At 43.4% G+C, this 56,684-nt stretch carries 54 protein-coding genes and 8 tRNA genes (1 of these 62 running past the window's edge); 29 read left to right on the forward strand and 33 right to left on the reverse strand.

What is annotated here, in order from left to right; all coding sequences use genetic code 11:
• Positions 1-179: 179 nt before the first annotated feature.
• From DK188_RS12995 to DK188_RS13005, 3 genes are all read right to left on the reverse strand, one after another.
• A complete protein-coding gene (locus DK188_RS12995) occupies positions 180-614 on the reverse strand; it encodes a DUF1569 domain-containing protein (protein WP_111671269.1) in 435 nt (144 codons plus the stop codon).
• A 79-nt stretch (positions 615-693) separates the two neighbouring features.
• On the reverse strand, positions 694-3,090 hold the full coding sequence (locus DK188_RS13000; RefSeq protein WP_111671270.1) for a ribonucleoside-diphosphate reductase subunit alpha: 2,397 nt from the start codon (positions 3,088-3,090) through the stop codon (positions 694-696).
• Positions 3,091-3,127: 37 nt separating this feature from the next.
• A complete protein-coding gene (locus DK188_RS13005; protein ID WP_111671271.1) occupies positions 3,128-4,108 on the reverse strand; it encodes a ribonucleoside-diphosphate reductase small subunit in 981 nt (326 codons plus the stop codon).
• Positions 4,109-4,699: 591 nt separating this feature from the next.
• Here DK188_RS13005 and rplU point away from each other — a divergent pair.
• The 3 genes from rplU to DK188_RS13020 all read left to right on the forward strand — a co-directional run bounded on the left by rplU (position 4,700) and on the right by DK188_RS13020 (position 8,516).
• Positions 4,700-5,011, forward strand: coding sequence for a 50S ribosomal protein L21 (rplU, locus tag DK188_RS13010; protein WP_111671272.1), 312 nt, complete (start codon positions 4,700-4,702; stop codon positions 5,009-5,011).
• 34 nt (positions 5,012-5,045) lie between these two features.
• Positions 5,046-5,306: a 50S ribosomal protein L27 gene (gene rpmA / locus DK188_RS13015; protein WP_111671273.1), complete on the forward strand. Its 261-nt coding sequence runs from the start codon at positions 5,046-5,048 to the stop codon at positions 5,304-5,306.
• A gap of 147 nt (positions 5,307-5,453) precedes the next feature.
• A complete protein-coding gene (locus DK188_RS13020) occupies positions 5,454-8,516 on the forward strand; it encodes a WD40/YVTN/BNR-like repeat-containing protein (RefSeq protein WP_111671274.1) in 3,063 nt (1,020 codons plus the stop codon).
• 84 nt (positions 8,517-8,600) lie between these two features.
• Here DK188_RS13020 and DK188_RS13025 read toward each other — a convergent pair whose 3' ends face one another.
• The 6 genes from DK188_RS13025 to lipB form a co-directional block, all read right to left on the reverse strand.
• Complete coding sequence (locus DK188_RS13025; RefSeq protein WP_111671275.1) at positions 8,601-9,230, reverse strand: rhomboid family intramembrane serine protease; 630 nt, start codon at positions 9,228-9,230, stop codon at positions 8,601-8,603.
• A gap of 3 nt (positions 9,231-9,233) precedes the next feature.
• On the reverse strand, positions 9,234-10,220 hold the full coding sequence (locus DK188_RS13030) for a polyprenyl synthetase family protein (protein WP_111671276.1): 987 nt from the start codon (positions 10,218-10,220) through the stop codon (positions 9,234-9,236).
• On the reverse strand, positions 10,183-12,384 hold the full coding sequence (gene rnr, locus DK188_RS13035) for a ribonuclease R (protein WP_111671277.1): 2,202 nt from the start codon (positions 12,382-12,384) through the stop codon (positions 10,183-10,185). Before rnr ends, DK188_RS13030 begins: the two co-directional genes overlap by 38 nt.
• A 50-nt stretch (positions 12,385-12,434) precedes the next feature.
• Positions 12,435-13,187 (reverse strand): 3'-5' exonuclease, encoded by a 753-nt coding sequence (locus DK188_RS13040; RefSeq protein ID WP_111671278.1) that lies wholly within the window; start codon positions 13,185-13,187, stop codon positions 12,435-12,437.
• A gap of 11 nt (positions 13,188-13,198) precedes the next feature.
• Positions 13,199-13,600: a hypothetical protein gene (locus DK188_RS13045; protein ID WP_111671279.1), complete on the reverse strand. Its 402-nt coding sequence runs from the start codon at positions 13,598-13,600 to the stop codon at positions 13,199-13,201.
• 75 nt (positions 13,601-13,675) lie between these two features.
• The gene (lipB, locus tag DK188_RS13050; protein WP_111671280.1) at positions 13,676-14,392 is read right to left on the reverse strand and encodes a lipoyl(octanoyl) transferase LipB; all 717 of its coding nucleotides are present in this window, start codon (positions 14,390-14,392) and stop codon (positions 13,676-13,678) included.
• A gap of 82 nt (positions 14,393-14,474) precedes the next feature.
• Between lipB and DK188_RS13055 the strand changes: the two genes are divergently transcribed.
• On the forward strand, positions 14,475-14,831 hold the full coding sequence (locus tag DK188_RS13055; RefSeq protein ID WP_111671281.1) for a YraN family protein: 357 nt from the start codon (positions 14,475-14,477) through the stop codon (positions 14,829-14,831).
• Between the two features lie 16 nt (positions 14,832-14,847).
• The gene (locus tag DK188_RS13060) at positions 14,848-15,375 is read left to right on the forward strand and encodes a lipid-binding SYLF domain-containing protein (protein ID WP_111671282.1); all 528 of its coding nucleotides are present in this window, start codon (positions 14,848-14,850) and stop codon (positions 15,373-15,375) included.
• Here DK188_RS13060 and DK188_RS13065 read toward each other — a convergent pair.
• A complete protein-coding gene (locus DK188_RS13065) occupies positions 15,372-16,232 on the reverse strand; it encodes a toxin-antitoxin system YwqK family antitoxin (protein WP_111671283.1) in 861 nt (286 codons plus the stop codon). The two genes, DK188_RS13060 and DK188_RS13065, sit on opposite strands and share 4 nt — an antisense overlap.
• A gap of 341 nt (positions 16,233-16,573) precedes the next feature.
• Between DK188_RS13065 and DK188_RS13070 the strand changes: the two genes are divergently transcribed.
• Positions 16,574-17,776 (forward strand): pyridoxal phosphate-dependent aminotransferase, encoded by a 1,203-nt coding sequence (locus tag DK188_RS13070; protein WP_111671284.1) that lies wholly within the window; start codon positions 16,574-16,576, stop codon positions 17,774-17,776.
• A 93-nt stretch (positions 17,777-17,869) separates the two neighbouring features.
• Positions 17,870-18,580: a glycosyltransferase family A protein gene (locus tag DK188_RS13075; protein WP_111671285.1), complete on the forward strand. Its 711-nt coding sequence runs from the start codon at positions 17,870-17,872 to the stop codon at positions 18,578-18,580.
• A gap of 4 nt (positions 18,581-18,584) precedes the next feature.
• Here DK188_RS13075 and DK188_RS13080 read toward each other — a convergent pair whose 3' ends face one another.
• The gene (locus DK188_RS13080; RefSeq protein WP_232825728.1) at positions 18,585-19,322 is read right to left on the reverse strand and encodes an FkbM family methyltransferase; all 738 of its coding nucleotides are present in this window, start codon (positions 19,320-19,322) and stop codon (positions 18,585-18,587) included.
• Positions 19,323-19,470: 148 nt separating this feature from the next.
• Positions 19,471-20,250 (reverse strand): glycosyltransferase family 2 protein, encoded by a 780-nt coding sequence (locus tag DK188_RS13085; protein ID WP_111671287.1) that lies wholly within the window; start codon positions 20,248-20,250, stop codon positions 19,471-19,473.
• Between the two features lie 220 nt (positions 20,251-20,470).
• Between DK188_RS13085 and DK188_RS13090 the strand changes: the two genes are divergently transcribed.
• Together DK188_RS13090 and amaB are read left to right on the forward strand one after the other, a co-directional pair.
• The gene (locus DK188_RS13090; RefSeq protein ID WP_111671288.1) at positions 20,471-21,469 is read left to right on the forward strand and encodes a DUF4421 domain-containing protein; all 999 of its coding nucleotides are present in this window, start codon (positions 20,471-20,473) and stop codon (positions 21,467-21,469) included.
• 65 nt (positions 21,470-21,534) lie between these two features.
• On the forward strand, positions 21,535-23,079 hold the full coding sequence (gene amaB, locus DK188_RS13095) for an L-piperidine-6-carboxylate dehydrogenase (RefSeq protein ID WP_111671289.1): 1,545 nt from the start codon (positions 21,535-21,537) through the stop codon (positions 23,077-23,079).
• Between the two features lie 58 nt (positions 23,080-23,137).
• Here the strand turns inward: amaB and DK188_RS13100 are convergent, their stop codons facing one another.
• Positions 23,138-24,088 (reverse strand): polyphosphate kinase 2 family protein, encoded by a 951-nt coding sequence (locus DK188_RS13100; protein WP_111671290.1) that lies wholly within the window; start codon positions 24,086-24,088, stop codon positions 23,138-23,140.
• A gap of 235 nt (positions 24,089-24,323) precedes the next feature.
• Here DK188_RS13100 and DK188_RS13110 point away from each other — a divergent pair, with 235 nt between their 5' ends.
• Positions 24,324-25,415 (forward strand): 6-phosphofructokinase, encoded by a 1,092-nt coding sequence (locus tag DK188_RS13110; RefSeq protein WP_111671292.1) that lies wholly within the window; start codon positions 24,324-24,326, stop codon positions 25,413-25,415.
• Positions 25,416-25,426: 11 nt separating this feature from the next.
• Here DK188_RS13110 and DK188_RS13115 read toward each other — a convergent pair whose 3' ends face one another.
• From DK188_RS13115 to DK188_RS13125, 3 genes are all read right to left on the reverse strand, one after another.
• On the reverse strand, positions 25,427-25,834 hold the full coding sequence (locus tag DK188_RS13115; RefSeq protein ID WP_111671293.1) for a hypothetical protein: 408 nt from the start codon (positions 25,832-25,834) through the stop codon (positions 25,427-25,429).
• The gene (locus DK188_RS13120) at positions 25,831-26,256 is read right to left on the reverse strand and encodes a hypothetical protein (RefSeq protein ID WP_111671294.1); all 426 of its coding nucleotides are present in this window, start codon (positions 26,254-26,256) and stop codon (positions 25,831-25,833) included. Before DK188_RS13120 ends, DK188_RS13115 begins: the two co-directional genes overlap by 4 nt.
• Positions 26,257-26,351: 95 nt before the next feature.
• A complete protein-coding gene (locus DK188_RS13125) occupies positions 26,352-26,798 on the reverse strand; it encodes a DUF2214 family protein (RefSeq protein ID WP_111671295.1) in 447 nt (148 codons plus the stop codon).
• A 135-nt stretch (positions 26,799-26,933) separates the two neighbouring features.
• On the opposite strand from DK188_RS13125, the gene DK188_RS13130 reads away from it, so the two are divergent.
• Both DK188_RS13130 and DK188_RS13135 read left to right on the forward strand, forming a co-directional pair.
• The gene (locus DK188_RS13130) at positions 26,934-27,329 is read left to right on the forward strand and encodes a PAS domain-containing protein (protein ID WP_111671296.1); all 396 of its coding nucleotides are present in this window, start codon (positions 26,934-26,936) and stop codon (positions 27,327-27,329) included.
• Positions 27,326-28,162, forward strand: a complete 837-nt coding sequence (locus DK188_RS13135) for an MBL fold metallo-hydrolase (RefSeq protein WP_111671297.1) — start codon at positions 27,326-27,328, stop codon at positions 28,160-28,162. The genes DK188_RS13130 and DK188_RS13135 overlap by 4 nt, the downstream gene beginning before the upstream one ends.
• A gap of 47 nt (positions 28,163-28,209) precedes the next feature.
• Here DK188_RS13135 and DK188_RS13140 read toward each other — a convergent pair whose 3' ends face one another.
• On the reverse strand, positions 28,210-29,082 hold the full coding sequence (locus DK188_RS13140; protein ID WP_111671298.1) for a S1 family peptidase: 873 nt from the start codon (positions 29,080-29,082) through the stop codon (positions 28,210-28,212).
• 252 nt (positions 29,083-29,334) lie between these two features.
• Between DK188_RS13140 and gap the strand changes: the two genes are divergently transcribed.
• Both gap and DK188_RS13155 read left to right on the forward strand, forming a co-directional pair.
• Positions 29,335-30,339, forward strand: a complete 1,005-nt coding sequence (gene gap / locus DK188_RS13150; protein WP_111671300.1) for a type I glyceraldehyde-3-phosphate dehydrogenase — start codon at positions 29,335-29,337, stop codon at positions 30,337-30,339.
• 96 nt (positions 30,340-30,435) lie between these two features.
• A complete protein-coding gene (locus tag DK188_RS13155) occupies positions 30,436-31,059 on the forward strand; it encodes an LON peptidase substrate-binding domain-containing protein (RefSeq protein WP_111671301.1) in 624 nt (207 codons plus the stop codon).
• A gap of 86 nt (positions 31,060-31,145) precedes the next feature.
• Here DK188_RS13155 and DK188_RS13160 read toward each other — a convergent pair.
• From DK188_RS13160 to DK188_RS13200, 9 genes are all read right to left on the reverse strand, one after another.
• A tRNA-Lys gene (locus DK188_RS13160) sits at positions 31,146-31,216 on the reverse strand.
• Positions 31,207-31,458, reverse strand: a complete 252-nt coding sequence (locus DK188_RS13165) for a GIY-YIG nuclease family protein (RefSeq protein ID WP_111671302.1) — start codon at positions 31,456-31,458, stop codon at positions 31,207-31,209. Before DK188_RS13165 ends, DK188_RS13160 begins: the two co-directional genes overlap by 10 nt.
• A gap of 59 nt (positions 31,459-31,517) precedes the next feature.
• Positions 31,518-31,590: transfer RNA gene (locus DK188_RS13170), tRNA-Lys, on the reverse strand.
• Positions 31,591-31,748: 158 nt separating this feature from the next.
• Positions 31,749-31,822: transfer RNA gene (locus DK188_RS13175), tRNA-Arg, on the reverse strand.
• Positions 31,823-31,851: 29 nt separating this feature from the next.
• Positions 31,852-31,925: transfer RNA gene (locus tag DK188_RS13180), tRNA-Pro, on the reverse strand.
• 32 nt (positions 31,926-31,957) lie between these two features.
• Positions 31,958-32,030, reverse strand: a tRNA-Lys gene (locus DK188_RS13185).
• Positions 32,031-32,188: 158 nt separating this feature from the next.
• A tRNA-Arg gene (locus DK188_RS13190) sits at positions 32,189-32,262 on the reverse strand.
• Positions 32,263-32,291: 29 nt separating this feature from the next.
• Positions 32,292-32,365: transfer RNA gene (locus DK188_RS13195), tRNA-Pro, on the reverse strand.
• A 32-nt stretch (positions 32,366-32,397) separates the two neighbouring features.
• Positions 32,398-32,470: transfer RNA gene (locus DK188_RS13200), tRNA-Lys, on the reverse strand.
• A gap of 320 nt (positions 32,471-32,790) precedes the next feature.
• Between DK188_RS13200 and DK188_RS13205 the strand changes: the two genes are divergently transcribed.
• Positions 32,791-33,432: an SH3 domain-containing protein gene (locus DK188_RS13205; protein ID WP_232825729.1), complete on the forward strand. Its 642-nt coding sequence runs from the start codon at positions 32,791-32,793 to the stop codon at positions 33,430-33,432.
• A gap of 46 nt (positions 33,433-33,478) precedes the next feature.
• Here DK188_RS13205 and DK188_RS13210 read toward each other — a convergent pair whose 3' ends face one another.
• From DK188_RS13210 to DK188_RS13225, 4 genes are all read right to left on the reverse strand, one after another.
• Positions 33,479-34,219, reverse strand: a complete 741-nt coding sequence (locus DK188_RS13210) for a 3-keto-disaccharide hydrolase (protein WP_111671304.1) — start codon at positions 34,217-34,219, stop codon at positions 33,479-33,481.
• A gap of 90 nt (positions 34,220-34,309) precedes the next feature.
• A complete protein-coding gene (locus DK188_RS13215; RefSeq protein ID WP_111671305.1) occupies positions 34,310-34,729 on the reverse strand; it encodes a c-type cytochrome in 420 nt (139 codons plus the stop codon).
• 24 nt (positions 34,730-34,753) lie between these two features.
• A complete protein-coding gene (locus DK188_RS13220; protein WP_111671306.1) occupies positions 34,754-35,806 on the reverse strand; it encodes a sugar phosphate isomerase/epimerase family protein in 1,053 nt (350 codons plus the stop codon).
• 23 nt (positions 35,807-35,829) lie between these two features.
• Entirely contained in the window at positions 35,830-36,999 is a 1,170-nt protein-coding gene (locus DK188_RS13225; protein ID WP_111671307.1) for a Gfo/Idh/MocA family protein, read from the reverse strand.
• 242 nt (positions 37,000-37,241) lie between these two features.
• On the opposite strand from DK188_RS13225, the gene DK188_RS13230 reads away from it, so the two are divergent.
• The 4 genes from DK188_RS13230 to DK188_RS13245 are packed head-to-tail and all read left to right on the forward strand — an operon-like array spanning position 37,242 to position 41,638.
• Positions 37,242-38,468, forward strand: a complete 1,227-nt coding sequence (locus DK188_RS13230) for a nucleoside permease (RefSeq protein WP_111671511.1) — start codon at positions 37,242-37,244, stop codon at positions 38,466-38,468.
• Positions 38,469-38,481: 13 nt separating this feature from the next.
• Positions 38,482-39,357: a hydroxypyruvate isomerase family protein gene (locus DK188_RS13235; RefSeq protein ID WP_111671308.1), complete on the forward strand. Its 876-nt coding sequence runs from the start codon at positions 38,482-38,484 to the stop codon at positions 39,355-39,357.
• Between the two features lie 25 nt (positions 39,358-39,382).
• Positions 39,383-41,062 (forward strand): GMC oxidoreductase, encoded by a 1,680-nt coding sequence (locus tag DK188_RS13240; protein ID WP_111671309.1) that lies wholly within the window; start codon positions 39,383-39,385, stop codon positions 41,060-41,062.
• A 21-nt stretch (positions 41,063-41,083) separates the two neighbouring features.
• A complete protein-coding gene (locus tag DK188_RS13245; RefSeq protein WP_111671310.1) occupies positions 41,084-41,638 on the forward strand; it encodes a gluconate 2-dehydrogenase subunit 3 family protein in 555 nt (184 codons plus the stop codon).
• Between the two features lie 108 nt (positions 41,639-41,746).
• Here the strand turns inward: DK188_RS13245 and DK188_RS13250 are convergent, their stop codons facing one another.
• Entirely contained in the window at positions 41,747-42,397 is a 651-nt protein-coding gene (locus tag DK188_RS13250; protein WP_198673020.1) for an MCP four helix bundle domain-containing protein, read from the reverse strand.
• A gap of 109 nt (positions 42,398-42,506) precedes the next feature.
• Positions 42,507-43,298: a glycoside hydrolase family 16 protein gene (locus DK188_RS13255; protein ID WP_111671311.1), complete on the reverse strand. Its 792-nt coding sequence runs from the start codon at positions 43,296-43,298 to the stop codon at positions 42,507-42,509.
• A gap of 90 nt (positions 43,299-43,388) precedes the next feature.
• Here DK188_RS13255 and DK188_RS13260 point away from each other — a divergent pair, with 90 nt between their 5' ends.
• Positions 43,389-43,577 (forward strand): CsbD family protein, encoded by a 189-nt coding sequence (locus DK188_RS13260; protein WP_111671312.1) that lies wholly within the window; start codon positions 43,389-43,391, stop codon positions 43,575-43,577.
• 120 nt (positions 43,578-43,697) lie between these two features.
• Positions 43,698-44,861 carry a homogentisate 1,2-dioxygenase gene (locus DK188_RS13265; RefSeq protein ID WP_111671513.1) on the forward strand — a complete coding sequence of 388 codons (1,164 nt, stop codon included), beginning with the start codon at positions 43,698-43,700 and terminating at the stop codon, positions 44,859-44,861.
• 83 nt (positions 44,862-44,944) lie between these two features.
• Here DK188_RS13265 and pafA read toward each other — a convergent pair whose 3' ends face one another.
• Positions 44,945-46,579: an alkaline phosphatase PafA gene (gene pafA, locus DK188_RS13270; protein WP_111671313.1), complete on the reverse strand. Its 1,635-nt coding sequence runs from the start codon at positions 46,577-46,579 to the stop codon at positions 44,945-44,947.
• A gap of 107 nt (positions 46,580-46,686) precedes the next feature.
• Here pafA and DK188_RS13275 point away from each other — a divergent pair, with 107 nt between their 5' ends.
• The 8 genes from DK188_RS13275 to DK188_RS13310 form a co-directional block, all read left to right on the forward strand.
• The gene (locus tag DK188_RS13275; protein ID WP_111671314.1) at positions 46,687-48,288 is read left to right on the forward strand and encodes an aminopeptidase P family protein; all 1,602 of its coding nucleotides are present in this window, start codon (positions 46,687-46,689) and stop codon (positions 48,286-48,288) included.
• Between the two features lie 104 nt (positions 48,289-48,392).
• Entirely contained in the window at positions 48,393-50,096 is a 1,704-nt protein-coding gene (locus DK188_RS13280) for a hypothetical protein (protein ID WP_232825730.1), read from the forward strand.
• A gap of 59 nt (positions 50,097-50,155) precedes the next feature.
• The gene (locus DK188_RS13285; protein WP_111671315.1) at positions 50,156-51,988 is read left to right on the forward strand and encodes an ABC transporter ATP-binding protein; all 1,833 of its coding nucleotides are present in this window, start codon (positions 50,156-50,158) and stop codon (positions 51,986-51,988) included.
• A 31-nt stretch (positions 51,989-52,019) separates the two neighbouring features.
• The gene (locus DK188_RS13290) at positions 52,020-52,388 is read left to right on the forward strand and encodes a hypothetical protein (protein WP_111671316.1); all 369 of its coding nucleotides are present in this window, start codon (positions 52,020-52,022) and stop codon (positions 52,386-52,388) included.
• A 63-nt stretch (positions 52,389-52,451) separates the two neighbouring features.
• Positions 52,452-53,990 (forward strand): YifB family Mg chelatase-like AAA ATPase, encoded by a 1,539-nt coding sequence (locus DK188_RS13295; RefSeq protein ID WP_111671317.1) that lies wholly within the window; start codon positions 52,452-52,454, stop codon positions 53,988-53,990.
• Positions 53,991-54,021: 31 nt separating this feature from the next.
• Complete coding sequence (locus DK188_RS13300) at positions 54,022-54,903, forward strand: restriction endonuclease (RefSeq protein WP_111671318.1); 882 nt, start codon at positions 54,022-54,024, stop codon at positions 54,901-54,903.
• A gap of 29 nt (positions 54,904-54,932) precedes the next feature.
• Positions 54,933-55,244, forward strand: coding sequence for an HNH endonuclease signature motif containing protein (locus DK188_RS13305; protein ID WP_111671319.1), 312 nt, complete (start codon positions 54,933-54,935; stop codon positions 55,242-55,244).
• Between the two features lie 315 nt (positions 55,245-55,559).
• A protein-coding gene (locus DK188_RS13310) for a DUF7133 domain-containing protein (RefSeq protein WP_111671320.1) crosses the window boundary here: on the forward strand, positions 55,560-56,684 show its 5' portion. Its footprint extends 477 nt past the window's final position; only the first 1,125 of its 1,602 coding nucleotides appear in the window; its start codon is at positions 55,560-55,562; its stop codon lies beyond the right edge, outside the window.

Below are 56,684 nucleotides of genomic sequence, written 5' to 3' on the forward strand. Positions count from 1 at the left end.
AAAGCCTCTGGTTAATCCCAGAGGCTTTTTTGCGTTTGGAGGGGTGTGAAATTTTCACTCTAAGAATGAGAATTCGATTCTGCATTGATGTTTGTTACACTACTTTTTTAAAGCATCCTTATATAAGATTTTGTATTACTCCAAGGTCTTGATCAGGCAATGAGTTAGTCTTAAATAGGCTAAACTCCGAATTGACTCAGATGATGGTCAAAATGTTTTCTGTGAAACAACTCCCATTCCGTAAAGGTCAATTTCCCAAACCTTGGATGGATTGTTTGCTCATTTGGATTGTTCTCAAAAAAAACTAAGTACTCATTTATACTTTTCAACAACTCAGCTTTAGCGGCAGACAAATCAGGAAACCTGAGATCCAATAATTTGTCACCAAGTCCTGGTGCTTTCACTCCTATCGGGAATTGAATTTCCGAATAGAGTAATGCCTGTTTTTGCGCTAGTTGCTTTTCTGTTGGTTCGAAATCAGGGATCTTAATCCGACCATAGGAAAGTTTAACTGTCAGAATCAAGTGCTCTAGCATATGTTGAGGACTCATAATCCCAAATTTTCGCTCACTCTGCTCCGTAAGTTTTTCGAGTCTTGGTTGAATGTTTTGCATTTCGAATAGTATGGTTTAAATGAAAAAAGCGATTGACTAAATCAATCGCTTTATACTTTATTTTATTTAACAACTTAATTTAACTTCCACACATCTCACATCCTTCTGGGTCGTCCAAAGAACATGCAATTGCATCTTGTTTTTGTGATTTTGCCAGTTCAGCTTCAATTACTTTTTCTACCTTTTGTTCAAGGGAAGATTTGTCCAAAGTGAATTTAATTGCAGCAGATGCAGCCTGAGATCTGAGGTAATACATGCCTGTTTTTAGGCCTTTTTTCCATGCATAGAAGTGCATAGAAGTCAACTTGCCAAAGTTTGGATCCTGCATGAAGATATTCATACTTTGGGACTGACAAATGTAGGCCCCTCGATCTGCAGCCATGTCTATGATTACTTTTTGGGAGATTTCCCAAACGGTTTTATATAGATCTTTGATGTTTTGTGGTATCCCTGGTACGTTCAGTACGGATCCATTGGTAGAAATCAATCTGTTTCGCATGTTATCATTCCACAGACCAAGATTAATAAGATCTTTCATCAGATGCTTATTGACCATGATAAACTCACCCGAAAGAGTCCTTCTCGTGTACAGATTGGAGGTATAAGGCTCAAAGCACTCGTTATTTCCTAAGATTTGAGATGTGGAAGCAGTAGGCATAGGAGCAACAAGTAATGAGTTTCTCATACCATACTTTTTCACTTTCTCTTTTAATTCGTTCCAATTCCATCTGCCCGACTTTGGAGTAACACCCCACATGTCAAACTGTAAGATTCCCTTAGAGGCTGGGCTACCCTCGTAGGTTTCATAGGTACCTTGAATTTTAGCCAACTCCATGGAGGTCTCCACAGCGGCGAAGTAAATGGTCTCGAAAATATCTTCATTCAATCCTCTTGCTTCGGCTGAATCAAATGGCATTCTCAACATGATGAATGCATCTGCCAAACCCTGAATTCCTAATCCAATTGGACGATGCCTAAAGTTTGATCTCCTTGCTTCCTCCACCGGATAGTAATTTACATCGATGACCTTATTGAGATTCTTTGTGGCCACTTTGGTGATTTCATAAAGCTTCTCGTGATCGAAGTAAAGTTTCCCGTCCTTTCCAGTCTGTACGAACTTAGGGAGTGCCAATGAGGCTAGATTACATACCGCGACTTCATCGGGTGCTGTGTACTCAATGATTTCCGTACAAAGATTTGACGATTTGATAGTTCCGAGATTTTTCTGGTTTGATTTTCCATTAGCGGAATCCTTGTATAACATGTATGGAGTACCTGTCTCAATTTGAGACTCCAAAACTTCAAACCATAGTTCCTGCGCTTTGATAGTTTCTCTGGCTCTACCTTCACGCTCGTATTTTTCATACAATCGCTCAAATTCTTCGCCGTGGCAATCAGATAAACCGGGTGCTTCATTAGGACAAAACAGTGACCAATCTTCATTTTGCTCCACTCGCTTCATGAATAGATCAGGGATCCAAAGCGCATAGAACAGATCTCTTGCACGCATTTCCTCTTTTCCGTGATTTCGCTTCAGCTCAAGGAAATCTTTGATATCTGCATGCCAAGGTTCCAGATAGATTGCAAAGCTGCCCTTTCTTTTTCCTCCACCTTGATCCACATAGCGTGCGGTCATATCAAAGTTTCGAAGCATCGGTACTATTCCATTGGAAACTCCATTGGTTCCTTTGATATAGCTTCCTTTCGCTCTGACATGGTGAATGGACAAACCAATCCCGCCAGCAGATTGAGAGATTTTAGCACACTGCTTCAATGTATCATAGATCCCGTCAATGCTGTCATCTTTCATAGTTAAAAGAAAACAAGAAGATAACTGTGGCTTGGGTGTACCCGCATTGAAAAGTGTAGGGGTAGCATGTGTAAACCAGCGCTCAGAGAGCAGATTATAAGTCTCGATTACTGATGGGATGTCTTCTTTGTGAATTCCCACGGCCACACGCATCAGCATGTGCTGAGGTCGCTCTACCACTTTACCATCCAAACGGATGAGGTAGCTTTTCTCCAGAGTTTTAAAACCAAAATAATCGTATCCAAAATCCCGTTTGTAATCGATAGCTTCGTCCAAGTGTGCTGCATTCTTTTTGATAATGCCGTAAACCTCAGTGTCAATCAACTGTGCATTTTCTCCAGTTTTAGGATTGACATAAGTATACAGTCTTTTCATTGTATTGGAGAAAGACTGACTTGTGGTTTTGTGGAGATTTGAGATAGCTATCCTTGCTGCAAGTATGGCGTAATCAGGGTGACGAACCGTGAGCGAAGCACAAACTTCAGCTGCCAGATTATCCAACTCTGAAGTAGTCACTCCATCATAAAGACCATCAATTACTTTTTTCGCAACCTCGATCGGTTGGATAAATTTAGGGTCTAGTTCATAGCACAGATTTTCGATCCGTGCTGTGATTTTATCGAATCTTACTGATTCTCTTCTTCCGTCGCGTTTGATTACTAGCATACTCAGGTGGTTTTAGGATTTATGGAAAAATAGGTGATTAGAAGTCTTCTTCGATCGAGAAGCGGGCAGATGATTCGCCGATTTCCGTGGATTTCATGACGCCAGCTTTTTGATAGTCTCCAACTCTCTTTTCAAAGAAGTTGGTCTTACCTTGAAGGGAAATCATATCCATGAAGTCAAATGGATTGGTGCTGTTCCAAACTTTTTCACAGCCCAGCTCCATCAGTAAGCGATCAGCTACGAACTCGATATACTGGCACATCAAGTCGGCGTTCATTCCGATCAATCGTACAGGTAGCGCGTCTGTCACAAACTCTTTTTCGATCGCTACTGCATCCATGATGATGGCTTTTACAGTCTCTTTTGGGAGTGGGTTGACCACATGTTTGGTGTATAGATGGCAGGCAAAATCGCAGTGCAATCCTTCGTCTCTGGAAATCAATTCATTAGAGAAAGTCAAACCCGGCATTAAGCCTCTCTTTTTCATCCAGAATATAGAACAGAAAGAACCGGAGAAGAAAATCCCCTCGACTGCTGCAAAAGCAATGAGTCGCTCTTGGAAGTTACCGTTGTCAATCCAGCGCAGTGCCCAGTCGGCTTTTCTTTTTACACAGTCAATGTGTTCAATGGCGTTTAATAGTCTATCTCGTTCGGCGCTGTCTTTTATATAGGTATCTATCAAAAGCGAATAGGTTTCTGAATGGATGTTTTCCATGGCAATCTGGAAACCGTAGAAGAATTTCGCTTCGGTGTACTGAACTTCCGACACAAAATGCTCGGCAAGATTTTCATTGACAATTCCATCACTTGCAGCAAAAAATGCCAGAACGTGAGAAATAAAGTGTCGCTCTCCATCACTTAGATTTTTCCAGTCGGTGAGATCTTGACTCAGGTCAATCTCTTCGGCCGTCCAAAAACTAGCCTCTGCTTTTTTGTAATACTGCCAAATGTCATTGTGCTGAATAGGAAAAAGCACAAAGCGATTGTTGTTCTCTACTAAAATTGGTTCCTGCTGCATCTTGCTCTCTGTTATTTTTATTAGTCTAAAGTTGCCAAAAGCATCAAATACTCTTCTTAATCATGGCGGGGGATAAGAAAGGCTGCCTTTTCAGAACAGCCTCTAGACAAATATGTGAATCAAAAGCTGAAAAAAAAAACCGGGGAAACAGTGTTTTGAAGCAAAAACTGACCAATAGTCAAAATATGTTTAAATTATTAAATATCAATAGGATAAAGTCGATTAATTCAATTAAAAAATTAATCAAATTCATCATTTAGAGCCTTTTGATTTATTTTCAACATTTTAAAAAAAGTTTTCCACAAGTTATTTTGACTCAATTTTTGACCAAAAGTCAATAAAATCTCAACCTGAAAAAATTAAGCTATATATTGAATATCAGCTCATTGGGAAAAATTCGAATTACCTGCATTTTATTCCAAACATCAAGATTTGACATTCAGTTGCTGCAATTTCGCTGTGAATTAAGAAAGATGGCTGGATTGGTCTTTTTCTTAGGGATTATCTAAATGGATTTCCCAGGAAAGTTTTTTTGTTCTAACATCCTTTCTTATATTTGCACTCCGATTTCGGCAAAAGAATCAACTACTCATGTACGCAATTGTAAACATCGCAGGAAAGCAGTTCAAAGTAACAAAAGATCAGTATGTCTACGCTCCCAAGTTGGACGGAGATGCTGGCGCTTCCGTGGAATTTGATCAGGTTTTATTAGCAGAAGCTGAAGGCACTGTATCAGTTGGAGCTCCTCTCTTGTCAGGAGCCAAGGTATCCGGTAAAATACTGGATCATGTAAAAGGTGATAAAGTAATCGTCTTCAAAAAGAAGCGAAGAAAAGGTTACAAAAAGAAGAACGGTCACAGACAGGACTTCACCAAAGTATTGATTGAAACTATTACTCTGTAAGCATTCCCTTAAGGAATCATAAACACATAAGAACATGGCACACAAAAAAGGTGTAGGTAGTTCCAAAAACGGTAGAGAATCTCATTCCAAGAGATTGGGCGTTAAGAAATTCGGTGGTGAGGCAGTTATTGCCGGTAATATCATCATCAGACAGCGTGGCACAAAACATCATGCTGGCCTAAATGTAGGTGTTGGTAAAGATCATACACTATTTGCTCTTGCAGAAGGTGTCGTGACTTTCAAGACCAAAGCTGATGGTAGATCATATGTTAGTGTTTTGCCTTTGGAAGCATAAAACAATCTAATGTAAAAAAAGCCTCTTCGAAAGAAGAGGCTTTTTTTTTGCCATGATTTGAGGTAAATCACCTCTAGTCATTTTTTTTAGGATTGTTAACTCCTTACTTCTAACTTTTAAATCGAATTGACACCAATCTTACCTTACATGAAGAATTATTTACGAATGGGTTGGTTAGGTTTATTCCTAACACTGTTACTCACTGGCTCCAACCTACAAGCCCAAGAAATCCCCGATCCTAAAATCTATGATGCTCTTCAATGGCGATTAATCGGTCCCTTTAGAGGTGGCCGTGCCGATGGAGTCACAGGAGTGAAGGGGAGTGATCATTCCTACTATTTCGCTTCTACAGGAGGCGGTATTTGGAAAACAGTAGATTCTGGAAAGACCTGGAAGTCCGTGTCCGATGGATTTTTTGGAGGATCTATGGGTGCAGTGGCAGTGGCTGAAAGTGACACAGCTGTGGTATATGCAGGAGGGGGTGAGAAAACCGTCCGAGGCAATGTTTCTTTTGGGTATGGAGTTTGGAAAAGTAGCGACGCAGGCAAAACCTGGGCAAGAGCTGGTTTGGACAAAAGCCGGTTTATCTCCAGATTGAAGATTCACCCGACAAATCCGGATGTAGTCTATGCAGCTGTCTTAGGAGATATTTTTAAGCCGGATGCCACTCGTGGAGTCTTTAAATCAGTGGATGGGGGGAAAAATTGGGAGAAGATTCTTTTTGTAAGTGATGTTGCTGGAGCCGTGGATTTGGTTTTGGATCCAAAAAATCCCGAAATCCTATATACGACCACATGGGAAATTAAGCGCACGCCCTATAGTCTCGAAAGTGGTGGGCCTGGCTCTAAAATGTTTAAGTCTACAGATGGTGGTAAAACTTGGGATGAACTTTCGGCAAAGGAGTCTTTTCCAAAAGGCACACTCGGAATCATGGGGGTCACAGTATCTCCTGTAAACACCAATCGAATTTTTGCCATCATCGAGAATGAAAATGGTGGTGTCTATACTTCCAAGGATGCGGGAGCTACTTGGGAGAAAGTAAATGAAGATCGGAACCTACGCCAACGAGCTTGGTATTATTCCCGAATCTATGCCGATACCCAAGACGAGGAAACGTTATATGTCCTGAACGTGAGCTACCATAAATCTACCGATGGTGGCAAAACTTTCAAAGGAGCCAATGCACCTCATGGAGATCACCATGACCTTTGGATCGATCCGCAAAACAATCAGCGAATGATTATCGCAGATGACGGAGGTGCACAAGTTTCGAATGATGGCGGTACCACCTGGTCCACGATGGATAATCAACCGACTTCTCAATTTTACCGTGTGACCACTGATAATAGTTTCCCTTACCGAATCTATGGAGCACAACAGGATAATTCCACAGTAAGAATCCGACACAGAAATGACGGTGGTGCTATCACGGAGAGTGATTGGGAGCCAACTGCAGGGGGCGAATCTGGCTGGATTGCGCCAGATCCTTTGGATAATGATATCGTGTATGGCGGTTCGTATGGCGGCTATTTGACCCGAGAAAACCACAGAAATGGCACTTCTCGCTCTGTCAATGTCTACCCGAATAATCCCATGGGTCATGGTGCGGAAGATATGAAATACCGCTTCCAGTGGAATTTCCCTATCCTTTTTTCACCGCATGATCCAAAGATGCTCTATACGGCAAGTAATCAGATGCACCGCTCCAACAATGAGGGACAGAGTTGGGAAGTGTTCTCACCGGATTTGACGAGAAATGATAAGAGTAAACTTGGGCCTTCTGGAGGACCGATCACCAAAGACAACACCTCTGTTGAATATTACGCTACTATTTTTACTGTAGCGGAATCTCCACTCAAAGCTGGGGTAATCTGGGCGGGTTCTGATGATGGGCTAGTTCACGTGACTCAGGATAATGGAGCTTCCTGGCAAAATGTAACACCGAAAGACATGCCCGAATGGCTTCAAATCAACAGTATCGAAGCGAGTCCATTTGGAGCTGGAGAGGCTTATTTTGCAGCGACAGGTTACAAAAGTGGGAACTATGAACCTTATCTCTACAAGACTAAGGACTTTGGAAAGACGTGGACCAAGATCACGTCAGGTATTGATCCAGAACATTTCACAAGAGTCGTTAGAGCAGATCCTGCGAAAAAGGGGATGCTATACGCAGGCACCGAAACGGCCATTTATTATTCAAAGGATGATGGCAGCAGCTGGCACTCCCTACAGATGAATCTCCCGATCGTACCAATCACTGATTTGGCCATCAAAGAAAATAACCTGATCGCAGCGACTCAAGGTCGTTCCTTTTGGATTATTGACGACTTAACTGTATTGCATCAGGCAGAAGTAGGCATGGAAAACAAGCCCTTTCACTTGTTCAAGCCACAGGATTCATACCGGATCGATGGAGTAAAAAGATCAAGTTTTACAAATGGGACCAACCGTCCAGGTGGTGTTTTGATGTATTATTTCCTTAAAGAAAAACCAAAAGATGAGCTAAAAATTGAGTTTTTTGATAGCAGCAATACCCCGCTTCGGGCATTTTCTACTAAAGGAATCAATGGCGATACGCTTAAAGTGAAAGAGGGATCGAATGAGTTTAACTGGAATCTCAGAGTAGAAAACGCAACGGGATTTGACGGTCTGATTATGTGGGCTGCAAATCTTCGGGGTCCAAAAGTAATTCCAGGAACCTACAAAGTTCGGCTTACAGTCGATGGGCAATCGCAAGAGCAGACTTTCAAAGTATTAGCTGATCCTCGTTACGAATCGACCCAAGCCGACTTGCAGGAGCAATATGATTTCTTATTGGGTGTCAGGAATAAACTAACTGAAACACATGAGACGATCAAACTGATCAGGGCATACCGAAGCGAGTTGGATTCTTTAGAAACCAAGCCAGAGAATCTGGAAGCCATCAAAGCTGAAATGCAAGAAATCGAGGAAACGCTCTATCAGACCAAAAACCGAAGTGGTCAGGATCCGCTCAACTTCCCGATCAGATTAAATAACAAGTTGGCTCACCTGAATTCGGTGGTAGGCAATGGAGATTATAAGCCAACAGACGGAGCGGTGGAAGTAAGGCAAGAACTAACAGAGAAGATCGATGTGCAGCTGGCAAGATTCCGAAAGCTGGAGCGGGAGCAGATTTCCAGAGTGCTCAATATCGAGGAAATGAAAACCAAGCTTGAAATCAAAAAGTAATGCAAAAGGCCTTCAGATCACTCTGGAGGCCTTTTTTCCTTAAAGTCTTATAAAATTCAAGCAAGTCTGCTTTTGAATTTATTTTCAAAACAACCTAAATCCCTTAATCTGCTCTATAAACATCCCCGCACTGGAAGGTGACAGAATTAAGATAAATGCGATCCCAAAAATCGCTCCATACAGGTGCGCGTCATGATTGATGTTGTCTGAGTCTTGTTTTCCTTTGACATAAGAGTAAATCAGGAAAAGAACTCCAAGGATAAATCCCGGAAGACAAATGATCCCAAAGAAACAAATATCCGAAAGCGGCATCAGAATAATACTGGCAAAGACGGTAGCAGAGGTGCCTCCTGATGCCCCCAAGGCTCGGTAATAGCTGTCTTCCTGATGCTTTTTGTAAGTGGGTAAATCCGAAATCACAATCCCCAGAAGGTAAAATACCACAAATAAAACGCCTCCCACTATGACACCAAACTTGTACCGTAAAAACATTTCCACCACGCCCCCGAAGAAATAAAAGGTAAACATATTGAAGAGCAAGTGCATGTAATCCTTGTGGATAAAACCTGAAAGGACAAATCGGTCCCATTGATTCCGATGCTTGATCCGGTAGGGCATAAACATCCACCGGTCCATCATCTCAGGCTTGTTGAAAGCAAGTATACTTGTGATCGCCGTGATTGCGATAATAATAACTGTCAGCGATAATTCCATGGCTTATTTTTCCCGGTGGATCAGGTCTTTAGTGATGGAAAACAGCGTTTGGTAATACTCAGAATCGATAGAATGAATGGACTCCAATTGAGCAAATCCAGCGTCGAAATAGGAATTCATCTTTTCTTCCGTCAGAGATTTTATTCCCAGTTTTTCATAAAGTGCCCGAACTGCCGCCACTTTTTCTGCCTTGTCAAATTCCTTGAGCGAAAGCCAATGGTTCAACTCTTCCGCATCATTTCCTTTGGCGAGGTCCAACGCTTTGATCAGCAGGAATGTCTTTTTGTTCGAAATGATATCGCCACCGACCTGCTTTCCGAATTTGGCCTGATCGGCAAATACATCAAGCAGATCATCCTTAAGCTGGAATCCCACCCCGATATCTACGCCAAATCTGTAGAGTTTTTCTGCATCTTCTTTTTCGGCTCCCGCCAAAGTAGCTCCCAGTTGCAGGGCAAAACCCAAAAGAACTGCTGTTTTGAGGCGAATCATGTTGAGGTATTCGTCTTCGTGCACAGTCTCATAAGCCTCGAAGTTCATATCAAACTGTTGACCTTCGCAAACTTCCGCCGCAGTTTTGTTGAAAAGCCGAATGACTTCTGGCAGCAATTTAGGATCTGTCCCCAGAAGCAAATCATACGCTCTCACTAGCATCACATCCCCGGAGAGAATGGCAATATTTGCATTCCATTTTTCATGAACTGTCGCCTTTCCACGTCGCAGCGGAGCTTGGTCCATAATATCATCATGCATCAGCGTGAAGTTGTGAAATACCTCTACTGCGGCAGCCTGACTTAGTATTTCTTCAGGATTTTTGCCATAAAGTCCATAAGCCAAAAGCGAAAGAAGCGGTCTGATCCGCTTCCCTCCAAGGCTCATGATATAGGTGATGGGTTCGTATAATTCACGTGGTGATTCTCCGTAACTATGGGAGGTAATGTGGTTTTCAAGCTTAGTTAAAAGCGCGTGAGCGAGGCTTTTTTCTGTCATTATCTGCAAATTCCAAATCGATTGTTCTTCGGTCAATGTCGGTATTAACTACCCTGACCACTACTTTGTCACCCAAAGTGATCATTTTTTTATTTTTGCTCCCTACCAGTCGCATATTTCGCTGGTCGAATTCATAGTAATCGTCGTCCATATCCTGGACGCGGATCATGCCTTCGCACTTGGTCTCGGTGATTTCCACAAAGACTCCCCACTCGGTCACGCCGCTGACGATTCCTTCGTAATCCTTCTGCTCAGCAAGAGACATGTATTCCACCTGTTTGTATTTGATGGAAGCTCGCTCGGCATCTGCTGCACGCTTTTCCCGCTCAGAGGAATGAAGACACTTTTGTTCCCATGACTCAGCTTCAGGAGACTTCCCTCCATCTAAATAGTGTTCCAAAAGTCGGTGAACCATCATATCCGGGTAGCGCCGAATCGGAGAGGTAAAATGAGTATAATGTGCAAATGCCAACCCAAAGTGTCCTTTTGGTTCGGTCGTGTATTTGGCTTTTGCCATGCTTCGGATGGCCAATTGCTCGAGTACGTTTTGCTCAGGTTTGCCTTGGATTTCTTCCATGAGTTTATTGAGCGCAGTGGAGATCTTTTGGACATTGGTTACGTCCATTTGGTGGCCAAAACGCTTCGCAAAGCCTGAGAAAGTCTCCAATCTGTCTATGTCAGGACTGTCGTGTGTCCGGTAAACAAAAGTATCCATCCCGTTATTTTTCTTGAAAATAAACTCAGCCACATACTTATTGGCCAGGAGCATAAACTCCTCGATCAGTTTGTGTATGTCTTTTCGCTCCTTGACAAAAAGTCCCAGCGGCTTGCCTGCTTCATCCAGTTTGAATTTGACTTCGACAGTTTCAAAGTTCACTGCGCCATGGTCAAATCGCTTTTTACGGATCATCTTTGCCAGATTATTAAGCAATGTCAATTCTTGATAAAAGTCACCAGCTTGATTGTCGATGCATTCTTGAGCTTCTTCATAGGCAAATCTTCGATCAGAATGAATGATTGTTCTGCCAATCCAATGTTTGAGGACATTCGCATTTCGATCCAATTCAAACACGCAGGCAAAGGTCAGTTTGTCTTCTTTTGGACGGAGGGAGCAGAGACCATTGCTGAGTCGCTCAGGAAGCATCGGTATCGTCCTGTCGACAAGGTAAACGGAGGTAGCCCGATTAAACGCCTCTTTTTCCAAGGCTGTTTTTGGTTTCACGTAATGGGTGACATCAGCGATATGTACGCCGACCTCCAAGTTTCCATTTTCGAGCTCTCGGTAAGAAATCGCATCATCAAAATCCTTTGCATCTGCGGGATCAATGGTGAATGTCGTAACATCCCTGAAGTCCTTTCGGGCTTTGATTTCCTTTTCGGTGATCTTTTCAGATATCTCGTTTGCTTCAGCGTCCGGTTCCTGCGGATACTCGAACGGAAGTCCGAACTCCGCCATGATGGAATGGATTTCCACTTCGTGTAATCCCGCTTTTCCCAGGACTCGGATGACTTTTCCCGTAGGGTTTTTATCGTCTTCCCGCCATTCGCTCAGTTTGACGATGACTTTTTCGTTATGTTCAGCACCCATCAAATCCCCGCGATGTACAAAGATGTCCTTGTGCATCTTCTTGAAATCAGGCACGACAAATGCAAATCGTGGAGATATTTCTACCCTGCCGACGAATTCATCCCGGCTTCGCTCCATGATCTCGAGGACTCTGCCTTCGGTTCTGCCGGTTTTCCCTTTGAGAGGAAAAAGCATGACCCGCACTTTGTCTCCATCGAGCGCTTGCTTGAGGTCTGCTTCCTTGACCAAAATATCCCCATCTGCGACCTCAGGATTATCTGGAATAATAAAAGCAAACCGTGGATTTACAAAATCCACCGTACCGGTGATAAAGGAAGGATCCTTAGTCGAGCTATAATAGTTGCGGGAATTTCGGGACACAGCTCCGGATACTACCAATTGCTGGAGGATCGGATCAACGCCGCCTTTAAGGAGGGAGTCACGAATTTCTAGTTTTTTTGTGATCTGTTTGGAGTTGAATTCTTCTCCATAGTTGGAGTCTAAAAATTGAAGGATCCGACGTGCCAAATTTGCAGCGTCGTCAGCGGGTCTTCTAGTTTTATTTTTTGAGTTTTTTCTATCTGGTTTTCTTCCCATGATTTGGGTTGTTTTTTAATAAGGTAAAAAAGATTTGGATGCTTTAACCATTAATCTTTGTGATCTTTTTTTGAATTTTCGGAATGGACAATTTCAATGTCCAAATCGTCTAGCTGTGGATGCATTGCCATATAAATACGGGCAGTGACCTCTACATCACGTAAGCAGTATTTTTTGATTTTCTCGAGGTCGTTTTCATGATAAAATGTGCTGTTGACCTGACTGCCATCGATTCCATCTTTCGAAGTCGGTATACCAAAAACTGCTGCCAAAAGCTCGAGTCGGGTGTAGTGCTTGTAGTCCCCAAATTTCCAGAGCTCCATGGTGTCCAGATGCCTGACTTCCCAGGGTTTTTTGCCGGCGATCTGAAGGGGTTCAGGAAGTGGGATTCCCAAAATTAGCATCCTGCGGCAGAGATAGGGAAAATCAAATTCTTTTCCATTATGCGCACACAGCACCCACTTTTTCTTGCTAAGTAAATCATTTAAGGACAAAAGAAGTTCCCGCTCGTCCGCTTCCCCAAATACTTTTGATCGAAAGAGTAGCTTTTTGTCCTTTTTCTTATTCTGAAAATAACCTACCCCCACGCAGATGACCTGCCCAAATTCAGCATGAATTCCTGCCCGGTCAAAATACATGGAGCCTGGCGGAATCTCCCCGGGGTTTTCCATTCGGATCAACCGCTCCTTTTTGATCCACTCCTCCTGAAGCCTCGGGTCAAGGCTCTCAAATTTTTCAGTTTGTGAGACCGTTTCGATATCCAAAAACAAAATGTCGCTGAGTTGATCAAAAAAGTCTGCCATCAGGTCAAGATTTAGGAGTGAAGGATGCCCTCCAGTCCCAATTCGGGAATTATGCGGAGGTGGGCAGGATCAAAACTGCCTGGAGTAAAGATAAACTTTTTGTCAAAAATCTGATCCAGAATATAATAGCTTACCCAGAATTCATTAGTCAAATTAAAGACTGCCGGGTCGATTGCTTCTACTTTTGCGACTGATTCAGCTCCTAATTCCTCGATCATGTGTCTGAGTGTGGAAGTCTGCCGTTTTTCTCCTTCGAGGAATCCATAGCCTTTGGAAGTGATCATCACCGTCTTCAATTCAATCAGGTTGAGATTGATGATGTAGACGTTCCATTCAATGCCATGTGCTGTTTCAGTTTTTGCGATAGCTAGCTTTACCCCTGTAACTGGCGAAAAGTCAATGTCTTTTTTCATTTTTCTACCTTAAATTTTTCTCCATTTATCTCTCGAAGCCTGTCTCCACTTATTTCGCGTAGCCTAGTTCTATTTTCAGATCAACTCCATTCCGAATAAATCCCGAAGATGGATTTTTACCTTTTCTTTGACTTCGGCTTCATCTACTCGCCTGCCTAATTCTAGGTGGAGGGAGGTTACCGCTTTGTCGTCGATTCCGCAGGGTATAATGTGTCCGAAATAGCCAAGGTCCACATTCAGATTGAATGCAAAACCGTGCATGGTCACCCATCTGCTAGACTTGACACCCATTGCGCATATTTTGCGGGGGTTGATCTGATTTTCGTGATCCAGCCATACTCCGGTCAGTCCATCGATTCTGCCCGCAGGAACTCCATAATCCGCCAAAGTCAAAATAATCGCTTCCTCTAGCAGACGTAGGTACTTATGGATGTCTGTAAAGAAATTATCCAGATCCAAAATGGGATATCCTACCAGCTGCCCGGGACCGTGATAAGTGATGTCACCTCCCCGGTTGATTTTGTAATAGCTCGCGTGATGCTTTTCTAGTCCTGATTCGTCTAGCAAAAGGTTTTCAGGTTTTCCACTTTTTCCAAGCGTATAGACATGTGGATGCTCTACAAAAAACAAGTAGTTTGGAGTCGGGAGCTGTTCGGAAGCAGGGAGATTCCTGTTTTTGATTTTTAATGCGACTGTCTCTCCAAAAATCTCCTCCTGAAAATCCCAGGCTTCTTGGTAATCCATGCGGCCGAGATCTCGGAACTTTACAGTTTTATTGATATTTTCGTTCATCTGATTTCCTGACGGAATTCACTTTTAAACAGCCGGAAAGGCTGAAGCGTTCTTCGATTTTTCAAAATTAATCAAATATATCATGGCTGAACATAATGATGCCGGAAGACAGGCAGAACAGCTCGCTGCAGACTGGCTCGTCAGTAAAGGGTACGAACTGCTGGACAGCAATTACCGACACAAGCATGCGGAGATAGATTTGATTATGAAATATAAAGGCATGCTGATTTTTGTGGAGGTGAAATTCCGCTCAGGAACGGGCTTTGGCTATGCCGAAGAATTTGTGGATTCGATAAAAAAGAAGCTTTTGGTGAAGGCAGCGGATCAGTATATTTATGAAAATGATTGGCAAAAAGACATCCGGTTTGACATCGTGGGTGTGTACAAGGACCGGAGTGGAACTGTGAACTTCCGACATTTTGAAGACGCATTTTACTAACCTAACCTTATTTACTATGAAAAAAACAGTTCTTTTCCTTTTTGCTATTGCTTGGTGCTTGGTCGCACAGGCACAATCAGACAAAAAAAGCCAGCGAATCATCGAAGACGCACAGGACGCAAAGGAGGCTTTTCTAGCGGATGATCCGGATATCGCTAAGTTGTTTTCTTCGGCTTATGGCTACATCATCCTCCCCAATGTAGGAAAGGGAGGTCTTGGAGTCGGTGGAGCATCCGGTAATGGAGTTGCGTATCAGGGAGGCAATCGTGTGGGTTTTGCGCGGATGACCCAAGTCACGATCGGATTTCAGGCAGGAGGTCAATCCTACAGCGAGGTGGTGTTTTTTGAAAACAAGGAAGCCTTTGATCGCTTCAAAGAAAATAAAATTGAAATGTCCGCTCAGGTATCTGCAGTAGCTGCAGCATCAGGCGCTTCCCTCAATGCCAAATATGTAGATGGGGTGATGGTATTCACACGCACCAAGGGTGGATTGATGTATGAGGCATCTGTCGGAGGACAGCAATTTAAATACTCAGAAAATTAATTCAGATCTCCTTTTCGGTATATCAGATTTCCGTCCTTATCCCACTCTGCGCGGATATAAGGGCGGAAATTTTTCGTATAGGGTTCCTCCTGATATTGAATTTCACGCTTGCGGATTGTCTTATCGTTGTTGGTGTCCCAATATTCGGTCCACAGTCCTACTTTTTCGCCATACTTATATTCTCCAGTCACGGCAATCTGCTGGTCCTCATGGAAGTAGAAGTAATTTCCTTCTTCCAAACTATACTGGACGGGGATGATTTCTTCGATGGACTTTGAAGCTTGATTGTAATAGGAAATTCGTGATTCGCGAGGCCAACCTTCCGAGTAGTGGTTCTTGTCCTGAAGGATATTTTTATCATCAAAAAGCATCCAGGTTTTGTGCTTGGTACCATAATAAAACATTCCGCTCTCTACCACTGTCTCATTGACGATCCGCTCATACGGACCATGAAGTAGATAGCCTTCTTCTTTGGTGTAGCCGCTAGTTTTGATGCTTCGGTCTTTGCTGTCAAACCAATACACGTCCCGGATGTAAGGGTCAGGATTGCGGTCCGCATCTGTGTAGTTGAAGTACTCGTAATAGGTCTGGCCTCGGAGTTCTCGCCTGGTAAATCCCCGCTGCGTTTTGATTCCAAACCAAATGTTCTTTCGGGCTTTCTTTTTCTTTTCTTTTTTCTCCTCTTTTTCATCGGTTTCGTCAAAAAGCAGCAAGGGCGCTACTGAGGGAAGAAGCGCAGAATTCACTACACCGGTAGAATCAGGGTCGGACTTTCTATCAGCGTCGTTTTTTTGCGCCAAAGTGACTTGGCCGGAAATCAAGAAAAGAAGTACTAAAACGGATAATCGCCTGCTCATAGCATTAAAAACGGCAGATTTTGCCTTCTATTTTGTTCAAAAATAACATTTCATATGATTATAATTTGGTTTTTTAAAGGCCATATGGAATGCTCCGGATAATCATTCCCTTGTGTGATCCCCGTACCTACGGGATTATGGGCATTTCATGTGTTAATAATTTGTTTTTTATTGGTCACATAGCCTGTCCCGATTTTTCATTGGCGGAATTTTGATCTTGCAAAAAGAATTTTGCATGTCATTCACTTTATGATGGATTTACCCATCAATTCCACAGGATTATTTAGATTTTATAATCTTCTGTCTATTTTTGAGGAATTTGTAAAAAAATCAGATAAAAAATGAATTCTATTCTATCAGATCGAGTACTGAGTATGGAGGAATCAGCGACTCTGGCTATGGCAAAAAAAGCCCGAGAACTGAAATCCCAAGGTATTGATATCATCAGCCTGAGCTTGGGTGAGCCGGATTTTAAGACACCTCAGCACATTCAGGATGCTGCCAAAGCGGCTATTGATGAGGGGAAGTACTTTTCTTATTCACCGGTAGCTGGCTACCAAGATCTGAGAGAAGCCATCGCCAAGAAGCTTCGTGAAGAGAACGAAATCACAGCCGCCAAAGCTGAAAATATTGTAGTCTCCACAGGAGCGAAACATTCCATAGCCAATGTATTCATGTGTCTGATCAATGAGGGCGATGAAGTGGTGATTTTTTCACCGTACTGGGTGAGCTACGCTGAGATCATCAAATTGGCCGGTGGAGTGCCGGTTTTGATCGAAGGAACTTTGGAAAATAACTTCAAAGCAACAGCAGCGCAACTTCAGGCAGCAATTACCCCAAAAACCAAAGCCGTTATTTACTCTTCACCTTGTAATCCTACCGGATCTGTTTTCTCCAAAACAGAATTGGAAGCTATTGCTGAAGTGGTGAAAAGCCATCCATCTATGGTGGTCATCGCGGATGAGATCTATGAATTGATCAATTTTGTGGGAAGAAATTACAGTATCGCTTCATTCCCAGGCATGTTTGAGCGGACCATTACCGTCAACGGTTTCTCCAAAGGCTACGCCATGACCGGCTGGAGAGTAGGGTACATCTGTGCTCCCCTAGAGATCGCCAAAGCCTGTGAAAAGATCCAAGGACAATTTACCTCAGGCAATACCGGTATTGCTCAGCGTGCTGCCTTGGCCGGCATCTCCGGAGATCAGACACCTTCCAGAGAAATGGCTGAAGCCTACTTGAGAAGAAGGAATCTGGTTTTGGGATTGATTCAGGATATTCCCGGAATCAAAACCCACATCCCTGAAGGTGCATTTTATTTCTTCCCAGATGTAAGTTCCTTCTTTGGGAAGTCAGCACATGGATATGACGTGAAAACTGCCGATGACCTTTGCTTGTACCTACTTGCTATCGCAAATGTTTCGCTCGTGACGGGAGAGGCATTTGGCGCTCCTAATTGCGTGAGATTGTCCTATGCAGCATCGGACGAAGAGCTGGTAGAGGCACTGAAGCGAATCAAAAAAGCATTGGGTGAACTTGCCTGATCGAATCAACTAGCGTAAGAATAGCCCTGACGAAAGTTTGGGCTATTTTTTTGCCTTGGCAGAAAGGCTTAATTTTGATCAAAATCTAAACTCATGGCAGACGTACTGGTCATCACTCCGGTGAAAAATTCAATCGAAACAACTCTGGATACAGCGAAGGCAATCGCCGCCTCGGATCTTCCTGTACGCCATGTGATTTTCAATGATTTCAGTACCGCAGAAACTAAGGCAAGCCTTGAAGCGAACAAAGGAAAAATCGGATTCGAGGTAATTCACCTCGAAGACCTGACCGATCATCCTTCTCCGAATTATAAGTTGGTCTTGCAGCTAGCGCAAAAGATGGCCTTGGAGGCCCAATTGCCCCTTTTGGTGGTAGAGTCAGATGTAGTAGTGAAGCCGGATACGATTTCAAATTTGCTTTCTCAGCAGGAGAAAAGTGGAAAATCAGGGCTCATTGGATCCGTCACTGTGGACGAAGCTGGGGTTGTGAATTTTCCCTATCTGAAATTCAAGGGAATAAAAGAACCTGTGATAAAAACCCAGCGCAGCCTGAGTTTCTGCTGCACGCTTTTTACGCTGGACTTTTTGAAAAGCTATGACTTTGCAGGATTGGATGAGGCCAAGGATTGGTACGATACCTTTATTTCCAAGAAATCAATCGAGTTGGGTTTTGATAATACTGTACTCATGAATGCGCCCGTATGGCATCGACCACATGCCAGCCGGCCATGGAAGCAGCTGAAATATACCAATCCGCTGAAATACTACTTTTTGAAGTTTTGGAAGGGGCTGGATAAGATCTAAGGAATCAGTCCAAGAATTTCATCATTTCAACCTCAGACTGATGCAGGGCGAGAGTGTCTCTGCCAAATTCTTTCAGTCGATAGCCATTGGATTTCAGCATTTGATAGCTGGACTCGAGTTCTTGTCGAGCGTGGTTTACATTTTCGAAAATGATGGCTTTGATCTGATTAGTTGGAACATCAAAAATCCGAATGACTTCAAGATCAAATCCTTCGGCATCGATTTGAAGCAAGTCGATTCGTTGAATGTTATATTTCAAAAGGATGGTTTTCGGACTGATCACGGGTACTTCTTCATAACTGATCCGCTTCTCTGGGTCTGTTGGGACAGGTATTCCAAATTTGCTGCAATTTTTTTCGACCACTCCATTTTCAAAAAGTTCCTCCACTTTTTCTTTGGAAAAAGAAGCCAAACCTGTAGCCCATCTCATTTCGCTAAAGCCGATTTTAAACAACTTTTGGGATCCATCCTCAGAGCCAATAGCTGCGCAGATTAGATTTAATTCTGTATTTTTTGCGTAGATTTTTTTCAAAAATTGGTCAAAAACCGCCTTTTGAGGCTCCAGAAGGACGCCTTTCCATCGATCTCGTTTGATGAATTTATGAATGGGATCATTGGTGATGCCATCATTTGCCCCTATTTGAATGACGGTGAAGTTTCCTTTTTTGGAAAAGGAATATTCGGATAGAAATTCTGAGAGGCTTCCTGGCTTCGGCTTATACAAATTACGATAGTAAGCCATGAAGAATGGATTTTCATCCGCACTAAGTGAGATTCTGAGGTTCTTGTAGAAATTTTTAAAAGCAGATTTTATCGACATTTTGAAGAGACTTGGGATGGGGTGGCAATTAACTGAAAGAGATCCTTCATTCCAATAATTGAACGTTGATTCACCGGATCTTTAGCCATTTGAGAAGTGAATTGTAAGGCCTGGACCAAGTTCGCTGGAAGCGTAATGGGCCGTTTAATTCTCGCTCAAAAAACTCGGGATGTTTGGTATTGAGGTAGTCGATTCTCTCTCGTTTTTTTTGATTTGTTCCAGTTTTTTTTCGCTTGCTACTGGGAGTAAGTCGATATTGAAATCCCACAAAGGGCAGCTTGACTACCTCTCCTCCATTTTTCAGCATTTTGATCCAAAACTCCCAGTCCTCTCTGCCCATCTTCATATCTTCAGAAAAACCGCCTACAGCATCACAATCCACTTTTCTAAAAAGGGCGGCGACAAAAATCATGTTGTCCTTGGCAAGCAATCGCCTACTGAATGGTTTTAGCTTCCATGCTTTTTGTCCCTGCTCATTAAATTTCACTGCATGGCAATAGACGACTTTTACTTCTGGATTGGATTCAAAGACTTTGACCGCCTCTGAGATATACTTTGTGGAAATCAAATCATCCCCGTCAAGTGGAAGGATGTATTTTCCATTTGCTTCACGAATGCCATGGTTTCTTGCCGAAGCGACTCCTGAATTTTCCTGATCAAAAACGTTGACCAGCTGGTTTTGGTCACTCAGTTTCCTGGCGATTTTTAGCGAGTCATCTGAGGAGCCGTCATTGATGATAATCACCTCGATCCATTTATAATCAGAATTCAGCACGGATTCCACAGTTTTCTCAAGGTATCGAGCTTGATTGTAGCAAGGAATTACGATTGAAACGAGAGGATGATTCATCTGGGAAAGAATGGACACAAGTTTACTAATTATTTGTCGTATGGTAGCCGATTGAAAACTAACCTCAAAATAGCCGAATTCCCACTTCTTTTTTTTCAAAGGCACCGATCTGCCTCAGGTTCTATTTTGCTGTCAATCAAGTAAAAATTGTTCTTTTAGGTAAGCAGACCGCGTCCTGATTTTTTTGTATATATTGGTATAACTATAGCCCACATCGGAGATGAAACGATTCTTATTCTTGCCACTTTTTTTTATTTTTTTTGGTAATGCGATGACTCAAACCAAAGGAATCGATACTGCTTATATCAAAGAGTCTCCACAAACGATGGCCTTAAGAATGTATGTTTCTAGAAAATATACAGAGCTCAACTATGGAGATCAGGTAGGACGCTATGAACCGAACTCGGGATTGAATTTTGGATTCGGTGTCAGCTTCCAGAAGTTCACACTGAACTTAGCAGTACCACTTTCTTTCCTAAATCCCAATCGAGAAAAGGACTGGCCGGGTTTCTTGGATCTTCAATCGCACATTTATCCCAATAAATGGATTATTGATGCATTTGGGCAGTTTTATCTGGGATACTACATCCGTGATTTTCAGAATACGGGAGAAGACTATTTCAGAAGAGATGTCAGAGTCGTAAAACTCGGTGCGAGTGTCAATTATTTATTCAATGGTGACAAGCTTTCATTTGAAGCAGCCTTTCATCAAACCGCAATCCAGAAAAAGTCAGCCTTTTCGCCTATGGTAGGTTTCGAAGCTTATCGGGTAAGAATAAGTGGAGATTCTCTGATTATACCGAATGAACTTATGATTCCGGGCAATTACTCCAGAGCGGATTTCTATCAAGTAGGCCCCAGTGCAGGGCTGGCAGGGACATTGGTGTTTGGAAAGGGCTTTTTCCTGACTGGAGCAGCCTCGGGCAATCTGGGTTTGGGTTTTTCCAAAGCTGAACAAGACAAAGATACCCGACGAGTGGAGCTGATGACAGGGTATTTTTTGAGAGGGTTTGCAGGATACAATGGTGAGCGATTTTCCATCAACGGCAGCTACTTGCATAAGCAACTTAACCTTGCAAAACAGATAGATATAGCTCAATCGGCCAACACAGGGAACTACCGGATCAACTTCATTTACAAAATAAATCCTGGTCCAAAATTCACAAAAACGTACACCAAGCTGAATCCAAAGAATATTTTGATGCGAATTTTTGACTGAGGGTTTTCCTAGTAGCCTTTGGTTTATTTTTTAGCTTTGGGGATCCAAAAAACCTTCCGATTGCTATGACTGATTCATTTGGGATTCTACAATCCTTACAAAAAATAGGTATCAAGCCAGAAAATTTAGGCGCTTCCACCGGAATTAATTGGCTGGAATCAGCAGAATCCTTGCTTTCTTCCCATTCCCCTGCAGATGGAAAGCTCATCGCTAAAGTCCAACTCTCAGATGAGGAAACCTATGAGAAAATAATCAGTCAAGCACAAATCGCCTTTGAAAAGTGGAGGCTGGTACCTGCGCCACAGCGAGGAGAAATCGTCCGCGAAATCGGAAATGCCCTCCGAGAAATAAAAGCCGATCTGGGAAAACTTGTTTCTTATGAAATGGGCAAATCCTATCAGGAGGGACTCGGTGAGGTGCAGGAGATGATCGATATCTGTGATTTTGCAGTTGGCCTTTCCCGTCAGCTTTATGGTCTGACCATGCACTCTGAGCGTCCGGGTCACCGGATGTACGAGCAGTGGCATCCACTGGGGATCGTTGGGATTATCTCTGCTTTTAATTTTCCTGTGGCTGTTTGGTCTTGGAACGCGGCTTTGGCCTGGGTTTGTGGGGATGTTTGCCTCTGGAAGCCTTCGGAAAAAGCACCACTCTCAGGGGTTGCTTGCCAGCTGATTGCGGGCAAAGTTTTTGCGAAGCATGGCATGCCGGAAGGGATTTCCAACCTAATCATCGGTGACTACAAGATCGGGGAACTCATGTCGCATGATCCCAGAGTTCCTTTAGTCTCAGCGACAGGATCCACCCGAATGGGAAAACTGGTAGGCCAAGCTGTAGGAGCGAGACTGGGTCGTTCCTTACTTGAGCTGGGAGGAAACAATGCCATCATCATTACAGAAAATGCGGATCTGGACATTGCGATTCGGGGAGCACTTTTTGGTGCCGTGGGTACAGCCGGTCAGCGCTGTACGACCACCCGGCGCTTGATTATTCAAGAGAATGTCTACGAAGAAGTGAAAAGCAGATTAGCTTCTGCCTATTCCAAATTGGTCATTGGCAATCCATTGGATGAAAGGAATCACGTTGGACCCTTGATCGATCAGGATGCAGTGAATGGCTATTTGACAGCGATCGAAAAAGTTAAAGCAGAAGGAGGTAAAGCAGTGGTAGAAGGTGGTGTTTTGGAAGGGGAGGGCTTTGAATCCGGTTGCTATGTGAAGCCTGCAATCTACGAAGCCGAAAACCACTTCGAAATCGTACAGCACGAGACTTTTGCCCCGATTCTGTACCTAATCAAATTCAAAACCTTACCAGAAGCTATCGCTTTGCAAAATGGCGTTCCTCAGGGACTTTCTTCAGCCATCATGACTCTTAATGTGCGTGAGGCAGAAGCATTTCTATCCGCAGCTGGATCTGATTGCGGTATTGCCAATGTCAATATCGGTACTTCAGGCGCTGAAATAGGAGGCGCTTTTGGAGGGGAAAAAGAAACCGGAGGAGGGAGAGAATCAGGCTCGGATGCCTGGAAGGCCTACATGCGCCGGCAGACGAACACGATCAATTATTCGACTTCGTTGCCATTGGCACAGGGGATCAAATTCGATATTTAAGTCAAGGAAAAAAAAGCAAAAAGACCATTCTCATCTTGAGAATGGTCTTTTTTATGTTTTATGCTTTTTCTTCCAAAAGCGCTTTTTTGATTTCCTGAAGTTCGGCAACTTTTTCAGGACTGACTTCGGGATAGGCAAGGTCCATTCTATCCAGTGCGCTGATGATCGCCGCCGCTACCCCAATTCTTGCGTAGGCTTTATTGTCAGCAGGAATGATATACCAGGGAGAATTTTTGGTCGAGGTATTTTTGATCATATCCTCATAGGCTTCCTGATACTCATTCCAATAGCCTCTTTCTTTGATGTCTCCTGTACTGAATTTCCAATTTTTTTCGGGATCATCTATGCGGTCAATGAATCGCTGCTTCTGTTCTTCCTTGGACACATGAAGAAAGATTTTGATGACGACTGTGCCATTTCTTTGGAGGTATTGTTCGAAATTTCGGATATCCTCAAATCGCTCCTTCCAGATTTTTTTAGTGATCAGTTTTTTGGGAAGTTTTTGATTTTGAAGGATTGCCTCATGCACTCGTACGACAAGTACCTCTTCGTAATAGGATCGATTAAAAATCCCAATACGGCCTCGCTCGGGTAGGTGCTTTTGACATCGCCAAAGAAAGTCGTGGTCAAGGTCCTCAGCACTGGGTACTTTGAAGGAAGTCACCTGGCAGCCCTGAGGATTGATGCCGGACATGACGTGTTTCACAGCTCCGTCTTTGCCAGCAGCATCCATGGCCTGAAAGATGACCAAAAGGGACCATCGGTCTTGTGCATAAAGTATGTCCTGTAGTGCAGCTAGTGCGTCGATACCTTGTTCCAAAGCTTCCTTTACCAAAGGTTTATCCTCTGGTCCTAGGACCATTTTGGGAGTTGTGGAGAAGTTTTTCAACTTGAATTTCTCTCCATTTCCCACGTTATACTTCTTTGCAAATTTTTTGGCTCTTGCGATTAATTGTTCTTTGTTGAGGCGTTTGAGGTCACTTAGTACTTCTTCTCCATTTTTTAACATAGGAATTGTTTTTTGAAGTTTTCAAAATCGAAGATGCTGTATTCTTGAGTCGTTTTCCTGGATTTCTTTGGTTCAAAAACCGGAGAAACGAAGTCCTGAAAAGAAAACTTTTGGAATTACTGCAGGCTATTTCAAATTGTAGAAATAAGGTAATAAATAAAGAAATAGGATTTGCTCTCAAATCTGAAATGAATAAAAGTGTAGCTTTAACTACTTGTTAAAATCAGATTTTTCTATGAAAAAGATACTTGTTGCCACTGGTGGAGGGGATTGCCCTGGTTTAAATGCAGTAATCAGAGGGATAGTGAAACGGGCTTCCCGAGAGGAAGATTGGGAAGTATGGGGGAGTTATGAAGCGCTGAATGGGTTGATGGAAGAGCCAACCCGCCTGATCAGGCTGGATGACAAAGCCGTATCTGGAATCCATGTTTTGGGCGGTACCATCATAGGTACGACCAATAAAGGAAACCCCATGAGTTACCCTGAAAAGCAGGCAGATGGAACCATCAAATTGACCAACAGAATCCCATGGCTGGTTGACCGGCTGAAGTCTCATGGTTTTGATGCCGTAATCAATATCGGTGGAGATGGTTCACAGGCAATTTCTCAAGCAATGTTTGAGGCAGGGATGCCAGTAGTAGGTGTTCCCAAGACAATCGACAATGACCTGAACTCCACAGATTTTACTTTTGGCTTTCAGACTGCTGTGCAGACTGCATCAGATTCATTTGACCGACTTGTCACTACTGCCAGCAGTCATCATCGTGTGATGATTATGGAAGTGATGGGACGAAATGCCGGCTGGATTGCCCTTTACACGGCTATTTCAGGAGGTGCTGAGATCTGTCTGATTCCTGAGATCCCCTATGACTTATCTGCGGTGATACGCAGAATCAAAAGCAGATATAACAATGGGCGTGGATTTGTAAATATTGTCATCGCTGAGGGTGCACATGCCAAAGAGGGGTCGATCACTTCCACGCTGGGCGAAGAAGGTCGTCATGCAGTGCGCTTGGGCGGAGTTTGCTTTACCCTCAGCCAGCAATTAAAAGAGGCGGGAATTGAGGCGGATATCCGGGAGACAGTCCTCGGTCATACCCAAAGAGGAGGTACTCCGGTGGCGTTTGACAGAGTAATTGCATCAGTTTTTGGCGTCAAAGCGATGGAGTTGGTCCTTGATGGCAAGTTTGGACAATTGGTGGTACTGCAAAACAATGACTTTACCTCTGTTCCGATCAAAGAAGCCATCAGTGCATACAATGTGGTTAATCCCAATGGGACATTGGTCAAAGCTGCAAAAGGTCTCGGTATTTCTTTTGGGGATTGAGAGTAACCTCCTCAAAGGGGGATTTTTAAACTTAGAGCGGGAAAATGTCTGGGTTGGCCTGGGATCGGAATCGGCTGAATTGAGGATTGTGATTCCAAGCTAAGTTTGGCTGCCATTCGGGCATTTTGTCCTGCACTGAGGAAAAGTGGAATACTGGTGCCAATGGCAAGAAAACCTGTCCATCCTAAAAAAGAAATGACTCGATTATTGCTGGATCCATCGTTGTAATCGTAGGTTCTAGGAATAACTAGGGCGGTCAGCGATAAAGCTGTACCACTTCCGAGGAAAATCCAACCCGCTTTGTATTGCGCATCGCTTTTTCCAATGAGATCCAATTGAAGCTGAGAAGGTTCAACTTTCTGCCCAAATGCCTGAAAATAAAAGCTGAAAAGAATCAGCGAAAGAAAAATGGGTTTCATGGGTTCTTGGAGTTAAATGGGATGGAAAAGCTAAGTGCGGGGTAAGTTTTGGTGGAAAATCCTGTCGGAAGTCCATCTCCGATCTGGGAAGTGCTGATTCCTAGTTTAGCTGCTTTTCTGCCATTGGAAGCGGAACTGACCAATATTGGGATACTCACTAAGGTAGAAATACTCCCTGCTGATGCCAGTAAGACCCCGGATACTCCTGCAGCATTATTTCCGTCGGACCACCCGACACCAAACAGTACAGTGCCAAGTATTACAGATCCAACCCCTGCACCCAGCATGATTAAGCCTGTTTTTTTCTGTTGTTCACTTCGTTTGATGTATTCTTGGATCAGGATTTTGCTTTCCTGATTTTGAGCTTTGACGTTCGATAAGAATGAAAATGCTATCGTCAGAACTAGGAAAAATTTAGCCATATGCGGGTGTGTATAGTTTTTTTTAGTTTTTCTCTGGATGAATCTAACTCAAGTTTTTCATAGCGTGTAAGTCTAACTTACTTTTTTTTAAAAAACTATGAGCCTAAGCCAATTCCTTTTGCCATCAAACCAGCCAAAATAGGAATAAGGAAAACCAAGACAAGCTCGATCCGAATCATCCAAAATATAACCCTAGGCACAGTGACTATTTCTTCTGGATCCCCTTTTCTGTTTTTGATAAAGAAAACGGTAGGGTAAATAGACAAAAGTCCTATCCCTACGAATAGACCCAGTTTAAAGTGGAAAATCGGATTTTCAGAGTAAAATTCAGTGGGTTTTCCATGACCTCCCAGCCAAAGGGTCAATCCGGCTCCAAGTAAAGAAAGTACCGCCAGTCCATAGATTCCATCAATTTTAGAAAGCAGGTCGATGGATTTTTTTGGAAGAATTGGTTTGAGTAGCAAATGTTCCGAAACAAGAGAACCTACAATTGCAAAAATGCTGACAAAGTGGAGGTAACGGAGGAGAAGTTCAAGAGTCATTTTGTTAGATTAAATGTTGAATTCGATTTTAAGTAAGCTGAAATTTGGCGAGTCAACAAATAAATAGTAGATAGTTCTGTGATTGATGAAAAATAGTTAACTTCTAAAGTTTTTTACATAGCTCCTGTAGAATATATGCCGGCACAACCTTTGGAACTGATTTTGGCAAGGCAGTTTGGTGATAGCCTTGGAATGCCTTGTTTTTTGGTGGACCCTGAGGGTAATTTACTTTTCTACAATGAAGCTGCAGAGACTATTTTTGGGTTGAAGTTTGGAGAGACGGGTGGCATGCGAGTGGAAGAATGGGCGACTGTTTTCACCCCGACAGATAGTGAGGGTAATCCGATTATTCCTGAGGATTTGCCATTGGTAAAGACCATATCCACTAAAAGCCCTGCTTTCGGTTCATTCTATATTGATAGCCTCAAAGGGGATCGGATTCACATTACCGTCTCATCATTTCCTATCATGGGGCGTCCTGATAGGGTTTTAGGTTCCATGGCCATGTTTTGGAAAACAGAGGACGCATGAAGGTAAAGGTGTGGGGATGTCGAGGTTCTTTGCCTGCTCCAGGGCCTGAAAACAAGATCTATGGAGGCAATACATCCTGTATTCAGGTTATGCACGGAGAGGCGTGTATTATATTGGATGGAGGATCTGGAATTCTCCGACTTGGAAAATACCTAAGTCCTGAAATCACCGAAGTCCATGTCCTGCTTTCGCATCTTCACATGGATCATACGATGGGCTTGGGTTTTTTTGCTCCGCTCTATAATCCTAAAATAACTGTTCACCTATATGGACCGTCTACGAGTAACGAGCCTTTGGTCAATCGGCTGCGTAGGTACTTTTCACCTCCTTTATTTCCCGTCAGACTCAGCGAATTGCCCAGGCATCCCATAATTCATGAGTTGAACACGAGCGAGTTTAAAATAGGAGATGTAACTGTCAAATCGGATTATATTTGTCATCCTGGGCCTACATTGGGCTACAGACTGACAGCGAATAAATCAGTACTTGCGTATCTGCCCGACCATGAGCTGCAAATGGGCTCAGTTAATTTTCCGAATGATCCTGAATGGACCAGTGGATTTGAAATCGCCAATGGGGCAGATTTGTTGCTACATGATGCGGCCTACACATCCAAGGAATATGTAAGCAAGATCGGTTGGGGGCATAGTTCCATACGTGATGCCATTGCGTTTGGGAAAATGTGCAAGGTTAAAAAATTGGCCCTTTTTCATCATGAACCTATCCGGTCTGATGAGCAGCTCGACCAAATGCTGTTGGATTCCACTCAAAATCTCAAGTTGAATTTTGAAGTAGAAATTTGTGCCGAGGGGAAAACCTATGATTTGGGATAACTTGCCTGAGTTATTTTAAGCCTATTTCTTAACTAAAGATGTTTATCTTATCCCTCCTCAAATCTGACATCATTTTTTTTAAGAAACTCTTTGATCACAGAGATATGAATGCATTCGCCCAAGTGGATAAAGGCATAATCATTCACCTTTTTGATCTTGCCATGGGCGATAACCTCCTTGTCTTCGATATCAAACCCGAGGTGTAAATGCTTGGTTCTGCTTTGCATACCTACGATTCTTCCTTCTGGATCAAAAAGCGGTCCACCACTTTGTCCTCTGAGACCTGGTGTACTCATTTCAATTCCGTAGACCTTGCCTGACTTATCACCAAGAAATCTGGTCACCATACCTTCAATCGGAAATCTAGGTGAACGGGCTTGGCCTGTTTTATTCCACTCGAGCGAATCGGTTTCTTGATTCAGGTGAAAATTGGAGAACTCAGGGAAGGGGAATCCCAGTCTACAAAGCATTGCGCCGGGTTGGACAGTTTGATCATCTTTCAGAAATACAGGAGTTTCCGAGTAGGAAGGTTTTTCGAAACCTTCAAATTTCAGTAGTGCCAAATCGTATTCCGGGTGAAGAAAGAATCGAATATTTTGCAACTGATCCACACAGTCCACGAAAGTCACTTTCATCTCGGATACTTTTGTTTCGTCCAAACCCATTCGCTTCGCGACAGCCTTTTTCTGCCCGGTAGTTAGATTATGGACTTCGGTTTGGTATTGAGTGTATTTTTTATTGATTGCATCAGCGCTCGTGAGCCATTGGGCTACATGTTTACAAGTCAGCGCCCATCCTTCCTGATTCACAAAAAATAATGTTGCTGCCCCTTTTTCGATTTTGTTACCTCCGAAGTTTCTAGAAATAGAATGTATGGCTCGGGTAAATCCTGCTACTTTCTGAATGGCATTTACGAACATGGTCTTGACAAAATGGGATGTTAAAATCAACTTTGAAGTCCAAAGAATCAATTTTCAGCTTGAAACTGAAAATTTTCAAGTGCGAAATCGATTGAATTTATTCAAATTCCTTTTCGATCCAAGTCGACTCCCAAGAAGTTTGGGCTATCCGTTTATTTGTAATAACTTAGCCTCAAGTCAGGAAATTTTGGCCAAAAGAGGCTTCCTGAAAAGTTTGTGGAATCAAACCTATACTCAAAATCAACAATACTTATGAGCAAGATTAAAGTAGGAATCAACGGATTCGGAAGAATCGGCCGACTCGCTTTTCGCGTAGCGCAAGAGAGAGAAGAAATTCAGGTGGTAGCCATCAATGATCTAATCGATGTCGATTACATGGCTTACATGCTAAAATATGATTCCACACATGGACAGTTCAAGGGAACTGTAGAAGTGAAAGATGGTTCATTGATCGTCAATGGAAACGCCATCCGTGTGACTGCCGAGAAGAGCCCATCATCACTGAAGTGGGGTGAAGTAGGTGCTGATTATGTTATTGAATCTACTGGAATATTCCTGACTAAGGAAACTGCCCAAGGACATATTGATGCTGGAGCAAAGAAAGTGATCATGTCAGCACCCTCGAAGGACGACACACCTATGTTTGTGATGGGGGTAAATGAAGATTCGTACACTTCAGATATGGTATTCGTATCCAATGCATCTTGTACCACCAATTGCCTGGCACCTATCGCAAAGGTGTTAAACGATAACTGGGGAATAGAAGAAGGTTTGATGACCACAGTGCATGCGACTACAGCTACTCAAAAAACAGTCGATGGCCCATCTGCAAAGGACTGGAGAGGTGGACGAGGAGCTGGACAAAACATCATTCCGTCCTCTACCGGTGCTGCTAAGGCTGTAGGCAAAGTAATTCCCGAACTAAATGGTAAATTAACTGGGATGGCCTTTAGAGTTCCTACTCCAGATGTGTCTGTAGTAGACTTGACTGTAAGACTTAAGAAGCCTGCCAAATACGCTGAGATTTGTGCCAAAATGAAGGAAGCTTCTGAGACCACTATGAAAGGTGTACTAGGATACACGGAGGATGCAGTAGTTTCTAATGACTTTATCGGTGATCCAAGAACTTCAATTTTTGATGCTGAGGCTGGAATTCAGCTTTCAGATACCTTCGTAAAGGTTGTTTCTTGGTATGACAACGAATGGGGTTATTCCAATAAAGTAGTAGACTTGTTGACTTACATCGCAAAAAAATAATTGGATAAGCCCCGAAGTAATTCGGGGCTTTTTCGTTAGAAAAGTGTAGAAATAGCCAACCAACTTTTGGTTTATTGGTTAATCCTAAAATCCACCATGATGTATTTGCCTTTTTTCCCCTTAAAACTTGTCGCATTTCCCGGAGAGGAACTTAATCTCCATGTGTTTGAACCAAGATATAAGGAGCTCTTGGCCGATGTGGAAGAAAATCAGCTGACTTTTGGGATTTGTGTATTCACAGACAAGTTGAGCGGATACGGTACCGAAATACTGCTTGAAAAAGTAAAAAAGCGCTACGAGGATGGGAGATTGGATATTCAGACAAGAGGACTGAGAGTATTCCAAATATTGAGTTTTGATAACCCTGCTCCTGGGAAACTTTATGCGGGTGGCAAAGTGTCTTTTTTGAAAAATGACCCAGTGATTACCTCCATTCAGCATCATGAATTCATTTTTTACCTGAAGGAAATGCTCCATTTGTTGAATTTTGAAATGGAAATTGATCCTCAATCAGTCAATTCGTTCACCTTTGCCCACAAGCTTGGGTTAAGCCTTGACGAAGAGCTTGCTTTGCTTCAGATGACCTCAGAAAGTGAGCGAACGGATTTCCTTATTGGTCATTTCAAGCGAATGATACCTGCTATCAAAGCTCTGGAAATTGCAAAAGAGAAAATTAAGTTAAATGGACACTTTAAGTATCTTGATCCTTTGAGATTTTAACCGGATAAATAAATGTCAGACTTAATTTACTTCACGACCCCTTCAAATTAAATAGAAAAGCAGACCATTTCTAGTCTGCTTTAGTGATCCCGCTGGGATTCGAACCCAGGACCCTCCCGATAAAATCGGGATGCTCTACCATCAGAGCTATGGATTTCCTTTTTGGATGAGGCGTTCAATGAAAACTCTTGACTTCATCTTTTTGATTTTCAATTCCCGTTGTTTGGCGAGGGATAAGTCTTCCCATTCCTCATTATAGACCAGTTCCCACGGGATTCCGGTAGATGTAAATTTTGAATGGCCTATAGAATGTTCATAGATCCTCCTGTCCAAATCGGAACACGCACCTACGTAATACTTATCAATTTTTTTAGAATACAAAATATAAACCCATGCCATGATCCAAAAATCAAACAGTCTAAAAATAGGAAAAGCAGACTATTTCTAGTCTGCTTTAGTGATCCCGCTGGGATTCGAACCCAGGACCCATACATTAAAAGTGTATTGCTCTACCAGCTGAGCTACGGAATCTGCTATTATAAAATTTATGAAAGCTTCTTTAAACTTTCTCTTAGAATGAAGTCGAGCTGAGGATCTTCCCGAAAAAATCGGGATGCTCTACCAGCTGAGCTACGGAATCTGATTTTCATTAAATAAAAAAGCGGAACGAATTCCGCTCATTTTTTTTGTGATCCGCTTAGGATTCGAACCTAAGACCTACTGCTTAGAAGGCAGTTGCTCTATCCAGCTGAGCTAGCGGACCCGGATAACTACTTCTAGTTATTAATTAAGTCGGGGTGGCAGGATTCGAACCTACGACCTCCACATCCCAAATGTGGCGCGATACCGGGCTACGCTACACCCCGAAGACTTTTTAACTCCTTGTAAGCTAAATTTGTGATCCCGCTGGGATTCGAACCCAGGACCCATACATTAAAAGTGTATTGCTCTACCAGCTGAGCTACGGAATCTGCTATTATAAATTTTATGAAAGCTTCTTTAAACTTTCTCTTAGAATGAAGTCGAGCTGAGGATCTTCCCGAAAAAATCGGGATGCTCTACCAGCTGAGCTACGGAATCTGATTTTCATTAAATAAAAAAGCGGAACGAATTCCGCTCATTTTTTTTGTGATCCGCTTAGGATTCGAACCTAAGACCTACTGCTTAGAAGGCAGTTGCTCTATCCAGCTGAGCTAGCGGACCCGGATAACTACTTCTAGTTATTAATTAAGTCGGGGTGGCAGGATTCGAACCTACGACCTCCACATCCCAAATGTGGCGCGATACCGGGCTACGCTACACCCCGAAGACTTTTTAACTCCTTGTAAGCTAAATTTGTGATCCCGCTGGGATTCGAACCCAGGACCCATACATTAAAAGTGTATTGCTCTACCAGCTGAGCTACGGAATCTGCTATTATAAATTTTATGAAAGCTTCTTTAAACTTTCTCCTAGAACGAAGTCGAGCTGAGTACCCTCCCGATAAAAATCGGGATGCTCTACCAGCTGAGCTACGTAATCTTCCTAGTTGTTAGTAAGGGATCACTTCATTTAGCGATCTTAAATCTTCCAAAATGGCTTTGTGAACTTGCTTTTTGTCCGATCAATGCCGTAATTGGACTGCAAATTTATGACTCTGAATTCTAAATGCCAAGCCCCAAATCAATCTTTCTGACAAAACTTTCTATATTTTTTTTCCTGATTTTACAAAGTATTCATTGTCAGGCTAATGTGCCACAGCTTTTAGTAGCAGATTCTTTGTTTGCTCAGCGAAGCTACAAGGAAGCATTGGAGATTTACCAAGCCAATTACCAATTGGGGGTATATTCTCCCTCGATGCTCCTTAAGATGGCCTTCATTACCGAGGGTATCGGTGATAAGGAAATGGCGACACTTTATCTCAGTAAGTATTATGACTTAAGTCCTAATCCTCAGACCATAACAAAAATCAAAAGCCTTACCGGGCAAAGTGAATTGGTTGGGTATGAAGTGAGCGATGCGATGAGATTTGTACTCTTTTTGACGGAATTCAGAGAAGTTCTTGTGAGTGCGCTTACACTGTTTTTAGTTATTTCTCTTATTTTATTATGGTCAAAGGGGAGGAAACTTACAGAGCCTAGATTTTATTGGCCCTCTGTTTTGTTGATTGTACTCATTTTTGTCACCAATAATTTCCTCAAATCCCAAAATGCGGCCTTGGTGACCAAAAGTCCAACTTTAATTGTGTCCAAACCGAGTGCAGGTGGTGAATTGGTGGATCTAGTCGAGCCCGGCCATCGTGTAAAAATTAAATCTTCCAAAGACATCTGGTATGAGGTAGAATGGAAAGAGAAAATAGCCTATATCCGAAAAGATAACGTCACCCGTCTTTAATTGGCCCACAAAAGAAAAGCCCCGAAACTTTCGGGGCTTTTTAGCTTTATAGCTTTTTGATTTCAAGGTTTCTGAAATAAACCAGGTCCCCGTGGTCCTGAAGGGAAATTTTCCCCTTTTTATACTTCCCAAATCCAGGCATATCCTTGAATTTGCTTTTTGCGACCAAGTCTTCCCACTCTGGAGTCCAAAGTGTGGTAGATACAATATTTACTCCGTTGAGAAAAAGATCAAGTTTTCCCTGATTGATCATGATCTCAGCCTGATTCCATTCCCCTACTGGCTTCACCGTCTCCTCACTGCTTACGATAAGGTCATATAGATCTCCAGCTCTGTGACTAATAATTTTAGCGTCAGGATGACCATTGTTGTCTAGTACCTGCATTTCTGGGCCTGTCTGCCAAGGATACTGGTATTCCGGTGACTCGTGTACCAAGAAAATGACACCGCTGTTGCCATTTTCGGCGATTTTCCATTCGTACTTGAAGTGAAAATTTTCAAATTCTTCATTGGTAACAATATCTCCACCGTCACCGGTCTGCCAGCCATCTTTATTGGTGGCATCCAAGAATAATTCACCGTTTTCAATTTTCCAGGCTTTCCCCACTTCTCCTCCACCATACTTTGACCAGCCATTGAATGTCTGACCGTCAAAAAGTGATATCCACTCTTCTTGCGGGGTTTCCACAATTGTCGAGTCTCCTGTGGAGGTTTCTTCTGTCTTCGGAGCAGAGCAGGAGGCAAGTAGGCCTGCTGCAGCCCATAGTGCCAAATAGCTTTTCTTCATGTGATTAGAATATGTTTTTCAGTTGACCTATGAAATTTTGCACGATTTTAACCCGTAATGTGAGGCTGGATTCGTGCGCGATTACACGGGTTATTTTTTTAGTAATAATACGTATCGAATCATGTCCTTTGCATCCTCTTCGCTCAGTCCTGGATGAGCAGGCATAGGTACTTCTCCCCATACACCGACTCCGCCTTGGATTACCTTAGTAGCAAGCATGGTCACATTTTCTTCCGTGCTTTCATATTTGGCAGCTACCTCTGCATAGGATGGTCCTACGATTTTGCGCTCTACCATATGGCAAGAAGTACAATCTGAAGCCTTCAATTTTTCCAACCCTTTGATATATATCGGATCGTTTTGGTATTTTTCTTCAAGACTCATTTCTTTAGCAGGTACAGCTGCAGCTGGTTCTGCTGTAGTTTCAGTAGCCTTTTCTCCTCCTCCGCATGCAAAGGTCATTCCGGCCAATGCAATCAGTCCCACGTTAAATAAATTGTTGATTTTCATTTGTTAAGTATTTGTTTTAAGTAATCAGATTCCAAGTATTTTTTTGTTGAATGCCTCGTCAGCACCGGTGCCTGCAAAATCGTCAAATGCTTTTTCTGTCACGCGGATGATATGGCTATCGATGAATGGAGCGCCTTCTGCAGCCCCCTGCTCAGGATGCTTGATCGCACACTCCCACTCCAATACTGCCCATCCATCGTAATTGTATTGCGAAAGTTTGCTAAATATACCTGCAAAATCAACCTGTCCATCACCCAAAGAGCGGAATCTACCAGCACGTTCTACCCATCCCTGAAATCCGCCATAGACGCCTTGCTTCCCGGTAGGATTGAATTCGGCATCCTTCACATGAAACATTTTGATTCGTTCGTGGTAAAAATCAATGAACTGAAGGTAATCTAGGCATTGAAGTACAAAGTGACTTGGGTCGTAGAGAATGTTTGCACGTTTGTGTCCACCGACTTTATCAAGGAACATCTCAAATGTAATCCCGTCGTGCAAATCCTCGCCTGGGTGAAGCTCATAGCATACGTCCACTCCAAAGGAATCAAATTCATTTAGGATAGGGGTCCATCTTTTTGCCAGTTCGGTGAAGCCTGTTTCTACTAAGCCTGCTGGTCGCTGGGGCCAAGGATAAACGGTGTGCCACATCAGCGCTCCAGAGAAAGTAGCATGAGCCGTCAAACCTAAGTTAGCTGAAGCTTTAGCCGCATATTTCAGTTGCTGTGTGGCCCATTCTGATTTTCCTTTCAGGTCACCTTTGAGGTTTGCTGGTGCAAAACCGTCGAACAGTTCATTGTATGCCGGGTGAACTGCCACCAACTGGCCTTGAAGGTGTGTGGACAATTCAGAAATCTCCATGCCGGCCTCAGCCACTATTCCTTTGATGTCGTCTGCATAGGTTTTGCTTTCTGCGGCTTTTTGCAAATCTATCATTCTGGCATCCCAGCTAGGAATCTGAACAGCCTTGTATCCTAGATCGGCCATGTAGTGGCTGATGTTTTTTAGGTTGTTGAATGGAGCCTTGTCATCGGCAAATTGCGCCAAAAATATTGCAGGGCCTTTGATCGTTTTCATGAGTTTTAATTAATTAGTCAAAATTATTTTTCTACTATAAAGGGAGTCCATTTCGTTTCGGATTGAGTGCTCTTCAGTACATGGTCTATAAAGGCCATTCCTCGAATTCCATCCTCGATGCCCGGATAATCTTCCCATTCCCATTTTGGTTTTTCGCCGGCTCGGTCGGCATAGATGCATCTTGCAAAATTGCGGTATAAGTTTGCGAATGCTTCGATATATCCCTCTGGATGTCCTGCTGGAGTCCGGGTATTTTCCTGAGCCAATGATCCAAGATAGCCGGTACCTGCACGGAATATTTGTGCTGGTTCATTTGGGAAGCGCACAGTCAGGGAGTTATTGAGTTCTTGTTCCCATTCCAAGCCGCCCTTTTCCCCGTATACTCTAATTTTTAGGTTGTTTTCACAGCCTGTATCTGTCTGTGAGGCCATGAGTACTCCAGATGCACCATTTTCGAAGCGAAGCAATACGACTCCGTCATCATCAATGGGTCTTCCGTCGATTTTGATATACAAGTCAGCACAAAGCTGGGCTACTTTTTCACCTGTAATGTATTCTGCCATGTGAAATGCATGCGTGCCAATATCACCCATACATCCTGCGAGTCCGTTTCTAGCAGGATCGGTCCGCCATTCTGCCTGTTTGTTGTTTTCTGTTTCCAGAAGTTTGTACAGCCATCCCTGGGGGTATTCGACGTATACTTTACGGACTTTACCGATTTTTCCTTCAGCTATCATTTGCTTGGCCTGTTTGATCATGGGATACCCGGAGTAGGTATGGGTGAGCAAGAATCGGCGGTCAGCATTTTTCACAATGTGGTAGAGCTCTTTTGCCTGAGGGTAGTTCAGTGTCAAAGGCTTATCCAAGGCGACATGAAAGCCGTATTTCAGGGCTTTGACTGTCGGGTCAAAGTGCACGTTGTTAGGGGTGACGATAGCTACAACATCCATTCGCTCTGATTCAGGAAGTTGAGATTCTTTCTCAAACATCTCATCATAGGAGTTATACACTCGATTCGGATCGAGCATGAGTTCTTCCCCTCTCATTTTGGACTTGGTAGGATTGGAGCTGAAGGCACCACATACCAACTCGAACATTCCATCCATCAGTGCTCCATTGAGATGGATTGCGCCGATAAAGGATCCGGGGCCTCCACCGATAAGTCCGAGTTTCAGTTTTTTAGCTGTTGACATAGGTCAATAGATTAGTTTATTAGGTTTTATTGCGTTGAAATTTTTTCTAAGGTGGAAATTTCGAGGTTCCTGCGCCTTTAGCGGTCACATTATGATCAATTGTCACATGGAGTTATGAGTGGCTTTAGCAAAACTTTTCCCCCTCTTTTTTCGGAATCTCAAAGGAGATGCTTAAAATACAGCAAAAAGCCCAAAATCTAAATTTCAGAAAGGAAATTCCATTTGTCTACCCCAAAATACCTATGAATTTTGCCGTCAAGTCCCGTTTATCATTTATGATGTTTTTGGAGTTTTTTGTTTGGGGTTCTTGGTATGTCACGATGGGCACCTTTCTGGGGGCCAATTTACAGGCAAAAGATCAGGATATTTCTCTTGCGTTTTCAACTCAATCTTTTGGGGCTATCATTGCTCCTTTTATTATAGGTCTCATTGCGGATCGGTATTTTCATGCCCAGCGAATCTTGGGTGTGATCCATCTGATTGGAGCACTATTGATGTACTTGCTTTATTCCGCCGAAGATTTCTCCGGTTTTTTTCCGGTTTTATTGGCCTACATGATTCTTTTCATGCCCACCTTGGCTTTAGTCAATTCCATTTCCTTTAATCAAATGAAAGACCCAGCTCGGGAGTTTTCTGTCATCAGAATCTGGGGGACTATTGGCTGGATTGCATCTGGGTTTTTGATTTCTTTTTTGGCATGGGACAGTCAGGAGGGAATGTCAGAGGGGCTGCTGAAAAATACATGGATCATGGCAGCCATAGTTTCCCTGGTGTTGGGGATTTATAGTTTCACGCTACCTCTGACGCCACCACGAGCGAAATCATCCGGCAAAATCAAAGTCTCGGAAATTCTTGGATTGGATGCGCTTTCGCTTTTGAAGCATCGAAACTTCGCTATTTTCTTTCTTGCTTCCATTTTAATCTGTATTCCTTTGGCATTTTATTACCAAAATGCCAGTCCTTTTCTGACAGAGATTGGTGTCGAAAACTCCACCAGTAAAATGGCACTTGGACAAGTATCCGAGGTTCTTTTTCTACTGGCTTTGCCTCTTTTCTTTACCAAATTTGGATTCAAGAAAACCCTGGTTGTCGCAATGCTAGCTTGGGCAGTCCGGTATATTTTCTTTGCCTTTGGAGATGCTGATACTGGCGTTTGGATGCTGCTGGTGGGGATCGTCCTGCATGGGATATGCTATGATTTCTTCTTTGTAAGTGGTCAGATCTATACCGATTCACATGCTGGTGAAAAATTCAAATCCTCTGCACAGGGCCTCATCACCTTGGCCACTTACGGTATCGGTATGCTCATCGGCTTCTGGGCCGCTGGTCTGATCTCCAATTATTACCTTATTGATACCGGTCTTCACTCTTGGAAGTCAATTTGGTTGATTCCTGCTGGTATTTCAGTTTTGGTTTTACTATTTTTCATATCTTTTTTCAAAGATGAAAAAGTAAAGCCTCACCAATAAACCCCAAAAACCTATGAATTTTGACTCAAGCAGGAGATCTTCTTTTAAGAAAATGCTATTAGGCGGAGCTGCAGTGAGTTCCTTGGCATCTTTCGATTGGAAAGAAGGGAATGCACCACTTCAACTTAAAGGAAATATTCACCATGGCGTATGTGCGTGGACAATGCCTTCGTTAAGTTTGGACGAACTGTGTGTGGCAGTCAAAAAAATCGGTTTTAATGCCATTGATTTGGTGGGGCCGAATGGTTGGGACACGCTGAAGACCCATGGAGTAGAGTGCTCCATGTGCAATGGTGCTGAGTTGGGAATACCCAAAGGTTGGAACGATCCACAATACCATGAGCAACTCATCAAAAACTACACGGAGCTGATTCCCCAAGTAGCCAAATACGGATACAAAAACTTGATTTGTTTCTCAGGCAACAGAAATGGGATGGATGGCGAGACAGGAATGAAAAACTGTGCAGAAGGTCTCAAAAAGATCATGAGTGTGGCTGAAAAGCATGGGGTAATCATCCAAATGGAATTGCTGAATAGTAAAGTCAATCACAAAGACTACATGTGTGACTTGTCCCCATGGGGAGTGGAACTGTGTAAAATGATAGGAAGTGACAACTTCAAGCTGCTATTCGACATCTACCATATGCAGATCGACGAAGGTGATATCATCCGAAGCATCCAAACAAACCACCACTATTTTGGTCATTACCATACCGCCGGTAATCCCGGAAGAAACGAACTGGATGAAAATCAGGAAATCAACTATCCAGCAGTGATGAGGGCTATTGTGGCTACTGGATACAAAGGATATGTTTCCCATGAATTTATCCCAAAATCAGAAGATAAACTAGCTGCACTGGCTCAGGCGGTGCAAGTGTGTGATGTGTAACTAATTAAACCAAAATACCATACCTATGGCAAATGAAGCGTATGACGCAATCGTAGTTGGGTCAGGAATTAGCGGCGGATGGGCGGCTAAAGAGCTGACGGAGAAGGGGCTTAAAGTACTGCTCCTAGAGAGAGGACCCATGGTTGAGCATGTAAAAGACTACAAAACTGCAACTCTCCCTCCTTGGGAGGTACCTCATAGAGGTAGAAGAACACAGGAACAAATTGAAAATCACCCGAATCTCCGAAGAGATTATGTCCTCAATGAGTTGAACCTGGACTGGTGGGCTCATGAAACTGACTCTCCCTATGTAGAAGACAAACCATTCACTTGGTTTAGAGGATATCAGGTAGGAGGTAGATCCCTTCTCTGGGGCAGGCAGTCTTACCGATGGGCAAATGTAGATTTTGAAGCAAATGCAAAAGAGGGAATCGCAGTTGATTGGCCGATTCGTTATGAAGACCTAGCACCTTGGTACAGCTATGTGGAGAAATTTATCGGCGTTTCCGGTTCCAAGGATGGGTTGGCAATTTTGCCCGATGGTGAATTTCAGAAGCCAGTCCCGATGAATTGTGTCGAAATCGATGCTGCCGCAAAGATCAAGGAACATTACAAAGGAGCAAGAACATGGACTATCGGAAGACCCGCCAACAATACAGAACCTCTACCAGGTAGAGCTGGCTGTCAATACCGAAACAAATGTTCACTTGGTTGTCCTTTTGGTGGCTACTTCAGTACCCAAGCCTCTACTTTGCCCGCGGCTAAAGCTACTGGTAACCTGACATTAAGACCTTGGTCTATCGTCCGTCGATTGATCTACGACAAAGACACCCAAAAAGCAACTGGGGTAGAGGTTCTTGATGCCGAGACCAATCAGACAATTGAATACGATGCCAAAATTGTATTCTTGTGTGCTTCTGCTTTCAATTCTACAGCTATCCTGATGCGGACTGCTACAGACATCTGGCCAGGTGGATTGGGTTCTTCCTCAGGAGAATTGGGACATAATGTGATGGACCACCATTTCCGTCTCGGCGCCAATGGAACCATGGAAGGATACCAAGACAAGTATTACTTTGGCCGAAGACCTACTGGACTTTATATTCCTAGGTTCAGAAACCTGAATGGCGAAAAACGGGACTACCTCAGAGGATTTGGTTACCAAGGTGGAGCGAGTAGAAGTGGCTGGAGCAGAGATGTGGCTGAATTGGGTTTTGGCGCTCCAATGAAAGATGCATTGACTGAACCAGGGCCATGGAGCATTGGATTTACTGCTTTTGGAGAAATCCTTCCATATCATGACAATACAATCAAATTGTCTGATTCAGTAAAAGATAAGTGGGGAATGGAAGCTCTCGTGATGAGTGCTGAGATCAAGGAGAATGAACTTAACATGCGAAAAGACATGATGGCTGATGCAGCAGAAATGCTCGAAGTCGCTGGATTTAAGGATGTGAAAACATACGACGCAGGGTACATATTTGGTCAGGGTATTCACGAGATGGGAACTGCCCGAATGGGACGTGATCCTAAAACCTCTGTTTTGAATGGAAACAATCAGGTCTGGGAAGCAAAGAATGTATTTGTCACAGATGGAGCTTGCATGACTTCTGCAGCAGCACAAAACCCATCCTTGACCTACATGGCACTGACTGCAAGAGCAGCAGCTTTCGCAGTGGATGAATTGAAAAAGATGAACCTCTAATTCGAGAAAGAAATGACTGTAATGAATAGAAGAGACGCATTGAAAAGCGTCGTCCTGATGATGGGAGGCACGATGATCGGCGCCACTGCCATCCTCACCGGTTGTTCTCCTGAACGACAGCTAAAAGACCTCAATTTCAGTCCGGAAGATTTGGCATTTCTGGATGAAATCGGAGAAACTATCATCCCTACCACGGATACTCCCGGTGCCAAAGCTACCGGCATAGGGGCATTCATCGTGATGATGGTGAAAGATACCTATGACGAGGATCAACAAAAGGCCTTCCTTGATGGATTGAATCAATTGAGTAAGGACTTCAAAGCAGAGAAAGGCACGGATTTCATGGAAGCAAGTGCAGAGGACCGTTTGGCTTTCCTAAATGGAATGCAGGACAAGTTTAAGGCAAGTGGCGAAGAAAGACAGCCTATCGTCATCAATATGCTACGCGATCTGACAGTCTTGGGGTATTTTACGTCAGAAATCGGTGCGACTCAAGCACTGAATTACGTTGAAGTGCCAGGTCGATATGACGGATGCATCGAATACAAGAAAGGCGATAAAGCCTGGGCGATTTAATTCAAAAATCAGGTAAAAAAGAAGCCTGCCAAATTTTTGGCAGGCTTCTTTTTTTGGAATGAAAAACAGGAAATCAGGTGATTTAAGGGGAAAAGCCTGCGGGAAAGATTAAATCATTCCTTTGTTCCGTTCGGTTTTTCGGAACAAAAGCAAGAACATCACCACCACCAAAATGATCAGTAGTGCTACTTCAAATTGCGCCCAAATCTGAGATCTATTTATTAGTTTTTTGGCTTTACCCATCAATTTTTTTCCTTCTTCCATCTGTATTTTACTCAGATTGTCTAAGTCTTTTCGGGCAAGAGAAATTTTTTCGTCATAGATTTTGACCTGCGCCCGATTTACTCCTGAGGAATCAGAATAAAGCAAATCATAGCTTTTGATATTCAGATCAGTTTCTATGATTTTTTTGAAATCCGTAAGGTAAATCGCTTCTTCTTCGGTCAGATTTGTCTCTTCGAAATCTGAGATGATACCCAAAATCGATTTTTCATTGGCAGCGATTTCTTCCACTACCTTTGAATAATCATAATCAATATTGCAGTGGTCCACGAGTTTTTGGATCTGAAAGAGATTTTCAGAAATCTGAAAAATGTATCCCTCCACTACTAATCTATCATTATATACTTCTGTAAATGTGTTACTGATACTTCTGAAAGACTGTCTTTCCAGTAAATTTTTGGTATAGAGAAGTAGAAGTAAAATGCCAATAATGACAAGTGCACGAACTTTTCTTCTTTTCAGGATGGAATCTTGCATAATTAGGGTCTAGTTCAAAACTGTCAACTTCTAAATACGATACATTATCAGACTTTACAAAAAAAGTGTGCTGAATTGATAGAAATGAATTTTTATACAAATCATAAGCTCATGGCTTTTTATCAAAAACCCGAACATAATCCACTTCCAAACGCTGTGGCCAGATGGCTGTGTCTACACCCTTAGCTCCTCCCCAATTGCCCCCTACCGCGATGTTCAGGATCAGGTGAAAAGGTTGATCAAAAGGCCACTCTTTAGGCCCATTTCCTGTGTTTTCGAAAGTAAAGTACTTCTCTCCATCTATGAAGAAGTCAATTTTGTCTTTGCGCCAGTCGATGGCGTACGTGTGAAAATCATTTTGAAAGTCAGGTACCGTGAGCTGGGCACCTTTTTGGGTGCCAATCGAATGATTGAAAGCCTCGGTGTGCACAGTGCCGTGGACTCTTCCCGGATCATAGCCGACATGTTCCATGATATCGATTTCGCCGCTTTTGGGCCAGCCGCCATAAGTGTTTTTTTCTGGAAGCATCCAGATAGCAGGCCAGGTTCCGGTTCCTTCAGGGAGTTTAGCCCGAACTTCGATATAGGCATATTGCCATGCAGCCTGCCCCTTGGTGACTATTCTTGCGGAGGAGTATCCCTTTTGGTAGGATGAGTCAGCACGTGCTTCGATAATCAATATTCCATCCGCAATTCTGGCATTTTTTGGATTTTCTTTGGTGTAAAATTGAAGTTCATTATTTCCCCAGCCATGATCACCCACATCATAACTCCAATAGTTAGGATTAGGAAGTCCATCGGTCTCAAATTCATCAGACCAGATTAACTTTTGGGAAAAAGATTCATTCACATAAATCAAAGATAGCCAAAGGGTTGTGGTGAAAATGAAGCTGTGTCTCATTAATATTATTCTTAGTTTTAAAACTATATTTAAAATTTTGCGTGTTATATAGTATACTGTTTTTATGTTAAATCTTTAAAATTTTAAACTATGTCACTACAACTTAAAGGAAATTGGAATCAAATTAAAGGCGAACTAAAGCAAAAATATGCTGGCCTAACCGATGATGATCTCATGTATGCCGAAGGGCAAGAAGATAAAATTCTTGGAAAATTGCAGGAAAAAACCGGTGAAAGCGCAGACAGCTTGAAAAAAATGATGTTTAAGGACGAGAATTAATTTAATTCCAATTTTGTCTAAATTCTTTCGAAATGGTCGGGCTAAAACCCGACCATTTTTTCTTTTTTGGAGTTTATCCATCAAAAGAGAATTGTAACTTGCTCCTATAAACCCAAAAATATGGCTTATTACTTTAGATTGGGACAAATTCCTCCCAAGCGACATACTCAGTTTCGTCAACCAGACGGAAGCCTGTACAAAGAAGAGCTAGTCAGCTCGAAGGGCTTTTCTGGGATATATTCCAACCTGTATCACATCCACAATCCAAACGAAGTCAAGTCCATCGGTACACCCAAACCCTTCGCCTGGGAACCGGCAAAAGCTCATGGGCTAAATCAAACCCACCTCAAAACTTCAGGAGTCGATATCACAGGTGAGGATTACCTCAGTGCGCGAAGAATGCTCATGATGAATAATGACGTGATGATGGGCATTTGTACCCCAAGGCAGCGAAAAATGGATTATTATTTTAAAAATGCCGACGGAGATGAACTCATTTATGTGCACGATGGAGAAGGGGTTCTCTATTCTCAATTCGGAAAATTACCGGTAAAAAAAGGAGATTATATCGTGATTCCTCGGACCACCATTTATCGGTTTGAATTTAAGGAAGAAGGGCCCTTGCGGCTTTTAATCATCGAATCTCATGGGCCGATTGAGACAGTCAAGCGATACCGCAATGAAGTGGGGCAGCTTCTCGAGCATTCGCCGTATTGCGAGCGTGACATCCGACCCCCGCACGAGTTACATATCGAGGACCAACCTGGAGAATATCTTATTCAGATCAAAAAACAGGGTTTTCTACATCAATATACCTACGGGCACAGTCCCTTGGACATTGTAGGATGGGATGGATACCTGTATCCTTACGCACTTTCTATTCATGATTTTGAGCCGATCACTGGTCGAATCCACCAGCCGCCACCAGTTCACCAGACGTTCCAGGCATGGGGATTTGTGATTTGTTCGTTTGTGCCGAGGCTTTTCGATTACCATCCTTTGGCTATTCCTGCTCCATACAATCACTCCAATATTGACTCGGACGAAGTCCTCTACTATGCCGAGGGGGAGTTTATGAGTCGAAAGGGCATCGATCGGGGATCATTCACTATCCATATGGGAGGCCTTCCTCATGGACCGCACCCAGGAACTGTGGAAAAATCCCTTGGAGCCAAAGAAACCCATGAATACGCTGTCATGCTGGATACACACAGACCGCTGTTCATCACCACTGATGCCCTAGAGTTTGTAGACAAAGATTACCCCATGAGTTGGACAGAGTAAATCCTCAACAGCCCAATTAATAAATTCAAAACCCCTGCCTATTCATCATAAGCTGGGGTTTTGAGTTTTGTGTCAGGAAAAGATCAATCGAGTACTTCTTTGATTGGGTGACCGGTGGTTCCGTTTGGCATTCGGGTTTTGAGGAGAATTGACAAAGTGGGAGCAATGTCAGTCACCGTGGTGTAAGTCGAGCTTTTTCCTGATTTTATCTTCCATCCATAAAATGCAATCGGTACATGGGTGTCATACGCATAGCCTGATCCATGCGTAGTACCACGCTGTCCGCCTGCAAGCCATGCTGGTTCCAAGACAAGCAATACATCGCCGGAAGCTTTGTGATTGTATCCCATCTGGAGCAGGTGGGGGCGATTTTGGGTATATTCCTGATTTCGCATGTCAGCCGCTGTGTAGGCTTCTTTCACTCCTTTAAATCGAAGGGCAAAATCAGCAATGTCGCGCTGCATTTGAGCAAAGTCAATTTTCTTCTCTCGAGCCAAATCTTTGTTGAGGAATACCTGCTCGTTGGAGAAATTCAAAATCCAGTTTCCTTCCCCATACATAGCCATCGCAAATCCCTTGAGTTGATTCATTACCATGCCGGAGTTGAAGTTTCCGGCAGGTACATTCTCACTGACCATATAGGAAGGTACTTCAGCTACAGCATGATCTGCTGTAATGAATACCAGGTATTGATCCTTGCCCACTGTTTTGTCCAGGTACTCAAAAAGCTTGGCTAAATCCTGATCCAATCTCAGGTAATTGTCTTCGATCTCAATGGATTGCGGACCGAATCGGTGCCCAATATAATCCGGACTGGAAAAACTCACCGCCAGAAAATCCGTCTCTCCGCGCTGTCCAAGTTTCTCGCCTTCGATGGCCGCCATCGCAAAGTCCAGCGTCAGTGAGTTTCCAAAAGGTGTCGAAGAAATCAATCCATATCCACCGTTATCCGCCTTGAGTGAATCCAGATTGTAGGGGAAAGTAGGTGTGGTCTTGCCTACAAAAGGACCCTCAAAATCGTTGTTGTCTGCAATGCTATTCGTGTAGGTTTTAATCGGATACAGTGTGTTCCAAGTCTGCTTCAAGTAATTGTCAGGAATTTTTTTGGAGTTGAATCCTGATACCCACTTCGGTAGACTCAATGAGTCGTAGTAATAAGTGGAGGTCATAAAATCACCCGTCATATCATCATACCAATAGGCATCTCCTGTATGTCCTGCCGGAAGGCTCGCCCCACGGTCTTTGATGGCAATACCGACTACTTTGGATCGCTTGGATGTGGCAAAACGCAACTCATCCGTGATCGTGGTGGTCAACATGTTCCTTGGACTGATCTGTCCATTTCCCGGAGTTCCAGCCACGTTGGTCACTGTGCTGTCTTCGGCACAATAGATCGCACGACCGAGTTGTTTTACATACCAGTTATTGGCAATGACTCCATGTGTGGCAGGCGTGGTACCGGTATAGACAGAGGCGTGTCCGGGACCGGTGTAGGTTGGGATATAATTGTAGTGCCCATTGGTCATCATAAATCCCTGATCGGTAAATCGCTTGAATCCACCTTCACCAAATCGATCACCAAATCGATAAAAGTATTCTTGCCTCATTTGATCCACAACAATGCCTACCACCAGTTTGGGTCTTTCTGTTTGGCTTTGTGCCAAAGCAAGGGTTTGAACTGCCGACAGCAGGAAAATCAGTGCAGCTAGTTTTCGCATGATAAAGTTAAATTTTTGCCAAAGATAAAGATATCCCTGTTTCACCGGATTAACACTTTGTTAAATCAACGAAATGATAGAGATTGACCGCTTTAAATTTCAATTGAATGAAAAAACTACTACTAGCTGCCTTTTGCTCACTTATGATCCTGAGTTCTGTACAAGCACAATCGTATTTTCAGGATGGGCTGTCCGCAGCTTTTCACAAAGAAAGGAGACAGGCACTCCGAAGTCTGATGCCTGCAAATAGTGTTGCTTTTATATTCACCAACCCTGTCAAAAACAGATCCAATGATGTTGATTTTATCTATCATCCGAATACAGACTTTTTCTACCTGACAGGATTTAGAGAGCCCAATTCAGTGCTGGTTATTTTCAGTGAGATGCGTGATTTTGGCGATTTTTCTGCAAACGAAATTCTTTATGTGCAGGCGCGTGATCCGCAGGCCGAACAGTGGAATGGAAAAAGACTGGGAGTGGAGGGAGTGAAAGAGCTACTGGGTTTTGATCAGGTTTTTCTAAACACAGAATTTGGGAAAAATCCCGCCTTGGATCTTCAATCGTCTTCCAAAATTCTCTCATTCAATCTTGGCAAAAATCAAGAGGAAAGCAGTTCAAATGCTTCTTTGATCGCGATGATCAACGATTTCAAAAGTGACGTGCAATACCCTGAGGAGCTTTCGGAGGTCACCATGGAAATGTATGAACTCATCCGCGCAACCGAGGTGGAAAATTCTGCCAATGTAGCGCAGGTGATCGGACGCTATCAGCGCGTCCATCCGGAGGTGCAGAATGATCCCATTCTTCAGGATTTTGTCCAGGCTGACTCTCCCGAAAAGCGAATGGCCTTAAAAAAGCAAATACCCGATCCAAAGCTTGACATAACTACGCTACCGAAAATCATGGATCAGCTGCGGGAAGTAAAATCAGCAGAGGAAATTTCGCTTTTGACAAAAGCAATAAAAATCTCCGCTGTCGGGCAGATTGAAGTCATGAAAGCTGCTGCTGTCGGGATGTCTGAGCGGGAGATTCAGGGGATTCACGAATTTATCTACAAGCGATACGGTGCCGAAGGGCTCGGCTACCCTTCCATCGTGGGTGGTGGAAATAACGGATGTATTCTTCACTACATCGAAAATGACCTCAAAAGTGTCGATCAGCGCCTTTTATTGATGGATCTGGGTGCGGAGTGGAGAGGATACACTGCTGATGTGACTCGGACGATTCCGATCAGCGGCACCTTTAATCAGGAGGAAAAAGCAATCTATGAATTGGTTTCCAAAGCTCAGGAAGCAGGAATAGCGCTATGTAAAGCAGGGACGGATTTTTCAGAAATCGGACATGTGACCCGTCAAATCATTAATGAAGGTCTAGCCGAACTCGGGATAATCAAGCGAGGAGAGCGCCACAACTATTTTCCTCACGGGACTTCCCATCATTTGGGTTTGGATGTGCATGATCGCGGTGGCTACGGCAAGCTCAAAGAGGGCATGGTGCTGACCGTTGAGCCGGGTATCTACATTCCTGAAGGAAGCAATTGCGATAAAAAATGGTGGGGAATCGCGGTGAGAATCGAAGATGACATTCTGGTCACTGCAGCTGGGCCGCTCAATCTTTCTGCTGATGCCCCAAGGACTGTTGCCGCCATTGAGGAAATGATGCGAATCCCCAGTATTCTCCAAAACTGGGCTCTTCCTGAGATTGATTGATACAGGATCACGACTGGTTTTGATGTTTTTGAAAAGTGATCATCGCTTAAACCTAAATTTGGCTTACCTCATCCTATTTCCCGATTCTTCGCTAGCTTTATCCAATGCAAAAAACCACTGACTCTAGACTTTTAGGCCTTTTTCTGCTTGTTTTAGGCCTTTTTATCCAGGTCCACTCATCCTTTGCTCAAAGTGCATATATTCCCTATGACAGGGAATACTACCATAAGGTGGATCGATACGAGATTTTGCAGGGCGGGAACAACCCGTTTTTCAACACAGGATATAAGCCGTATCGGAGGGATATTCTTGCGAAATATTTGGATAGCCTTGCCGAAAACCCGGAGGTAATTCGCTCCAAAGCCGATCAGTTTAATCTTGACTACCTCAGTCAGGACAATTGGGAGTTTTCGGAGCGGGAGATTCCAGAATCCAAAAAACCGTTTTTGAAATCGCTCTACCGAAGACCGGGAGATTTTGCACACTACGAAGGAGAAGATTTTGGGATTCACCTGAGTCCGGTTCTCTACCTCAGTGGCGGTACTGAAACAGACAACGATCGAAATCCCGCCAGACTGGCCCGAGGGCTGGTTCTCCGTGGATCGGTGGACAAAAAGGTGGGTTTCTATACCTATCTGACTACTTCTGAGGTTTTCTTTCCAAGTTGGGTGAAAAGCTATGCCGAGAATAACGGTGCCGTGCCGGGTGAAGGATTTTGGAAGGAATACCAAGAAGAGGGCTACAACTATTTCTCCGCTTTGGGACATGTCTCTTTTCAAGTGACCAAGCACATTGAAATCCAGGCAGGTCATGATCGAAATTTCGCGGGGGAAGGATACAGATCATTTCAGATTTCAGACTTTTCCAATCCGTACATGTTTGTGAAGTTCAATACCAAAGTGTGGAAGTTTCAACTGACCAATCTTTGGACACAAATGACTGCGGATGTCTTTTACGACCGGGGAAGGCCGACAGATGGGCGCTATCCTCAGAAATATTTTGCCTACAATCGCCTCGGATTCAATGTCGGGAAGAACCTCAATCTTGGCTTTTTCTCCTCAGTCATGACCGACAAGATCAATTTCAACTATTTCAATCCGTTCATTTTCCTCCGCTGGGTGGAGCAGCAGCAGGGTACTCCTGACAAAGTCATGCTGGGCCTGGATGCGAAATGGATTTTCACACCTGGCATGGAGCTTTATGGACAGTTTGCACTGGATGAATTTGTCTTTACCGAATTCTTTGAAATCGACGGAGAGGGTTCCAAGCGAAACAAGTATGGGGCACAGCTTGGCTACAAATACATCAATGTCCTAGGCGTGAATAACCTGGATTTTCAACTGGAATGGAATCAGGCCCGACCATACACCTTTCAGGAAAAGGTGGATTATCAATCCTATTCCAATTGGAATACACCGCTCACTCACCCAAGAGGGGCAAATTTCCGGGAGTTCGTTGGGATATTCAGGTACCAACCGCTTCCAAAGCTCGATTTGAATCTGACAGCATTCTACCAGTATTTTGGAGCAGATGAAAATGCAGAGACCAATTGGGGAGGGGATGTGCTGAAGAATAGACTGGAAGGAAGCCCAACAGGACTTTTCGGAAACTTCATCGGTCAAGGTGTAGAAAATCAAGTCGTCCAGACGAATCTGACAGCTTCCTATATGCTAAAGCATAATTTCTTTATCGATGCTGCGCACACTTTCAGGAGGAGGACTGCTCAGGATTTGGATGCTCCGGTCAGCAGTCACTACCTGCAGCTGGCCTTCCGCTGGAACTTTGTCCGCCCGGACTTCAACTATTGAAAGAAACCTGTGCCGGCAATTTTGCGTAACTTGCAGGCCGATTCATTTTCGATCTTTAGATGCAAACCTACCTTAGAATCCTGTCCTATGCTCGACCATTTGGCAAATTCGTCCCTACCTATATCGTCTACACACTCTTTTCCATCATTTTTGGGCTGGTAAATTTCACCCTGCTCAAGCCGCTTTTTGATGTGATTTTTGAGCAAGTAGATCCTGAGTCACTAGAGAAATTCAGAACGTTACCCTCTTTCTCATTTTCCATTGAATACTTCACAGGATTATTTAATCACTATTTCTTAACAGTCCGCGATACGTATGGAAAGATGGGGACCCTGTTTTTCGTCTGCATCATTATTGTTTTTTCGGTCTTTCTGTCCAATTTATTTACCTATCTGTCTGGAGTTGTTTTGGCAAAAGTCCGCGCTACGGTCATCAAAGGCATGCGGATGGATATTTTCCAAAAAGTAGGTAGCCTACACATCGGCTACTTTTCCAATGAGCGAAAGGGAGACCTGATGTCCAAGATGACCAATGATGTACAGGAAGTGGAAAACACCATCGTGCAGTCCCTGCGAGTGGTATTTCGGGAGCCGGCTACGATTATCCTGTACTTTTCGGTTCTTTTTTTCATGTCAGTCAAGCTGACGCTGTTTACGATAATGATCATCCCGATATCAGGAGCTATCATCGGTGGCATCACGCGAAGACTGAAGAAAAAAGCGGTTCAAAGTCAGCAGTCACTTGGTCGGATCGTCAATATTTTGGATGAAACGCTTGGTGGAATGCGTGTGATCAAAGCTTTCAATGCGGAGCGGTTTATCGGAGAAAAGTTTGATCAGGAGACGGACTACTACTCCAGAGTCAACGTAAGTATGGCCAGGAAAAACGAGCTGGCATCGCCCATTTCACAATTTCTAGGCGTGAGTGTAGTAGCTGGAATTTTAGTGTATGGAGGAAGTCTGGTCCTCAGTGGCGAGTCTGACCTGAGCGCGTCTGATTTTATTACCTACATCATTATTTTCACACAAGTATTGAATCCTGCCAAGGAGATTTCCCGTGCAGTATCTAGTATTCAGCGAGGAATCGCCTCAGCGGAGCGTATTTTCGAAGTAGTGGATACCCAAAGTCAAATCAAAACTCCAAGCCAACCGAAGCCGATCTCAGATTTCAAAAATTCAATCGAATTCAAGGACGTATCCTTCGCTTACGAAGACAAGCTGGTTCTGAAAGACATTAATTTCAGCTTGCAAAAAGGAAAGACCATTGCTTTGGTGGGGCCATCTGGTGGAGGAAAGTCGACATTGGCTGATTTGGTGCCTCGATTTTACGATCCTTCCTCAGGCGGAATATATTTGGATGGCACTGATCTCAGGGATTTTTCCCCTGCTCAGCTTCGAAGTCTGATGGGAATAGTGACTCAGGAGTCAATCCTCTTCAATGACACGGTGTTCAACAACATTGCTTTTGGCATCGAGCATGCCAGCGAAGCGCAAGTCATCGAAGCTGCCAAGATCGCCAACGCCCATGGATTCATTTCTTCCCTCGAAAATGGATACCAAACTTCCATCGGGGAGCGGGGATCGAAACTCTCCGGAGGGCAGCGACAGCGATTGAGTATTGCAAGAGCGGTATTGAAAAATCCTCCAATTCTGATTTTGGATGAAGCGACTTCTGCGTTGGATTCTGAGTCCGAACTCTTGGTGCAGGAGGCGCTAACCAAGTTGATGACGAATCGGACGACCTTGGTAATTGCGCACCGACTCAGTACGATTCAGCACGCGGATGAGATTCTAGTCATAGAAAAAGGCGAAATCGTCCAGCGTGGTTCACATACAGACCTGATGCTGGTGGACGGTCTTTATCAAAAGCTTTCCAGTATTCAGTCAGTTTGATTAAATTAGAGAACATATTAATTTGAATTTTATGAAAAACATAGCCAAATACCTTCAACTTACAGTTTTGGTATTCTTTGTCTTATTCCTGATTTTCTTCATCTCATTTGACATGTTTGGAAAGATGTTTGGGATGGATCCATTGACTCCTGAATCTATGGTAAAAGTTTTCTTGACAGGGTTTATATTGTTTTTAGCAGCGTGGGGAGCAGTCCTCATTCACAACAGCAATCAAAACGATACCATCAAAAAAATGCAGCAGGAGATGAATGGCCTAAAGGCCAAAATTTATGATTTTGAGCATCCCAAAGTCACAGAGCCGAAAAAGCCCGTTCCGCAAAAAAATCAGGAAGATAGTACTGGCAATCTCCGCCCAAGACAAAATTTCACGGATCAATAAAGATTTAATTTTCACAATCCAGTATATTAAGGAGACCAAACGTCTCCTTTTTTTATTTCAACTATGGTAGCAAAAACTTTTGGAAGTGCTGTTTCGGGTGTAGATGCCAACCTGATCACCATCGAGGTGAATGTCGGACAGGGCACAAGCTTTTTTATGGTAGGTCTGCCCGACTCGGCTGTCAAGGAATCACAGCAGCGTGTAGAATCTGCCCTGAAGTATTTCAATTACCGAATGCCCCGGCAAAAAGTGGTGATCAACCTGGCTCCAGCCGATATCCGTAAGGAAGGCTCTGCTTACGACCTTCCGATCGCGATGGGAATCCTGCAGGCTTCGGAACAGGTGATTTTCCCCGAACTGGAGCGCTATGTCATCATGGGTGAGCTGTCGCTTGATGGGAACCTCAGGCCAATCAAAGGCGTGCTGCCTATAGCCATTGAGGCCCGCAAGAGGGGCTTTAAGGGATTTATCCTTCCTCTGGAGAATGCCAAGGAGGCTTCGATCGTCAACAATATCGACATCATCGGGGTAGAGACGCTCGATCAGGCGGTGGATTTCCTTCAGGGAAACCTGCAAATCGAGCCATTGGTCACAGACACTCGTGAGATCTTTTACCATTCCCTTGATGAAAATGAGTTTGATTTTGCCGATGTACAAGGACAGGAAAATATCAAGCGGGCCATGGAGATCGCTGCCGCAGGTGGGCATAATGTTATCATGATAGGTCCTCCCGGTGCCGGCAAAACCATGCTTGCCAAGCGGCTGCCTTCTATTTTGCCACCGCTTTCGCTGCAGGAGGCGCTGGAGACGACCAAGATTCACTCTGTGGCGGGAAAACTTGGGAGAAATGGTTCGCTTCTCGCACAGCGTCCCTTCCGCTCGCCACATCATACGATCTCCGATGTGGCTTTGGTGGGTGGAGGAGGAAATCCCCAGCCGGGAGAAATCTCCCTGGCTCACAATGGAGTCTTGTTTCTGGACGAACTGCCGGAGTTCAAGCGAACGGTGCTTGAAGTCATGCGCCAGCCATTGGAAGAGCGCAAAGTCACCATCTCCAGAGCCAAAGTCTCTGTGGACTATCCAGCCAACTTTATGCTGATTGCCAGCATGAATCCCTGCCCCTGCGGCTATTACAATCATCCCGAGAAGGAATGCGTCTGTGGTCCCGGCATCGTGCAGCGCTACCTGAATAAGGTCAGCGGACCGCTACTGGACCGGATCGACTTGCATGTGGAAGTCACCCCGGTAAAGTTTGACGAGATGACCTCTACCCGCAAAAGCGAATCCAGCAAGGCTATCCGGGAGCGGGTCATTCTGGGCCGAGAGCGACAGCGCGAACGCTTCCAAAATAATCCTGAAGTCTACTGCAACGCCATGATGCCCTCGCATATGGTGAAGGAAATCTGCCAGATCAACGAAGCCGGCAAAGCCCTGCTCAAGACTGCCATGGAGCGGCTAGGTCTATCCGCCCGAGCATATGATCGCATTCTCAAAGTGGCCCGCACCATCGCCGATATCTCCGGCGCCGAGGCGATCAAGGTTGAGCACCTGGCCGAAGCGATTCAGTACAGAAGTCTGGATCGAGAAGGCTGGGCAGGGTAGGGAATTAGGAATGAATAATTCAAAATTTAAAATGAAAGAAATACCCAAATTCCACGAGACATTTAACCCAATTTTGGAAGTTCTAAGAGATGGAAATCCTATTCATCATCGAGATTTGATTAAATCAGTAGTTCAAAAATATTATTTAGATCTCCCCAAAGATTTACTGGATGAAAAAACAAAAAGCGGTGAAATACTAATCGAAAATAGAATTGCTTGGGGGAAATCCTATCTAAAGAAAGGAGGATACATTCATTACCCAAAAAGAGGAATAGTCCAAATTTCAGAAAAAGGACTCAGTCAAATTGGAAATTTAAAGCTGAGAGACATTGAGGCAGAAAGTGGCCTTTTTGATTTCTATTCTGAAGAAAAATCAAAAGGAATTACAAAAGAAACCGAAATAAAATCCTCAACACCACAAGATTTAATTGATCGCGGAATTATTGAATTAGAGAATCAAGTAAAATCTGACTTATTGGAAAAGTTAAAGTCGATTGATCCATATTACTTTGAAAAAGTCGTTCTCAAACTTTTCAAGAAGATGGGATATGGTGATTTTTTGGAGACTCCAAAATCAGGTGATGGGGGAATTGACGGGATTATAAATGAAGACAAACTAGGACTTAATAAAATCTATATTCAAGCTAAAAGATTTGATTCTAATAAAGTAAGAGAAAAAGATATAAGGAATTTTATTGGAGCAATGAGCGGTGATACCTCAAAAGGAATTTTTGTAACTACTTCAGAATTTGACAAAGGAGCTATCGAAAAAGCAAAATTTGCTCATCATAATATCATTTTAATTGATGGTGAAAGGCTAGTTACTTTGATGCATGAATATGAAGTAGGGGTCCAAATCAAATCAACTTATATGGTTAAAGAACTTGATGAGGATTTTTTCGAAGGGCAATGACAATTAAGATAAATTCAACAAGTTGAAAAATGGCTAACCGATGGGGCATCCCAAAAGAAGTTGAAGATTTGGTAAAAGCTCGGGATTTAAATTGCGTTTACTGCGGAGTTTCTTTTGCAGAATTTCACGGAGATACTAAAAAAAAGCCGTCTTGGGAACACATCATCAATGATATCAGAATCAATGGCCCTGAAAATATAGCACTTTGTTGTCGCTCTTGTAATGCAAGCAAAGGAGCAAAAAGTCTAGAAAATTGGCTAGATAGTAGCTTTTGTCAAAAAAATAGAATCGAAAAATCTACCTTGGCACCAGTTGTATTGGAATACTTGAGACGAAAATAATTCCAAACCCAAGAGGAAAACCACAGAAAAATAAGCTTCATAGCGAAATACAAAACTTTTCTGGAAAAATTCGATATTGATTTTGACCAGAGATTTATTTTTCATTCAGTAGTTTCAGGTGATCGAGTGGATTGATAGAACTTGTGCCGTTAGGTATCCAATAGCCGAATTATCCGCCTTATTTGGCCTCCATCTTTTAAGGATAAAGAATTCTCTTCTATTCAGAATAGTACCCGCTGATTTTCAGCAAGTACTCTAGAAAATTATCCATAAAATTTGTGGTAATTTTAATGAGGTCAATTTTCCTACCGGTCAATGAAAAACCACAAACTTTCCACCCATTCTCCGCTTCTTTGGACAGGAATCATTCTTTTTTTGATCACGGGTTGTAGCACTCCCCCATCCAATCCCTACGAAGCCTATGAAGATAGCACTGCCGTAGTGTATGGTCCTTATCGAGTAATTAAGCTTCCCATTGATAAAGGGGTGACGGTCCTCAATCCTGTCCAAGTCTCTTTGGGTCCAAGAGGTAGAATCTTTGCCGCCAATCAAAGTGGAGAAATTTACACCCTTCATGATTCAGATGGAGATGGAGTAGAAGACGAAGCCTTGCTGTATGCTGATCTCAAGGAATTGAGTTTACAGTCTCCGGTGGGATTTACGCACAAAGGGGACACGGTATTTATTGGAACACGCAGTGAAATCCGGGCTTTTCTGGATCTTGACCAAGACGCAAAAGCAGATACTTCGTGGACCTTTTTCAATGACTTTCCCGTCAGTGATCACCCTTACGAATGGACCAGTGCTCTAAATGTGGGACCCGATGGATGGATTTACTTTGTCCTTACCACTGACTCGTTTAATTCCGGTGCTTCCCCAGACCCACAAGGTCTGAGAGGATCGATTGTGAAAGTCTCTCCGGATGGAAAAAGCCATGAAATCGTAGCCACAGGAATCCGCTCCATTCATGGCATGGGATTCAATACCCAAGGGGATCTCTTTTTTGCCGACAATAAAGGCGGGGGAAATGCCACCGAAGAACTCAATCTTCTTGAAATCGGAAATTTTTACGGCCACAATCCCCAAAAATATCAAGGCAAGTTTGACACCATCACTCCCCCAGTCTTTTCCCTAGAGCATGAAGTGGCTCCCAGCGGTATCGAGTTTAACACTCCAGGCAATGCCTTTGGGGAAGCAGGGGGCAACCTCTTTGTTGCCTTTTATGGTCCCGGAGAGCGCTGGAATAGGGGTGGTGTCAGTCGGGTAAAAATCGAATCCTCTCCAGCTGGATATACTTTCGAGGAAATTCCGGTGGTAGATCTCCCCAAGCTTTCAGATTTGACTTTCGGGAAGGACGGTTCACTTTATCTCGCGCATCATGGAATCTCGGATTATTGGTACAATGCGGTAGAACAAAAAACAGGAGGATTTTACAAGCTG

The sequence above is a fragment of the Algoriphagus litoralis genome (assembly GCF_003259255.1).
Taxonomy (GTDB): Bacteria; Bacteroidota; Bacteroidia; order Cytophagales; family Cyclobacteriaceae; genus Algoriphagus; species Algoriphagus litoralis.

What these genes read in the sequence shown, in the direction of transcription:
- amaB (WP_111671289.1), top strand. Translation starts at nt 21,535, where the DNA reads ATGACTGATTCATTTGGGATTCTACAATCCTTACAAAAAATAGGTATC.
- DK188_RS13115 (WP_111671293.1), bottom strand. Translation starts at nt 25,834, where the DNA reads ATGAAACCCATTTTTCTTTCGCTGATTCTTTTCAGCTTTTATTTTCAG.
- DK188_RS13285 (WP_111671315.1), top strand. Translation starts at nt 50,156, where the DNA reads ATGCAAACCTACCTTAGAATCCTGTCCTATGCTCGACCATTTGGCAAA.
- DK188_RS13020 (WP_111671274.1), top strand. Translation starts at nt 5,454, where the DNA reads ATGAAGAATTATTTACGAATGGGTTGGTTAGGTTTATTCCTAACACTG.
- DK188_RS13045 (WP_111671279.1), bottom strand. Translation starts at nt 13,600, where the DNA reads ATGAAAAAAGACATTGACTTTTCGCCAGTTACAGGGGTAAAGCTAGCT.
- DK188_RS13255 (WP_111671311.1), bottom strand. Translation starts at nt 43,298, where the DNA reads ATGAGACACAGCTTCATTTTCACCACAACCCTTTGGCTATCTTTGATT.
- DK188_RS13000 (WP_111671270.1), bottom strand. Translation starts at nt 3,090, where the DNA reads ATGCTAGTAATCAAACGCGACGGAAGAAGAGAATCAGTAAGATTCGAT.
- DK188_RS13140 (WP_111671298.1), bottom strand. Translation starts at nt 29,082, where the DNA reads ATGTTCGTAAATGCCATTCAGAAAGTAGCAGGATTTACCCGAGCCATA.
- rnr (WP_111671277.1), bottom strand. Translation starts at nt 12,384, where the DNA reads ATGGGAAGAAAACCAGATAGAAAAAACTCAAAAAATAAAACTAGAAGA.
- DK188_RS13135 (WP_111671297.1), top strand. Translation starts at nt 27,326, where the DNA reads ATGAAGGTAAAGGTGTGGGGATGTCGAGGTTCTTTGCCTGCTCCAGGG.
- DK188_RS13245 (WP_111671310.1), top strand. Translation starts at nt 41,084, where the DNA reads ATGAATAGAAGAGACGCATTGAAAAGCGTCGTCCTGATGATGGGAGGC.
- DK188_RS13025 (WP_111671275.1), bottom strand. Translation starts at nt 9,230, where the DNA reads ATGGAATTATCGCTGACAGTTATTATTATCGCAATCACGGCGATCACA.
- DK188_RS13275 (WP_111671314.1), top strand. Translation starts at nt 46,687, where the DNA reads ATGAAAAAACTACTACTAGCTGCCTTTTGCTCACTTATGATCCTGAGT.
- pafA (WP_111671313.1), bottom strand. Translation starts at nt 46,579, where the DNA reads ATGCGAAAACTAGCTGCACTGATTTTCCTGCTGTCGGCAGTTCAAACC.
- DK188_RS13240 (WP_111671309.1), top strand. Translation starts at nt 39,383, where the DNA reads ATGGCAAATGAAGCGTATGACGCAATCGTAGTTGGGTCAGGAATTAGC.
- DK188_RS13060 (WP_111671282.1), top strand. Translation starts at nt 14,848, where the DNA reads ATGAAAAAAACAGTTCTTTTCCTTTTTGCTATTGCTTGGTGCTTGGTC.
- rpmA (WP_111671273.1), top strand. Translation starts at nt 5,046, where the DNA reads ATGGCACACAAAAAAGGTGTAGGTAGTTCCAAAAACGGTAGAGAATCT.
- DK188_RS13265 (WP_111671513.1), top strand. Translation starts at nt 43,698, where the DNA reads ATGGCTTATTACTTTAGATTGGGACAAATTCCTCCCAAGCGACATACT.
- DK188_RS13110 (WP_111671292.1), top strand. Translation starts at nt 24,324, where the DNA reads ATGAAAAAGATACTTGTTGCCACTGGTGGAGGGGATTGCCCTGGTTTA.
- DK188_RS13100 (WP_111671290.1), bottom strand. Translation starts at nt 24,088, where the DNA reads ATGTTAAAAAATGGAGAAGAAGTACTAAGTGACCTCAAACGCCTCAAC.
- DK188_RS13085 (WP_111671287.1), bottom strand. Translation starts at nt 20,250, where the DNA reads ATGAATCATCCTCTCGTTTCAATCGTAATTCCTTGCTACAATCAAGCT.
- DK188_RS13280 (WP_232825730.1), top strand. Translation starts at nt 48,393, where the DNA reads ATGCAAAAAACCACTGACTCTAGACTTTTAGGCCTTTTTCTGCTTGTT.
- DK188_RS12995 (WP_111671269.1), bottom strand. Translation starts at nt 614, where the DNA reads ATGCAAAACATTCAACCAAGACTCGAAAAACTTACGGAGCAGAGTGAG.
- DK188_RS13230 (WP_111671511.1), top strand. Translation starts at nt 37,242, where the DNA reads ATGAATTTTGCCGTCAAGTCCCGTTTATCATTTATGATGTTTTTGGAG.
- DK188_RS13080 (WP_232825728.1), bottom strand. Translation starts at nt 19,322, where the DNA reads ATGGCTTACTATCGTAATTTGTATAAGCCGAAGCCAGGAAGCCTCTCA.
- lipB (WP_111671280.1), bottom strand. Translation starts at nt 14,392, where the DNA reads ATGAACGAAAATATCAATAAAACTGTAAAGTTCCGAGATCTCGGCCGC.
- DK188_RS13055 (WP_111671281.1), top strand. Translation starts at nt 14,475, where the DNA reads ATGGCTGAACATAATGATGCCGGAAGACAGGCAGAACAGCTCGCTGCA.
- DK188_RS13220 (WP_111671306.1), bottom strand. Translation starts at nt 35,806, where the DNA reads ATGAAAACGATCAAAGGCCCTGCAATATTTTTGGCGCAATTTGCCGAT.
- DK188_RS13005 (WP_111671271.1), bottom strand. Translation starts at nt 4,108, where the DNA reads ATGCAGCAGGAACCAATTTTAGTAGAGAACAACAATCGCTTTGTGCTT.
- DK188_RS13235 (WP_111671308.1), top strand. Translation starts at nt 38,482, where the DNA reads ATGAATTTTGACTCAAGCAGGAGATCTTCTTTTAAGAAAATGCTATTA.
- DK188_RS13090 (WP_111671288.1), top strand. Translation starts at nt 20,471, where the DNA reads ATGAAACGATTCTTATTCTTGCCACTTTTTTTTATTTTTTTTGGTAAT.
- DK188_RS13210 (WP_111671304.1), bottom strand. Translation starts at nt 34,219, where the DNA reads ATGAAGAAAAGCTATTTGGCACTATGGGCTGCAGCAGGCCTACTTGCC.
- DK188_RS13130 (WP_111671296.1), top strand. Translation starts at nt 26,934, where the DNA reads ATGCCGGCACAACCTTTGGAACTGATTTTGGCAAGGCAGTTTGGTGAT.
- DK188_RS13155 (WP_111671301.1), top strand. Translation starts at nt 30,436, where the DNA reads ATGATGTATTTGCCTTTTTTCCCCTTAAAACTTGTCGCATTTCCCGGA.
- DK188_RS13260 (WP_111671312.1), top strand. Translation starts at nt 43,389, where the DNA reads ATGTCACTACAACTTAAAGGAAATTGGAATCAAATTAAAGGCGAACTA.
- DK188_RS13030 (WP_111671276.1), bottom strand. Translation starts at nt 10,220, where the DNA reads ATGACAGAAAAAAGCCTCGCTCACGCGCTTTTAACTAAGCTTGAAAAC.
- DK188_RS13040 (WP_111671278.1), bottom strand. Translation starts at nt 13,187, where the DNA reads ATGGCAGACTTTTTTGATCAACTCAGCGACATTTTGTTTTTGGATATC.
- DK188_RS13125 (WP_111671295.1), bottom strand. Translation starts at nt 26,798, where the DNA reads ATGACTCTTGAACTTCTCCTCCGTTACCTCCACTTTGTCAGCATTTTT.
- DK188_RS13290 (WP_111671316.1), top strand. Translation starts at nt 52,020, where the DNA reads ATGAAAAACATAGCCAAATACCTTCAACTTACAGTTTTGGTATTCTTT.
- DK188_RS13165 (WP_111671302.1), bottom strand. Translation starts at nt 31,458, where the DNA reads ATGGCATGGGTTTATATTTTGTATTCTAAAAAAATTGATAAGTATTAC.
- gap (WP_111671300.1), top strand. Translation starts at nt 29,335, where the DNA reads ATGAGCAAGATTAAAGTAGGAATCAACGGATTCGGAAGAATCGGCCGA.
- DK188_RS13215 (WP_111671305.1), bottom strand. Translation starts at nt 34,729, where the DNA reads ATGAAAATCAACAATTTATTTAACGTGGGACTGATTGCATTGGCCGGA.
- DK188_RS13070 (WP_111671284.1), top strand. Translation starts at nt 16,574, where the DNA reads ATGAATTCTATTCTATCAGATCGAGTACTGAGTATGGAGGAATCAGCG.
- DK188_RS13225 (WP_111671307.1), bottom strand. Translation starts at nt 36,999, where the DNA reads ATGTCAACAGCTAAAAAACTGAAACTCGGACTTATCGGTGGAGGCCCC.
- DK188_RS13075 (WP_111671285.1), top strand. Translation starts at nt 17,870, where the DNA reads ATGGCAGACGTACTGGTCATCACTCCGGTGAAAAATTCAATCGAAACA.
- DK188_RS13300 (WP_111671318.1), top strand. Translation starts at nt 54,022, where the DNA reads ATGAAAGAAATACCCAAATTCCACGAGACATTTAACCCAATTTTGGAA.
- DK188_RS13305 (WP_111671319.1), top strand. Translation starts at nt 54,933, where the DNA reads ATGGCTAACCGATGGGGCATCCCAAAAGAAGTTGAAGATTTGGTAAAA.
- DK188_RS13065 (WP_111671283.1), bottom strand. Translation starts at nt 16,232, where the DNA reads ATGAGCAGGCGATTATCCGTTTTAGTACTTCTTTTCTTGATTTCCGGC.
- DK188_RS13295 (WP_111671317.1), top strand. Translation starts at nt 52,452, where the DNA reads ATGGTAGCAAAAACTTTTGGAAGTGCTGTTTCGGGTGTAGATGCCAAC.
- DK188_RS13120 (WP_111671294.1), bottom strand. Translation starts at nt 26,256, where the DNA reads ATGGCTAAATTTTTCCTAGTTCTGACGATAGCATTTTCATTCTTATCG.
- rplU (WP_111671272.1), top strand. Translation starts at nt 4,700, where the DNA reads ATGTACGCAATTGTAAACATCGCAGGAAAGCAGTTCAAAGTAACAAAA.
- DK188_RS13250 (WP_198673020.1), bottom strand. Translation starts at nt 42,397, where the DNA reads ATGCAAGATTCCATCCTGAAAAGAAGAAAAGTTCGTGCACTTGTCATT.